The organism is Streptomyces roseicoloratus, assembly GCF_004117935.1.
Classification (GTDB): Bacteria; Actinomycetota; Actinomycetes; order Streptomycetales; family Streptomycetaceae; genus Streptomyces; species Streptomyces roseicoloratus.
Genome location: NZ_SDOY01000108.1, coordinates 1 through 56,485, shown reverse-complemented (window position 1 = coordinate 56,485; position 56,485 = coordinate 1). Strand labels below are relative to the sequence as shown.

Sequence of the window (56,485 nt, the reverse complement as noted above, 5' to 3'; positions counted from 1 at the left end):
CAACGTCGGCGGCCGGCCCGCCCGGATGCTGTTCCAGGTCGCCCCGCCCACCTACCACGAGACCTACTTCGAGGAGCTCATGGAGATCCTCGGCGCGGCCGACGGCGGCGAGGTCGACCACGCCGCCGTCGAGGAACTCCGCATCCGTTACGACATCGAACAGATCACCCCGCTCCGGCACGACGCCGGCGCCCGGCCGGAGGCCGCCCCCACGCCATGACCCCCGACCCGCTCCACGGCCCGGTCGTCCACGACTGGGCCGTGGTCCCCCTGCCCGGAACCGACGTCGACCCCGTGCCGCACCGTCTGCTCCACGAGGAACCCGTCGCCCGGATCCGCCTCCCGTACGGCGAAGGCCACGCCTGGCTGGTCACCCGCTACGAGGACGTCAAGCAGATCAGCTCCGACCTCCGGATGAGCCGGGCCCGCACCGTCGGCCGGCCGCTGCCCAGCACCACCCCGCACACCCTCGCCCCGGCCGGCGGCGTCGGCCGCGCCGACCCGCCCGAGCACACCCGGCTGCGCAAGCTCATCGCCCCCACCTTCGGCCGGCGCCGCATCGCCGCCCTGCGCGGGCACACCGCCCGCCGCGCCGAGCGGGCCGCCCGCGACCTCCTGGAGACCGGCCCGCCCGCCGACGTCGCCGAGCGCTACGTCGGCCCGCTGTCGGCCGCGGTCGTCGCCGAACTCCTCGGCGTGCCCGCCGCCGACCTCGACCGCGTCCAGGAGTGGCGCGCCGGACTGCTCTCGCACGACACCACCGCCGACGCCGGCGAGGCCGTCAAGAAGGAGATCGCCGGCTACTTCGCCGATCTCGCCCGGCACCGCGCCGAGCACCCCGCAGACGACCTGATCAGCGAACTCGCCGCGGCCCGCGCCGCCGGCGGCGTCAGCACCCCCGAACTCGTCGCCCTCGCCGTGATGCTCACGCTCAACGGCCTCGACGCCGTCCGCAACATCGTCGCCACCATGGTGTACGTGCTGCTCACCCACCCCGAGCAGACCGCCAAGCTGCGCGCCGAACCCACCGGACTGCCCCGTGCCGTCGACGAACTGCTGCGCTACATCCCGCAGCGCAACGGCGTCGGCATGCCCCGGATCGCCACCGCCGACGTCGAGGTCGGCGGCATCACCGTCCGCGCGGGCGAGGCCGTCCACGTCTTCTACCCGGCCGCCAACCGCGACCCCGCCGTCTTCCCCGACCCCGACCGGCTCGACCTCACCCGCGAGGGCGCCCCGCACCTCGCCTTCGGGCACGGCGCGCACTACTGCGCGGGCGCCCAGCTCGCCCGCATGGAGGCCGAGGTCATGCTCGGCACCCTGCTCGCCACGCTGCCCCGCCTCGCGCTCGCCGTACCGCCCGAACGCATCGCCTGGCGCACCGGCACGGTCAACCGCGGCCCCCGGACCCTGCCGGTGACCTGGTAAACCGGTGGCACCCCGGCCCGGCCCGGTGCTGGGGTGGGGCCATGGACCTCGACCTCACCGCACTGCGCACCCTGCTCGACCGGCAGCTCCGCCGCGACGCCCGGCCCGACGGGCCGGCGGCACGGGTGGAGCGGGACGGTTCCGTGGTGCGCCAGACCGGACCCGCGCACGGCTGGAACGGAGTGCTCTGGTCCGCTCTGACGGCCGCGGACGCCGATGCGGCCGTCGCCGCGCAGATCCGCCACTTCCGGTCCGTCGGCCACGGCTTCGAATGGAAGCTGTACGCCCACGACACGCCCGTCGACCTCGCCGACCGGCTGCTTGCCGCCGGCTTCGTCCCCGACGAGCGCGAGACCGTGATGGTCGCCGAGGCCGCGGCCGTCTCCGCGCCCGCCGTCCTCCCCGAGGGCGTGGAACTGCGCGAGGTCACCGACGAGGAGGGCGTACGGATGGTGGTCGAGGTGCACGACCGCGCCTTCGGCGGCGACTCCACCGCCCTCGGGCGCCGTTTGCTGGACCAGCTCGCCGGCGCCCCCGGCACCGTCGCCGCCGTCCTCGCCCTCCACCACGGCGACCCGGTCAGCGCCGCCCGCCTGGAACTCCCGCCCGGCAGCGACTTCGCCGGACTGTACGGCGGCGGCACCGTGGTCCCCTGGCGCGGCCAGGGCCTCTACCGCGCGCTGGTCGCCCACCGCGCCCGCCTCGCCGCCGCGCACGGCCGCCGCTGGGTCCAGGTCGACGCCGCCGAAACCAGCCGCCCGATCCTCGCCCGGCTCGGCTTCGCCGCACTCACCACCACCACGCCGTACGTGTACGAGGTGTAGGCGCTCGTCGCGGAGCAGGGCCGGACCGGACCGGGAGCCGGGGCCCTGGACGGATCACGCGGGGACGGCCCGGCCTTCCCGCGGGGTCAGCGCGTCCAGTGCGCGGGGCGTTCGAAGCCCTCCGGCAGACGGGTCGCCGCGTCGCCGCGGGCCGAGTTCAGCTGGGGCTGGGTCAGGAACAGGGCGCCGGTCAGGTCCGCGCCCGAGAGGTCCGCGTCGCGCAGGTCCGCGCCGATCAGATCGGCGAGCGACAGGTCGGCGCCGGTGAGGTCGGCCGCGATGAGCAGCGCCCCGCGCAGGTCCGCGCCGCGCAGCTTCGCCCCGCGCAGCCGCTTGCCGATCAGGTCCGCGCCCCGCCGGTCCTTGGGCTTCCCGCCGGCCTCGGCGCGCACCAGGGCGCTGCTCTTCAGGAGCAGCGGGTTCACCTCGGCGCGCACGGGTGCGACGTCCAGCCTCTCCAGTTCGGCCGCGTCGCCACCGGTCAGCGCGGTCACCCGGGACAGCGCCCGGTCCAGGTCCCGGTGGAGGGGCCGGGTCGCGGCGAGCGAGCGGGCCTCGGTGAGGTGGCGCAGCAGCTCGTACAGCCCGCGCACCACCGGGAACACCTCGTACATCTGCCGTGCGGTGTCCGGCGCCTCGCGCCAGGACACGCCGCCGTACACGACCTGGGAGACGTGCTGGCCGGCGCCGAAGCAGTCGTAGACCGTGCAGCCGGGGAAGCCGGAGTCCCGCAGCCGGGTGTGGATGCCGCAGCGGAAGTCGTCCTGGAGGTTGCGGCACGGGTCGCCCGCCGACTTGTTCACGGCGAAGTCGTGGGACCTGGCGAAGGGAAGGGCCACACAGCAGAGCCCGAAGCAGTTCGCGCAGTCGCCGCGGAGCTCGTCGGGGTGCGGTGCTGCCGGGCGGGTCTGGGACACGGTGGGAACGGCTTCCTTCGCAGGTGGGACGGACGATCTTCCACAGTATCGCGCTCTCGGCGGAACCCGGTTGTCGGGACCAGGGGCCGCCGTCCATGATCGGCGCCATGCCCCACTTCACGACGGACGACGGAACCCGGCTCGCCTACCGGACCCTCGGCACGGGGGAACCCCTCGTCGTGCTGCCCGGCGGGCCGATGCGCGACGCGACCTACCTCGGCGACCTCGGCGGACTGTCCGCGCACCGCCGCCTGATCGTGCTCGACCAGCGCGGCGTCGGCGGCAGCGGCGCCCCGGCCGACCCGGCGAGCTACCGCTGTGACCGGCAGGTCGCCGATGTCGAGGCGCTCCGTGCCCACCTGGGGCTCGACCGGATCGACCTGCTCGGACACTCCGCGGGCGCCGCCCTCGCCACGCTCTACGCCGCCGCCCACCCCGATCGGATCCGCTCCCTCGTCCTGGTGACCGGCGGCACCCGGGCGGTCGGCATCGAGATCCCCGATGCCGAATGGGACGCCGCCACCGAGGTCTTCGCGGACCAGGACTGGTACCCGGCCGCGTGGGCCGCCCTGGAGTCCCTCGGCCCCGACACCCCGCTGCCGGAGCAGTCGGGGATCACGATGCCGTTCGCGTACGGCCGCTGGGACGACGCCGCCCGCGCCCACGCGGCCGACGCCGCCACGCAGACGAACTGGGAGGCGGCGAGCGCCTTCTACGCGCCCGGCGCTTTGGACCCCGAGGCCACCCGGGCCGCGCTGCGCGGACTGGACGCGCCCGTCCTCGTCCTCGCCGGCGGGTACGACCCGGGCCCGAGCCCGGCCCGCGCCGCCGAGTTCGCCGCCTGCTTCCCGCATGCCGAGCTCGTCGTCCAGCCCGGCGCCGGCCACTTCCCGTGGGTGGACGACCCCGGCGGCTTCGTCCGTCCGGTCGCCGCCTTCCTCGACCCCGCGGTGGCCACCGTGACCGTCGACGGGGTGCGGCTCGCCTACCGCGTCAGCGGCCCCGAGGACGCGCCGCCGGTGGTCCTGGTGCACAGCAGAGGGGAGAACGGCACCGACTGGAGCGAGATCGCGGCCGCGCTCTCCGCCGACCGGCGGGTGTACGCGGTCGACCTGCGCGGGCACGGGCTCAGCGACCACCCCGGGCACTACGGCTTCGACGTCTTCCGTGACGAGCTGAGGGGTTTCGTCACGGCCCTCGGGCTGGTCCGCCCCGCCGTCGTCGGGCACTCGATGGGCGGCGCGGCCGTCTGCCTGCTCGCCCAGAGCGAGCCGGAGCTGATGGACCGGCTCGTCCTGGAGGACGTCCCGGTCTTCTTCCCGCTCGACCCGCCGCGCGGCCGCGCGGAGCGCCCGGAGGGGCCGCTCGGCTTCGACTGGGCGGTGGTCCCGGCGACCGACGCCCAGGTGAACGAGCCCGATCCGGCCTGGCGCACCGAGCTTGCGGTGATCTCCCGGCCCACCCTGGTGATCGGCGGCGGCACGAGCAGCCATCTGCCGCAGGAGCAGCTGGCCTGGATGGCCGAGGAGATCCAGGACGCCCGGCTGGTCACCATCAAGGCCGGACACCTCGTGCACGCGAAGCGGCCGAAGCAGTTCCTGGCGGCTCTGCGGGAGTTCGGCGTGTGATCAGGTGCCGGCTCCGGAGCTCCCGGCCCCGGAGCCCGCGGCCCCGGCGTCCGCCTGCGTCGCCACCGCACGGGCCCAGCGGTAGTCCGCCTTGCCGCTGGGCGAGCGCTGGATCGTGTCGGCGAGGACGAGCTGACGCGGCACCTTGTAGCCGGCGAGCCGGGTGCGGCAGTGGGACTGGACCGCTGCCAGGTCCAACGGCGCTGCTCCTTCGCGCAGTTGGACGACGGCAGCGACGTGGTTGCCCCACGTCGTGTCGGGCACGCCGGCGACCAGCGCGTCGTACACGTCCGGGTGGGACTTGAGCGCCTGCTCGACCTCCTCCGGATAGACCTTCTCGCCGCCGGTGTTGATGCACTGCGAGCCGCGCCCGAGGACGGTGACGATGCCCTCGGCGTCGATTGTGGCCATGTCTCCGAGGAGCACCCAGCGTTCGCCGCCCCTGCGGAAGAAGGTCTCCGCCGTCTTCGCCGGGTCGTTGTAGTAGCCCAGCGGGACGTGGCCGCGCTGGGCGAGCCGGCCGACCTCGCCGACGGCGACCGGTTCGCGGGTGGCCGGGTCGACCACCTGGGTGCGCTCGTTGACGTGCAGCCGGAAGCCCGTGGCGGGGCCCGAGTCGTCCGTCGCGCGCCCGTTCGAACCGGACTCCGAGGAACCGAAGTTGTTGAGCAGCAGGACGTTCGGGGCCAGGGCGCGGAACTGGTCGCGCACGGTGTCCGACATGATCGCGCCGGACGAGGACAGGCTGAACAGCGAGGACAGGTCGGTGCCCTTCAACGGCCCGTGGAGGGCGTCGACCAGGGGCCGCAGCATGGCGTCGCCGACCAGCGACACGCTGGACACCCGCTCCTTCTCGATGGTGCGCAGCACCTCCTCGGGCACGTACTTGCGGTGGATCACCACCCGCTGCCCGTAGTGGAAGGCGATGAACGTGGTGAGCGTGGACGTGCCGTGCATCAGCGGGGGAGTGGGGAAGAAGGTGAGCCCCGCGCCGCCCGCGGCGACCCGCTCGGCCAGTTCCTCGGGCCGCTTCACGGGTTCGCCGCTCGGGTCGCCGCCGAACAGGCCGGCGAAGAACAGGTCCTCCTGACGCCACATCACGCCCTTGGGCATGCCGGTGGTGCCGCCGGTGTAGATGATGAAGAGGTCGTCGGGCGAGCGCGGCGGGAAGCCGCGCTCCGGCGATCCGGCCGCCTCGGCCGCCGTGAACTCGACGCAGTCGAGGGCCGGTGCCTCCTCGTGCGGGGTCCCCACCCGCACGAGGTGCCGCAGCTTCTCCGTCTGCGGCAGGGCGCCCGCGACGCGCTCGGTGAACTCGGCGTCGAAGACGAGCGCGGCCAGGTCCGCGTCCCGGTAGAGGTAGACCAGCTCCTCCTCCACGTACCGGTAGTTGACGTTGACCGGCACGATCCGCGCCTTGAGGCAGGCGAGCACCGTCTGCAGGTACTCGATTCCGTTGTACAGGTGGAGGCCGAGGTGCTCGCCGGGCCGCAGGCCCGCGTCGATCAGGTGGTGCGCGACGCGGTTCGCCGCGGCGTCGAGTCCGGCGTAGGTCAGCCGGCGCTCGGCGCCGGTGCCGGGGTGGTCGACGTAGACCAGCGCCTCGCGGTCCGGGACCACGTCGACGATCGATTCGAACAGGTCGGCAAGGTTGTACTCCACCGTTCCTCCTGATCCTGGCCCGGACCGGCTCCCGCCGGTCACTGGGCGGTCATTAGAGCGCCGACGGGCGGAGGTGGGAAGGGGGCACGCAGAAGAATCTGACTGAGTGTCAGAAAACTATTGAACTGGACCCGCCACTCCTGCAACCTGTTCCGGAAACGGAGACGGGAGACGCCCATGGGTGGCACCGAACATCTCGACGTGCGGCGCGAAGGCGCCACACTCGTCCTCACGTTGAACCGGCCCGAGGCCAGGAACGCGCTCTCGCTGCCGATGCTCGTCGGCCTGTACGACGGCTGGCTGGAAGCCGACGCCGACGACACCGTCCGCTCGGTCGTCCTCACCGGCGCCGGCGGCTCCTTCTGCGCCGGCATGGACCTCAAGGCGCTCGCCGGAAAGGGCATGGAGGGCGAGGCCTACCGGGACCGCATGGCCGCCGACCCCGACCTCCACTGGAAGGCCATGCTGCGGCACCACCGCCCGCGCAAGCCGGTCATCGCCGCCGTCGAGGGACACTGCGTCGCCGGAGGCACCGAGATCCTCCAGGGCACCGACATCCGGATCGCCGGCGCCTCCGCCGCCTTCGGCCTCTTCGAGGTCCGCCGCGGCCTCTTCCCGATCGGCGGCTCCACCGTCCGGCTGCCCCGCCAGATCCCGCGCACCCACGCCCTCGAAATGCTCCTCACCGGCCGCCCGTACACCGCCGACGAGGCCGCACGCATCGGCCTCGTCGGCCGCGTCGTCCCCGACGGCACCGCCCTGGACGCCGCCCTGGAGACCGCCGAGCGGATCAACGCCTGCGGACCGCTCGCCGTCGAGGCCGTCAAGGCGTCGGTCTACGAGACCGCCGAGATGACGGAGCAGGAGGGCCTGGCGGCGGAACTGAAGCGCGGCTGGCCGATCTTCGCCACGGCCGACGCGAAGGAGGGCGCGCAGGCCTTCGCGGAGAAACGGACCCCGGTCTACCGCCGGGAGTAACCCGCCCGCGGGCACCCGCCCCTCCTGAAACCGGGCCCCGCCCGGCCCCGCGTGACGCACGCCGTCGGGGCGGGAGTTCCCCTCGTCCACCAAGGAGCCGCCCCATGACCGCCGCCCCCGAGACCCTCCGCGCCCCCTTCGTCGTCGAGTTCCCCTTCACCCGCTCCCTCGGCCCCGTGCAGTCCGCCTTCCTCACCGGACTGCGCGAGCGCGTCCTGCTCGGCGTGCGCACCGAGACCGGACGGGTGCTCGTGCCTCCCGTCGAGTACGATCCCGAGACCGCCGCCGAACTGCGCGACCTCGTCGAGCTCGCCCCCACCGGAACCGTCACCACCTGGGCCTGGAACCCCGAGCCCCGGCGGGGCCAGCCGCTCACCACGCCCTTCGCCTGGGTCCTGGTCCGGCCCGACGGCGCCGACACCGCGCTGCTCCACGCCCTCGACGCCCCCGGCCCCGAGTCCGTCCGCACCGGCATGCGCGTCCGGATCCGCTGGGCGGCCGAACGGCAGGGCGCCATCACCGACATCGCCTGCTTCGAGCCGTACGGGAACGCGGACGCGGGTGAGGAAGGCGGTGCGGCGGCCGGAACCGGCGCCCGGCCCCACGACGGCGTCTTCGACCAGCCGGTCACCGGCATCGTCACGCCCGCCCGCCTCGACTACACGTACACGCCGGGCCGCGCCCAGACCGCCTGGCTGCACGACCTCGCCGAGCGCCGCACCGTCGGCGAGCGCTGCCCCTCCTGCGCCAAGGTGTACGTGCCGCCCCGCGGCGCCTGCCCCACCTGCGGCGTCGCCACCACCGAGCGCGTCGAGGTCGGACCCCGCGGCACCGTCACCACCTTCTGCATCGTCAACATCAAGGCGAAGAACCTGGACATCGAGGTCCCGTACGTCTACGCCCACATCGCCCTCGACGGCGCCGGGCTCGCCCTGCACGGCCGGATCGGCGGCATCCCGTACGACCAGGTCCGCATGGGCCTGCGCGTCGAACCCGTGTGGACCGAGGGCGGCCGCTACCCCGACCACTACCGCCCCAGCGGCGAGCCGGACGCCGACTACGGCACGTACAAGGAGCTCCTGTGACCGCGGCACGCAGGGACGTCGCCATCGTCGCCTTCGCCCAGACCGACCACGCCCGGCGCACCGACGACCTCTCCGAGGTCGAGATGCTGATGCCGGTCCTCCACGACGTGCTGCGACAGGCCGGCCTCAGGGCCTCCGACATCGGCTTCACCTGCTCCGGCTCCTCCGACTACCTGGCCGGCCGTGCCTTCTCCTTCACCATGGCGCTCGACGGCGTCGGTGCCTGGCCGCCCATCACCGAGTCCCACGTCGAGACCGACGGCGCCTGGGCGCTGTACGAGGCGTGGGTGAAACTGCTCACCGGCGAGGCCGACACCGCCCTCGTCTACGCGTACGGCAAGTCCTCGCCCGGCTCCGTGCGCGACGTGCTGACCCGCCAGCTCGACCCGTACTACGTGGCCCCGCTGTGGCCCGACTCCGTCGCCCTCGCCGCGCTCCAGGCCCGGGCCCTGATCGACGCCGGCGACACCGACGAGCGCGCGCTCGCCGCCGTCGCCGCCCGCAGCCGCCGGGACGCCGCCGCCAACCCGCACGCCCAGCTGCCCGGCGCCCGCCCGCAGGGCGACCACGTCGTCGCGCCGCTGCGCACCGGGGACTGCCCGCCCGTCGGCGACGGCGCCGCCGCCGTGATCCTCGCCGCCGGCGACCGGGCCCGCGCACTGTGCCCGAGGCCCGCCTGGATCACCGGCATGGACCACCGCGTCGAAGCCCACTCCCTCGGGGTGCGCGACCTCACCGACTCGCCGTCCACGCGGCTCGCCGCCCGGCGCGCCGGAGCCTTCGACCCGGACGCCGCCCGGCCCGTCGACACCGCCGAACTGCACGCGCCCTTCACCTCGCAGGAGGTCGTGCTCCGCAAGGCACTCCGCCTCGGCGCGGACGTCCGCGTCAACCCGTCCGGCGGCGCGCTCGCCGCGAACCCCGTGATGGCCGCGGGCCTCATCCGGCTCGGCGAGGCCGCCGCCCGCATCCACCGCGGCGCCTCCGACCGTGCCCTCGCCCACGCCACCTCCGGGCCCTGCCTCCAGCAGAACCTGGTCGCCGTCCTGGAAGGAGACCACCGATGAGCGCAGCGAGCACGGCCGGGACGGCGAAGGAGCCCGTCGCCGTCGTCGGCATCGGCCAGACCAAGCACGTGGCCGCCCGCCGGGACGTCTCGATCGCCGGACTGGTCCGCGAGGCCGCCCGACGGGCCCTGGACGACGCCGAGTCGACCTGGGCCGACATCGACGCCGTGGTGATCGGCAAGGCCCCGGACTTCTTCGAGGGCGTGATGATGCCGGAGCTGTACCTCGCCGACGCGCTCGGCGCGGTCGGCAAGCCGATGCTCCGCGTCCACACCGCCGGTTCGGTCGGCGGCTCCACCGCGCTCGTCGCCGCCAACCTGGTGGCCGCCCGGGTCCACCGCACGGTGCTCACGCTGGCCTTCGAGAAGCAGTCCGAGTCCAACGCCATGTGGGGCCTTTCGCTGCCGGTGCCCTTCCAGCAGCCGCTGCTCGCCGGCGCCGGCGGCTTCTTCGCGCCGCACGTCCGCGCCTACATGCGCCGGACCGGCGCACCGGACACCATCGGCTCCCTCGTCGCGTACAAGGACCGCCGCAACGCGCTGAAGAACCCGTACGCGCACCTCCACGAGCACGACATCACGCTGGAGAAGGTGCAGTCCTCGCCGATGCTGTGGGACCCGATCCGCTACTCGGAGACCTGCCCGTCCTCCGACGGCGCCTGCGCGATGGTCCTCACCGACCGGGCCGGCGCGGCCCGTTCGCCCCGCCCGCCCGCGTGGATGCTGGGCGGTGCGATGCGCAGCGAGCCGACGCTCTTCGCCGGCAAGGACTTCGTCTCGCCGCGGGCGGGCCGGGACTGCGCCGCCGACGTCTACCGGCAGGCCGGCATCACCGACCCGCGCCGCCAGATCGACGCGGTCGAGATGTACGTGCCGTTCTCCTGGTACGAGCCGATGTGGCTGGAGAACCTGGGGTTCGCGGAGGAGGGCGAGGGCTGGAAGCTCACCGAGGCGGGCGTCACCGAGATCGACGGCGACCTGCCCGTCAATCCCTCCGGCGGCGTCCTGTCCACCAACCCGATCGGCGCGTCCGGCATGATCCGCTTCGCGGAGGCGGCACTTCAGGTGCGCGGGCAGGCCGGCGAGCACCAGATCGAGGGGGCGCGCACGGCGCTCGGGCACGCGTACGGAGGGGGCGCACAGTTCTTCTCCATGTGGCTGGTCGGCGACCGGCCGCCGACCGCCTGAGGGGTGTCGGTGATCCGGAAGGGTCGCTACGCTGGGCCTCCGATCAGCCGCGGAGCGTGACGCGGGGACGCGAGAGGAGCACGGACGTGGTGGACAGGACGACGACCAGCACGATCACCGGCACCGTCGGCCGGCACGGTCTCACCGGGCAGGACATGCCGGACCTCGACCTGACGGGCGCCGAATGGCGCTCCGGCAGCCAGGGCGCGGGAGACGTCCAGATCGCCTTCGTCGAGGGCTTCATCGCCATGCGCAACGGCCGTCGTCCCGAAGGCCCCTCGGTCGTGTTCACGCCCGCGGAGTGGCGGGCGTTCGTCGTGAACGCGCGCGAGGGCGAGTTCGACCTGACCTGAGGTGCGAACGCGCCGCCGAGGACCAGGTGACGGACGCTTTCGGGCCCCTTTCACACAACCGCCACAATCGACCTCCTCGGCGGCGCATCCCGGCGTACGCTGGGGTTTTCGTGGGGTGTTCACCCCGGACGCAACCCCCTGTGCGCCGGGTGTGCGCCCCCTCGGGGTGGGGTGGACCATGACTGTGCACGAGGGCGGGCCCCAGGGACGGGGCCTGGGGCTCTTCGAACGCGACGCCGAACTCGCGGCGGCCGAGGAGGCGTTGGACCTCCTGGTCGGCATCGGCGCGGGTGCCGGTGCGGGCGCCGACGCGACCGGCGCCGACGCGGCGGTCGCGGGCCGGACGGAGCCCGCATCCCGGGCGGACGTCCAAGGCCGGGCGGACATCGAGGGGCGGGCAGCCACCGAGGGGCGGGCAGCCGCCGAGCAGCGGTCCGGGGCCGACGCGCGGCCGACCGAGGCCGCCGGGGGCCGCGGAGGGGTCCTGCCCGCCGGAGGGCCAGGGCCGACCGGCCGTGGCGACCTCGCCGGCCGTACGGACTCGGCCGGTCGTACGGACCTCGCCGGTCGTGCCGAACCCGCCGGCCGTACAGGCCTCGCCGGCCGTGCCGACCTCGCCGGTCGGGACGCCCGGGTCCCCTCGCCGCGGCCCGCCACCAGAGCTCCGGCCCTCCGGCTGGTGCAGGGCGGCGCGGCCGGCACCGCGTCAAGTGGCGCGGGCGGGCGCACCCTGCGCCGCGGCGGCGTCCTCGCCTTCGCCGCGCCCGCCGGACTCGGGAAAACCACCCTGCTCGCCGAGATCCGCCGGCTCGCCGCCGCGAAGGGCTGCACCGTGCTGTCCGCGCGCGGCGGCGACCAGGAGCAGCGGGTCGCCTTCCACGTCGCCCGTCAGCTCCTCCAGCCGCAGTTCGCCGGCGTCTCCCGCGGCGAACTGCGCGAACGGCTCGGTGACTGGTACGACATCGTCGGTCCCGCGCTCGGCCTGTGCACCGCAGCCGACGGCTCACCGCCCGACCCGCAGGGCCTGCGCGACGGCCTCGACTGGGTCCTCACCCACCTCGCCGTGCGCCGCGCGCCGCTCGTCGTCGTCCTCGACGACGCCCACTGGGCCGACCCCGAGTCCCTCGGCTGGCTCTCCGCCTTCTCGCCGCGTGCCGAGGAACTGCCGATGCTGCTCGTCGTCGCCTACCGGCCCGACGAACTGCCCGCCGACGGCGAGGAGTTCACCGGACGCCGGTCCGGCCGGCGCCCGCACGGCCTGGAGCCCCTCACCTCCGGTGCCATCGCCCGCCTCGTCCGCGACCGGGTCGGTGCCCACGCCGACGACGCCTTCTGCCGCGCGTGCTGGACCGTCACCTCCGGCAACCCCTTCGAGGCCGTCGAACTCGCCGCCAGGATCCGCGACCGCGGCCTCGAACCCACCGCCGACGCCGCGCCCGCCCTGCGCGACCTCGCCGCCGCCGTCAAGGGCAGCGGGCTCATCGCCCAGATCGAACGGCTCGGCACCGCCACCGTCAGGCTCGCCTGGGCCTGCGCCGTCCTCGGCACCGAGATCTCCCCGCAGCTGGCCGGCGCCGTCGCCGGACTCGGCGCGGAGGACGTCGCCCGCGGCGCCGACCGGCTGCGCCGGGCCCGCGTCCTCGCCGCACCCCGCCCCGACGTGGCGGCCGACGGAACGGACGCGGCCCCGGGATACGGCACCGGCGACGCGGCCGACACCCTCGAGTTCGTCCACCCGCTCATCGCCACCGCCGTCTACGACGCCATCCCCGCCGCCACCCGCGTCGCCCTCCACGGCCAGGCCGCCTGGTGCGTCGTCGACGCCGGCCTCGGCCCCACCGCCGCCGCCCGGCACCTCGTCGAGACCCACCCCGAGGGCGACCCGTGGGTCGTCAGGAACCTGCGCGCCGCCGCCCGCGAGACGCTGCGGGCCGGAGCGCCCGACACCGCCCGCCGCTACCTCGCCCGCGCCCTGCGCGAACCGCCCGGCCACGACGAGCGCGCCGCCGTCCTCTTCGAACTCGGCTGCGCCTCGCTCCTCACCGAGCCCGCCACCACCGTCAACCACCTCCGCGCCGCCCTGGAGGAACCGGTCGCCGACCCCGCCCTGCGCCACGGCATCGTCTACCGGCTCTCCCAGGTCCTCGCGCACAGCGACCGGCTCGTCGAGGCCTCCGAACTCCTCGGCCGCGAGTCCCGGCTCACCACCGACGCCCGCAGCCGACTGCGCATGCAGGCCGAGAAGTTCATGTGGGACGCCTTCCGCGCCGACGAACCCGAGTCGCCCGCCCGCTCCCGGCGGCTCGCCCGTCTCGCCGACCGGCTCACCGGCCGCGACCTCACCGAGCGCTACATCATCGGCCTGCGCGCCTGGGACGCCACCGTGCGCGCCGAGCCCTCCGCCGAGGCCGTCGCGCACGCCGAGCGCGCCCTGGCCGGCGGCCTCAGCTGGGCCGACGAGAGCCGTGGCTTCGAGGTCCCGGTCCTGGTGGCCCTCACCTTCCTGTACGCCGACCGGCCCGGCCGCGCGGAGGAGCTCTTCGCCGCCGGCACCGCCGAGTTCGAGCGTCAGGGCTGGCGCGGCGGCCACCTCTCCTTCGCGTACACCCTGCTCGGCTACATCCGCTACCGCCGCGGCCGGCTCGTCGAGGCCGAGGACTTCGTCCGCGCCGGCCTGCGGCTCGCCGAGCGCGTCGGTCCCCGCACGCCCGCCCAGTGGTACGCCGCGGGCGTCATGATCGAGGTGCTGCTCGCCCGGGGCCGCACCGAGGAGGCCGCGCGGGTCGCCCGTACCCACGACTTCGGCGAGCCCTTCCCGGCCGCCGTCACCTTCCCCGACTCCCAGACCGTCCACGCCGAACTGCTCCTCGCCACCGGCCGCGCCGAGGCCGCCGCCGCCGAGCTCGCCGCCGTCGGCCGCCGCCTCGACCCTCGCGGGATGCGCAATCCGGCGTGGTGCCCCTGGCAGCTCCACCTGGCCCTCGCCGAGGCCGGCGCAACACCCGACCGGGCCCGCGCCACCGCCCTCGCCGCCGTGGAACGCGCCCGCCAGTACGGCGCGCCCTCCGTCATCGGGCAGGCGCTGCGCGTCACCGCCGAGGTCTCCGGCGAGACCGACGGCGACCGGGTCAAGCTCCTGGAGGAGTCCGTCGACTGGCTCGACCGCTCGCCCGCCGCCTACGAGCTGGCCCGCTCCCTCGTCGCCCTCGGCACCGCCCTGCGCCGCACCGGCCGCACCCACGAGGCCGCCGAGCACCTCTACCGCGGCCTGGAGACCGCCCAGAGCTGCGGCGCCGACGGCCTCGTCGAGGACGCCCGGGCGGAGCTCGCCGCTGCCGGACTGCGCCCCCGCGAGCTCAGGACCGCCGGCACCGACTCGCTCACCGCCCGTGAGCGGGCCGCGGCCGAGGCCGCCGCCCGCGGCCAGGACCCGGCCCCCGCCCTCGGTGTCGACCGGGCCACCGCCACCCGCCTGCTCTCCGCCGTCTACCGCAAGCTCGGCACCGACCCGACCGGCCTGGACGGCGCCCTGCGCGGACCGGAGGGCGCGGGCCCGTGACCCCGGGCCCCGGCGCGCCGCACCGCGCGCCGGGGCACGTACCATGGCGGTATGTCCTTCCTCCGCCGCCGCAGCGCCGCCACACCCGCGGGCCCGGACTTCGACGTCCTGGCCATGGACCCCGGGGACTGGCCCGGCAATCTCGGCGCCGGTCTGCTCCCGGCTCCCGACGGCAGCTGCCAGGGCGTGTTCCTCCGCTACGACCTGTTCGGCGGCCGGGGACCCGCGATGATCATCGGAAACCTCCCGGAGGGCTCCCCGGCGCGGGAGCTCGCCGAAGGGCAGGTCCCCTTCGAGGTGGCCCAGCTGCTCGCGGCCCTGGAGAACGACGAGCCGGTCGAGGTCGTCGACCGCGAGGACGTGCCGGTGATGCAGGGCGACAACCTGCTCATCGTCCGCCGCCTGAAGCTCTCCGAGAGCCGGATCTCCTGCGTGCAGTTCGACCGCAGCGACAACGTCCTGGTGACCATCGCCAGTTGGGACCGGCCCATCACCGACGACCTGTACGCGCTGCTGAAGCCGCTGCCCGCCGAGCTGTTCCAGCAGGGCTGACCGGGAGGCGGGGGCCGATGAGCAGCGTGCGCGTCGACAGCTGGATCTGGGCCGTACGGCTCACCAAGACCCGCTCCCAGGCCGCCGCGGCCTGCCGCGCCGGACACGTCAAGGTCAACGGCGAGCGGGCCAAGCCCGCCCAGCCGGTGAAGCCGGGCGACGAGGTGCGGCTCTTCCACGGCGGCCGTCAGCGGATCGTCGAGGTGAAGCAGCTGCTCACCAAGCGCGTCGGACCGCCCGTGGCCGCCGAGGCGTACGTGGACAACAGCCCGCCCCCGCCGCCCCGCGAGGAGGCCGTGGTCATCGCGGTCCGCGACCGCGGTGCCGGCCGCCCCACCAAGCGCGACCGCCGCGAGCTCGACCAGCTGCGCGGCCTGCGTCCCTGAGACCGCCGCCCGCGCACCCGAGCTCGTCACCGGAGCCCGCCCCGCGTCCCGGGGCGGGCTCCGGCGCCCTCACGGCACGAGCGGCCGGCCGGCCGGGACGATCCGCGCCGCCGAGGTCCCCAGGCCCCGTGGACCCCGGCGCGCCAGCGTCGTGCCCGCGCCCCGGTGCACGTCCTCCGCCCCGTAACGCCGCACCTTCCGGTGCCAGTTGAGGATGCCCGCGAGCCAGTCCTCCAGCTCGCGCAGATATGCCTCGAAGGCCGCCCGGCCCGCCGCGCCGAGCCCGAAGTCCGCGTACAGCATCGGTACCTCGCGCCGCTTCAGGTGCTCGTACTGACGGAGCCGGCCCCGCATCAGGTCGTCGACCATGCGCACCGCCGTCGGATAGTCGCAGTCGAAGAACTTCTGCACGACCAGCACCAGGTTGTGGACCTCGCCCTCGACCTCGACCTCCTTCTGGTACGAGAACAGGTCGTTGATCATCGTTCCGTAGTCCATCACCGAGCATTCCAGCGCCCGCACCGTGCCCGTCCGGAAGATCTCCGGCGGCAGCGCGTCGGAGCTCCGGAGCCGGGCCATCAGCATCGTCAGCTCCGAGCCGAAGGTGCTGCGCCGCATCTCGACGTAGTCGACCGGGTCGGGCACCCGGTGCTGGGCCGTGTTCTGCAGCTCCCACGTCCAGCTGTCCAGCATCAGCCCGACGGCCACACGGAGCCGTTCCCGGGCCTGTTCGCCCATCGGACCCGCCGTGCGCGCCCAGACGTCGGCGAGTGCCCGCTCCATCGGGTTCCGTGCGTGACCGGCCGCCGAGGCCGGATCGGCGTGGTTCAGCAGGGACTTGAAGCGGTCGGTCTGCTGCCGCGCGCCCGCAAGGTTGCGCGGCCTGCCGAAGACGATCGGGTAGTGGTCGTCCGCGTACGTGCCCCAGATCAGCCAGCACGCGCTCAGCTCCAGCTGCTCCGGAGAGGCGTCCGGGTCGAGACCGGCCGAGCACAGCGCCAGGTCGAAACCCTCGATCATCCGCCGGTCCCAGATGTCGTCGAGCAGTCCCATCCGCTGCGCCCAGTCCTCCGAGCGGCGCTTGGCCTCGGCGTGGTGCGGGTTCAGCGTCAGCGGATAGGGCAGGTCGAAGTCCGGCAGCAGCGACGGCCCCACCCGCTGGTGCGGCGGATGGGTGAGGGTGCGCAGCCGGATCTCGGTCTGGCGGCGGCCGAAGAGGCTGCGGACGTCGAGGACGCCCATCCCGAGCCCCTGACCGGGCACCGCAACCCCGGTCGTCAGGACCGCACTTCCGCCGACGGTTCCGGAACTCCCCTTCACCAGGCCCTTGTTCATGTACCGGCTGGAACGCAGGTGCCACTCGTGCCCGCCGGACTGCCAGTCCTGCAGGCCCTTGACGTACGCGGCGAGGGCGGCGGCCTCCGCCGGGCCGAGGCCGTGCTCCACGCACAGCGCCGGCACCTCGGTGAGCGCCGTGTTCTCGAACTGCTGGAGCCGCGAGGTCAGCAGGTCGTTGACGGCGTCCGCCGCCTCCTGCGTCGAACAGCCGAGGAACGTCTCCAGGACGAGCACGCCGTTGCTGTTCTCGCCCTCGTCCTCCACCTCGCGCTGGTACGAGAAGAGGTCGTTCCGCAGATGCACCGCGTCCGAGAACGCGTCCCGCAGCACCCGCAACGGGCGGGAGTGCGCCACCTGTTCGGGCACCTCCGCGCCCGCCGCGTACTCCACGAGACCCGCCGACCAGGGCGCGCCGCCCACCTTGCGGCGCATCTCGACGTATTCGAGCGGGTTCGCGATCCGCCCGTCGTCGATGTTGTCGAGCTCCCACAGGGACTCGTACAGCAGGTGCTCGGTCGCCTCGGCGAAGCGCAGCCGCCAGGCCTCCGACATCGCCGGGACCGTCCGCCGCCACAGGTCGGCGAGACCGGCCTCGACCGGATTGGTCGGCTCGGGCATCCCGGCCGTCGGGTCGGCGGGCATGAACAGCGGGAGCCGGTCCAGATAGGCCTTGCTCGCCGGCCGGTTCGGGGTGCGCTTGAAGACCTCCAGGAAGTGGTCGTCGAAGAAGAACACCCACGTGTACCAGTCGGTGACGAGGGACAGCGCCGCCTCGTCGCAGTCCGGGTGGGTGTACGAGCACAGCAGCGCGTAGTCGTGCGACCGGAGGTCGCTCTCCTCCCAGACACCGGAGCCCTCCAGCATCCCCATCTCCCGCGCCCACGCGCACGTGTGCGCGCGGGCCGCCTCCAGATGGGGGTTGAGCCGTGCCGGATACGGAACATAGAAGTCCGGCAGAACGAAGGGCTGAGCCATGCCAGGGAGGCCTTTCGGTGAGCGTCGGGCGGTCGTCCGGCCCGAGCATTACCCGGGGGACCCCGGTCCCACGCGGACACCGGAATAGTCATACGAGCGCGACCGGGCGCCGGCGGGCCGCGGCTCGCGCCACGGACCGCCGGCGACCGAAAGGTTTCCGCCGCCCCGTCGTCAACCCCGGGAAACCCGCACGTCAGCGGCCTTCACAAAGGCCACCCGATGGCCGAACTGGATCTCGTAGTACTCCTCCAGGCCGCGGACCACCCGGTGGACCGATGTATCGAACGTGGGTGCGTAGAGGTACTCGCCCGGAGTACGGCCGCCCACGACGTACCGCTGCCCCGCGAGCAGCCGGTACGGCAGCGGCGACACCGACTGCACCGGAACCCCCGCCGGATACGCCGACGCCTCCGGATACGCCCGCCCGTACACCGGCACCGACGCCACACCCTCCTTCGGCGTGAGCAGCAGCCCCCGCGCGTTCACCGCCGTCGGCTCCTCCTTCGGATTGTGGAACCACGCCTTCTGCCCGAGGTACCAGATCGCCGTCCACGCGCCCCGCCGCTCCGCGACCGCGAAGCTCTGACCGGTCGAGGCCCGCGCACCCGTGTCGTTCACCCCGGTCGTCGAGTCCTGCCCGTCCGGCCGCAGTCCGATGTCCTTCACCAGCGGCGCGTCGGCGCTCGGCGCGGTGTGCAGGCGCACCGCACCGCTCCCGTGCGGCGCGCACGCCTCCCCGGCCGCCGCGCACCCCGTGTACACCGGCCGGTGCGAGGCGTAGTCCGGGCGGATCGTCACCATCCCGGCGCCCGGGCCCGCGCTCGGCGCGAGCGGACGGCCGAGGAGCCGGAAGTAGTGCGCCCAGTCCCAGTACGGGCCCGGGTCCGTGTGCATGCCCCTGATCGTCGACGCGGTCGTGCCCGGCACGTTGTCGTGGCCCAGGACGTGCTGCCGGTCCAGCGGGATGCCGAACCGCTGCGCCAGGTAACGCACGAGCCGCGCCGACGAGCGGTACATCGCCTCCGTGTACCAGGAGTCCGGCGAGGTCAGGAAGCCCTCGTGCTCCAGGCCCACCGACTTGGCGTTCACGAACCAGTTTCCCGCGTGCCAGCCCACGTCCTTCAGCGCCAGATGCTGGGCCACGTGCCCGTCCGAGGACCGCAGCGAGTACTGCCACGACACGTACGTCGGGTCCTGCACCAGTTCCAGCGTCGTCTTCCAGTCCGCCTCGGTGTCATGGACGACGATGTAGTCCACCGACTGCGACACCGGCCGGTCCGCCTTGTCGTGGTTGCCGTAGTCGCCGTCCCCGAACTCCTCGTACGGGGCCGGGACCCACTCGCACGGCACCGACGGCGGGCACTCCACCGGGCCCCTGCGCGGCGCCCGCAGCCCGAGCGCGGCGACCTGCCCGGTGTCCGGTGCCACCGCCGGATCGGCCGGCAGGGTCACCCGCTGCCCGGAGTCCGTGGTCCGGGACTCGCCGGTGCGGATCACGTCGAAGACGTCGTCCGCGTACGCCGCCGCCGTGGCCGAGTCGTCCGCGCCCGAGTAGCGCGCCACCGCCCCGTACCAGTCGGCCGGGTCCGTGCTCGCCGGCAGCCCCGCCGCGCGCTGGGCCTCGGCCAGCAGCGCCGCGCCCCCCTCGATGTTCGCCGCCGGGTCCGTCCGCAGCTCCTCGGCGGACCGGCCCGTCAGCCCGGCCGCCCGCTCCAGCGTCCGCAGCCGCGCGGGCAGCTCCTCCGCCGTCGGCGGCGCGAGCCCGGCGGGGAGCCGCGGCGCCCGCGCGTCGTCGCCGCGCGGATCCTCCGTACCGTTCGCGTGGTGCGGCGCCGCCGCCAGCGCCGTCACCGTGTCCGTCAGGTGCATCGGACCGTAGCCGCCCGTCACGCTCGGCGCGCCGCCGTGCCCGTCCCAGCGCGACTGCAGGTACGACACGGCGAGCAGCACGCTCTGCGGAACCCGGTGCCGCTCGGCCGCCGCGGTGAACTGCTCCTGGAGCGACCCGGGTTCGGGCACCCCGGCGGAGGCCGACGGCACCCCCGTCAGGAGCGGCAGGAGCAGGACGGCGGGCGCGGCACGTCTGAGGGACGCGGAACGGAGCAAGGCAGCCTCCAGGGACGGGTGAGGACCGGGAACAGGGGCGTGCACAACCGAACCCGTACAGGGGTAGCGGCTCACGGACCATCCGTCAATCACCCCTCGACACGGCGGATTTCCCACGTCAGAGCGGCCGGAGAGGAGTTTCGCGCGGGTGGTGCGCCCGCCTGCGGCGCGTCAGTGGCATGGACCAATGCGGGGGCGGGCGCGGAACACGGAAGCGCCGCGCCCCGGCGTGTCGTCACCAGGGGCGCGGCGCGCCCTCCTCCCGTACCCGTGTGTCCCGGCCCGGGCCCTCCCTCAGCGGGTTCCCACCGCCGCGCGCACGGCCCGCCGCGCCATCGCGCAGTCGTCGTGCAACCGCCGCAGCAGCAGCCGCTGTTCCTCGCCCGGCGAGACCGAACCCGCGGGCACCGGCACCGAACCGGCCGGCGGAGCCTCCTTGATGGTGCGCTGCACGGCCGTCTCGTACGTGCGGATCTCCCGGGTCAGCACGATCATCAGGTTCACCAGGAACGCGTCCCTGGAGGCCGGTCCCGCCTGCTGCGCCAGCTGGCTGATCTGCCGCCGCGCCAGCGGGGCGTCACCGAGCACCGCCCACAGCGTCGCCAGGTCGTACCCGGGCAGGTACCAGCCCGCGTGCTCCCAGTCGACGAGCACCGGACCCGTCGGCGACAGCAGCATGTTGGAGAGCAGGGCGTCACCGTGACAGAACTGCCCCATGCCCTGGCGGCCACCCGCGTGCGCGAGGCCGTGCAGCAGCTTCTGCAGGTCGTCCCGGTCGCGGTCGGTGAACAGCCCCAGCTCGTGGTAGCGGGCGACCCGCGTCCCGTAGTCGAGTGGCGCGTCGAACGTCCCGGCCGGCGGCCGCCAGGCGTTCAGCCGGGCGATCGCGCCCAGCGCTGCCCGCACGTCCGCGCGGGGCGGCGCCTCGACGGGGTGGCGCGCCAGCGCCGCCGCCCGCCCCGGCATCCGCTCGATGACCAGCGTGCAGTTGTCCGGGTCCGCGGCGATGAGCCGCGGCACGCGCACCGGGGGCCGGTTCCGGACGAACGCACGGTATGCCCCTATTTCATGCCTGAACCGCTCGACCCACGCGGAGGAATGGTCCAGTAAACACTTCGCCACCGCCGTCGTCCGGCCCGTCGTCCCGACGATCAGCACGGAACGACCGCTCCGGCGCAGCACCTGCACCGGGTTGAACTCCGGGCAGATCCGGTGGACGGACGCGATGGCCTTGCGCAGCTGCGCGCCCTGGGGGCCGGACAGGTCGATGCGCCCGCTGGGCGGCTGGACGGTGCTTCCCACCCAGCGCCTCGGCCGCACCGCTCCCTGGGCCGGGGCGGGCGCGAGGTACGGTCCGGAGCCGGCCGGCAGGGTGCGGTGGAGCGGCCGGGGCGGGGCGGACACGGAGGACGATGCTGTGTACATGGAGGAGACAGATCCCTTCGTGCGCCGACGAGTTGCGTGCGTCGCCCCGCCCGCCCGAACGGTCCGCACCCTGGGGAAAATGAGGGCCGGTCGATGGGGCGGGGTGGCGCGTTCCTACCTGACACCGCGGCGCGGGTGGCGGAACATCGGGCGCACCCTGGCGAACCCTGGCGAATAGTCGCCAGCCCTATGACAGGGGGCTACTGTCAACTCAGCCGAGAACCTGGGGGCTTAGACGTGACAGGACAGACCAACACCCGCCTGGCAGACCTCTTCGGCCTGGCCGGCTGGTCCAAGGGCGAACTCGCGAGAATGGTGAACCGGCAGGCGGCGGCCATGGGCCATCCCCAGCTGGCGACCGACACCTCGCGGGTGCGGCGCTGGATCGACATGGGGGAGACCCCGCGCGATCCCGTGCCCCGGGTGCTGGCGGCGCTGTTCACCGAGCGACTCGGTCGTGTCGTGACCATCGAGGACCTCGGGTTCGTACGACACGGGCGCGCCGGCAAGCGGCGGGACGTCAGGCACGACGACAACCCTGACGGGCTGCCCTGGGCGCCCGAGCGTACGGCAGCGGTCCTCACCGAATTCACGGGAATGGACCTCATGCTCAACCGACGCGGCCTGGTGGGCGCGGGCGCCGCGCTTGCCGCCGGCTCCGTACTCACCAACGCCATGCACGACTGGCTCCACGCCGACCCCGCACGCTCCGGCGCCGCCCCCAGCGCCGTCGATCCCCTCCACGCCGACCCCGCTGGGTACGACCGCTACGAGGCCGCCCCCATCGGGTCGGAGGAGATCGAAGCCCTGGAACGCTCCGTCGAGGTCTTCCGCGCCTGGGACGCCTCCCGGGGCGGCGGCCTGCAGCGCAAGGCGGTCGTGGGCCAGCTCAACGAGGTGGGCGGCATGCTCGCCTACCACCACCCCGACCACCTCCAGCGCAGACTGTGGGGCGTGGCCGCCAACCTGGCCGTGCTCGCCGGCTGGATGTCCCACGACGTGGGTCTCGAACCCACCGCCCAGAAGTACTTCGTGATCGCCGCGCACGCGGCCCGCGAGGGCGGCGACCGGCCGCGCGCCGGCGAGGCGCTGTCCCGTGCCGCCCGCCAGATGGTCCACCTCGGCCGGCCCGACGAGGCGCTCGATCTGATGAAGCTCGCCACGTCGGGCGCGGGAGAGCGGCTGCTGCCGCGCACCAAGGCCATGTTCCACACCATCGAGGCCTGGGCGCAGGCGTCGATGGGCCGCGGGCAGGCCATGCGCCGCACCCTCGGCGAGGCGGAGGACATGTTCGTCTCCGACAAGGGCGAGGACAAGCCCAGTTGGATGCAGAACTTCGACGAGGCCGACCTCCACGGCATGCAGGCCCTCGCCTACCGCACCCTGGCCGAGCACGACCCGGGCGCCGCGGTCCCGGCCCAGCGCCACGCCAAGCTCGCGATCGAACTGCGCCGGGACGGGCACGACCGGTCGAAGCTGTTCGACCACATCTCGCTCGCCTCGGCCTGCTTCATCGCCGACGACCCCGAACAGGCGGACCGCTACGCCCGCCTCGCCCTGGTGTCCATGGGCGAGACCTCCTCGCACCGCACCTGGGACCGGCTGCGCGAGATGTACCGGCTGACCGGGGAGTACGCGGGCTACACCAAGATCGACCACCTGCGGGAGGAGATCGCGACCGCGCTCCCGAAGGCACCGGCGAACCGCCCCCGCACCGGTGAGGTGTGAGGGGCGGGGCGACGGGGGAGCAGGAGCGAGTCAGGGGACGGACCGGTGGGCGACGCCCGGGCGGGCCGTCCCTGGTGGCGCGGTGCGCGGGCGTCGAGCACTGGAGCGCGGCGCGCACCGCGCCGACCGCGAGGCGCCGGCTCGGCGTCGGCCTTGGGGCCGGCAGAGCGCTGCCCGGCGCCTCCTCCATCGGTCCTGACGACCGGAGCCGTGGAGCGCCGTGACCCCTTGGGGGGAGGACGGTACGCCGGGTTCTGTGCACGGCCCGCCCGCTCGCGCGGGGTTTCTAGCAGCCGACCCTGACCACCATCAGGCAGGCGTCGTCCTCGCGCGGTCCCTCGCCGAACTCCTCCAGCACCGACCGGACGCAGTCCTGCGCGTCCCGTGCCGCGGCCAGTCGCGGAGCGAGGGCCAGCAGCCGTTCCGTACCCGGGCCGTCGTCCAGGCAGTCCGCCGAACGGGTCAGCCCGTCGGTGTGCAGCAGGAGTACGTCGCCCGGGAGCAGCCGCGTCTCGGCCTCCTCGTACGCGGCTCCGGTCGTCGCCCCGAGGAGCACGCCCTCGGGTCTGGCCAGGGCCCGTCCCGTCCCGTCGCGGAACAGCAGCGGGGCGGGGTGGCCGGCCTGCGACCAGGTGAGGAGCTGGGCGGCCGGATCGTAACGGCAGCACATCGCGCTGCCGAGGGCCGGCTGGACGGAGGTCTCCAGCAGCTGGTTGAGGTGCCCCATCAGGGCACCGGGCCGGATCCCGGCCACCGCCATGCCGCGCAGCGCGCCCAGCAGCATCGCCATCGACGAGGTCGCGGCCACGCCGTGCCCGGTCAGATCGCCGACCGTGAGCAGCGCGTCCCCGTCGGGGAGCGCCAGCGCGTCGTACCAGTCGCCTCCGATCAGGCCGGTCGTGGCGGCCGGCAGATAGTGCCCGGCCACGTCGAGCGGTGCCGGGCCGTCGTGCGCGAACCGCAGCGAGCCGCGCCAGGGCGGCAGCACGGCCTCCTGGAGCTCCACGGCCACCCGGCGCTCGGTGTGTTCGATGTGCTGGTGGCGCTGGAGGCTGTCCCGGCTCTCGCGGACCGCGCGCTCACTGCGGCGGAGCTCGCTGACGTCCCGCAGGACGGCCCACATCGAGGCGGTGCAGCCGTCGGTGTCGAGGACGGGCTCGCCCGTCATGTGCACGGTGCGGACCCGGCCGTCGGTGCGGACGATCCGGAACTCGCCGTCGATCGGCTTCCCGTCGATCAGACAGTCGGTCACCATCGCCTGGAGCACCGGCTGGTCCTCGGCGAACACCATCGACGGCAGCTCGTCGAGCGACATCGGGCCGCTCTCCTGCTGCCGGCCGAAGATCTGGAACAGCTCGTCGGACCAGTGCACGTCATCGGTGAGCAGGTCCCACTCGGCACTGCCGACCCGGGAGAGCAGCGAGCCGGTCAGCCGCGGCGAGGGGACGGCACCGAGCAGGGGCTCGGCGTACGCCGCCGCCGCGTCCGAGGCAGCCGGGGCGGGCAGGCCCGCCTTCAGCTGCCCCAAGTGCTCGCCCAGGTCGTCCAGTTGGTGCACGGCCAGGTCGCACAGGGCGCGCTGCCAGCGGTTCTGCGGGTCGTCCTCGTCCACCACGGCGTCCCGGCGCACGGCGTCCACCTCGCCGCGCAGCCGACGAGTCTGCGAGATCAGCGCGTCCACCGCGCCCGGCTCGGGCGGTTGGGCGGGACGGTCCGCGAACAGATGGGACGGCATGTCGTACTCCGATACAGGCGACGTGGCGCGGCCAAGTCTGGGATGTGAAGCCCGGATACGACTTTCGCACAGCCCGGGACACCTCGTAAGACGTTTGGCAACACTCGATACGGTGGTGCTTCTGACATATGCCTCCGGCCCACGGGAGGGCCAGTAGACATTCGGCCACGTGGCCACGCGTTACGGTGCTGCTGTGGTGAACGACGCGGAGAACACAATGGGTACGGCGGTGCTGCTGGCGGCGGCGCCCGCCGGACGGGGACGGGCCATGGACGCGGCGTCCGTGCTGCCCGCGCTCGCGGCGGTTCCGGCCGGGGTGCTCGCCGGTGCGCACATGGCGACGATCGTCGAACTGGCGGACCCGCTGGACCCGCAGACCGTCCTCACCAGAGTCCGCGCCGCGGCCGCCACACCCGGCCCGCTCGCCCTCTACCTCGCGGGCCAGGTCCAACTCGACCGCCGTCAGCGGCTGCCGCACCTCGCGCTCGCCCGCAGCACGCCGACGACCCTGCGCTACACGGGACTTCCCTGGCACTGGATCGCCACCGAGCTCGCGCCGCGCCGTCCCGGCACGACGCACGTCGTCGCCGACCTCGCTGCCGACCCGGAGCTCTGGCAGCGCCTCGCCACGGAGCCGGGCGCGCTGTCCCTCGGCCCCGCCGTCCCGCTCTACGCGCGCGTGACGCCCTTCCCGCGCCGCGGCCCCCTCCTGACACCCGACTACCTCCGCCACTTCGCCACCCTCTGGCGCTCGGGCGCGCGCCCCCCGCTCCCGGCCCTCCACGCGGAGGCCGCGGCCGCGGCCCTGACGGACCACCCGGAGTCCCTGGTCGTGACACCTCCGGCCCAGCCGGCGGGCTCTGGCGAGCAGGTGCCGGGCACGCCCGCGGGTCCGGGCCGGCAGGTCGCCCCTTCGCCGGGCCGGTCGGTGCCGGCCGCCGCCGTCCCGCCGGAGTCGGCGGCGGCCGTGCCGCCTGCGCACACCGCTGCCGTCGGGCCGGTGCCGGCGGCTTCCGCTCAGCCCTCGCACGTCGCGGGCATCGCGCCGGTGTCCGTTCCGTGTGGTCCGGCGGCGGGCGCCCAGCCCGTGCCGGTCGCGTCCGCGACGCCGCCGGTGTCCGCGCCTGCCGCCGCCACGCCTGACACCGTCGACTCCCCGCCGACGCGGCGCCTGGTGCCGCGCTCGGCGCCGGCGCGCGCCGGCGCGCGGCAGACCTCTCCGGGCCCCGTACACAGCCGACATGACGAAGAACCGCCTGTGGCGGCGGCGATGCCGACCGCGGAGCCCCAGGCGCCCGCGCCGATCCCCGAGCGGAGGCCGGCGCCCGCGCCCGTACCGGCGCCGAAGCCGGCGCCCGCGCCCGTACCGGCGCCGAAGCCGGCGCCCGCGCCCGTACCGGCGCCCGTGTCTGTGCCCGTTTCGGTGGTGGCCGACGACACGCGACCGTCCGGCGCCGTGCCGTCGCGGAAGGGTGGCCTCGCCGCGCGGCGGGCCGATGCCCGGGCCGCGGTGGCCGTACGGGCGGAGGGCGCCGCAGTGCCGCCGCGGCCGGCGGAGGCGCCCGGAGCGGCAGCGGCAGCGGGTGCGGGGGTCGGAGGGCCGCCGCGGCCCGGAAGCGGCGTGGATCCGCATCCCGCCATCCTCGCCGCCGCGATGGCCGGGCGGCACGCCGAGGCCGCGGCGATGGCCTCCGCGTGGGAGAGCGACGCACTGCGGCGCCACGGCCCCAGGTCGAGGGAGGCGCTGCACTGGGTGGAGGTGCGGGCGGACCTGGCGCGGCTCGCGGGGGAACCGGCGCGGAGCTGCGAACTGTGGATCGCCGCCGCGCAGGCCCGGCTCGGACTGCGGCAGGGGCCGGACGAGCCGGACGTCGAGGGCGCGGTGGACCGGGCGCACCACCAGTGGGAGCAGATCACGGACCCGGCCAGGGCCCGCGCCCTGGGCCCGGCGCTCGTCGAGCTGCGCCGGGCGGTACCGGGCCGGCGCGCCGGAGCCCTCGCCGCACTCGAACGGAGGCTGGGCGGGTGAACTCCCTCGCCACCGCCCGCCGCACCACCCGCGCCGGGGCCGGGATCGAACGGACCTGACGGACCTGACGGACCTGACGGACCGGCTGACGGCCGGACCCTGGCCGGGTGGGGCCGTGCGGCGCCGCGTCAGTGCGTGTCCGCCGCCGTCCGTTCCGTCGGCATCACCACACGCAGACCGAAGCGGTAGGTGCCGGTGCCTCCGGCGATGCCGATGAAGAGCAGGCTGAAGTGCTCCTGGCCGCGCGCCGTGGCGATGCCGCCCAGGTCGAGCAGGGCGTCGTCCGTCCAGCCGAGGTCGTGGAGGAGGCCGCGGACGGTGGCCTTGGCCGCCGGGTCGTCGCCCGAGAGGAAGACGGTGCTCGGCCCCTCCAGGGAGCCGGGATCGACCATGACGAGCCGGTCGACGGTGCAGAGGGTCTTGACGACCGGAGTGCCGGGGAAGGAGCGCTGGAGCTCCTCGCCCAGGCTCTCGCCGAGATGGGAGAGGTTGCCGTCCTCCGTGAAGCCGACGGCGACGTCGAGGAGCACCTTGCCCGCGAGGGCGGGCGCGCCGACCGAGGTGAGCAGAGCCAGGGAGGCGGTGCCGGGCGTCGCGTTGACGACGACGTCGGCGCCCGCGACCGCCTCCTCGTTCGACACGATCGGCACCCGCCCGCTTCCGGGCTCCGCCTCCTCCGGCTTCCGCGAGCCGATGACGACCTCGTGACCCGCCGCGTGCCATGCGTCGGCGAGCGTGGGGCCGACGTGTCCCGTTCCGAGGATTCCGATTCTCATGGCCCCGACCCTAGGAGCAGGCGGCCCGCCGCCACCTCGGGCGGCGGACGGACGATCACTACCCCGAGGGTCGTACGTCCCAGGGCCTGTCATCATCGACGTATGGCCTCCTCCTCCCCACCCGCATCGCGCACCGCACCCTCCACCGGCCCGGCCTCCGCGCCGATCACGACCGGCCGGCTCGTGCTGCGGCCCGTGCGGACGGCGGACCTGCCGGCGGTGACGCGGCTGTGGACCGACCCGGAGGTGCGGCGACACCTGGGCGGTCCGGTGCTGGACTCGGTGGTCCGCATCCGGCAGCGGCGGATCGTCGGCGCACCCGGATTCCACGCGGTCGAGCGGGCGGCGGACGGCACGGTGCTCGGCATGGTCACGGTGGAGCGGAAGGGCCGGGGCGGGGAGACGGAGGTCTCGTACCAGTTCCTGCCCGAGCACTGGGGCCGGGGCTACGCCCGGGAGGCCGTCGCCGCGGCCGTCGAGGCGGCCCTGACGGAGGCGGCGACGGTCGTCGCGGTCACCCAGGAGGCCAATGCCCGGTCCCGGCGGCTCCTGGAGGCCGTCGGCATGACGCACGCCGAGTCGTTCGTGGAGTGGGACGCCCCCCAGGTCCTCTACCGGCGCAGCCGCCAGGGATCGCCGGACGCCCTCTAGCGCGTGTTCCGAAGGTTCCGTCTGGCGGAACACGCCCGAGCCGGGAACCGCCCGGTCGGGGCGGTTCAGAACCGGGCGTGGGTGGTGATGTCGGACTCGAACTGGCCGATCATCTCCGGTGTCACGGTCGGCCGGCACTGACCGATCGCGTCCAGGTAGTCCGCCGTGGTCGCACCGGGCGTGACCGGCTCGCCGGCACGGCCGCCGACCGCCACCAGGTCACGCTCGAAGGAGTTCTGCGCGGCGATCCGCGCCGCGTGCTCGATGTCGGCCGGCGTGAACAGCTCGCTCGCCGCGACCAGCGCGTCCACGTCGACCTCGGGCCGCGCGTCGGTGTAGCGCGCCCAGATCGCGGCCCGCGCGGCCCTGTCCGGCGTCCCGATGGGGATGAGGTAGTCGAAGCGGCCGGGACGCAGGAAGGCCGGGTCCAGGGAGCGGATGGAGTTGGTGGCGCAGACCAGCAGCCGCTCGTCGCGCTCCCGGAACCCCGGGATCAGCTTGAGGAGTTCGTTCGTCACGCCGTGCATGCCGCCCGGCTGCACCGGCTCGGCGCGGACGGGCGCGATCTCCTCGACCTCGTCGATGAAGACCAGGACCCGCTCCAGCTCGGCGATGCGGGCGAAGGCGGAGCGCAGCGCCGCCGCCAGGTTCCCCCCGTCGGCGAGCCGGGACGGCAGGATCTCCACGAACGGCCAGCCGAGCCGGGAGGCGATGGCGCGCGCGAAGGTCGTCTTGCCGGTGCCCGGCGGACCGAACAGACCGATCGCGCGCGGCGGCCGCACCCCGTGCCGGGCGGCGCGCTCGGGCTCCGCGAGCGGCAGCACGACCCTCCGTTCGATCAGGTCCTTCTCCCGCTCCATGCCCGCGACCTTCGCCCACAGGTCGGCGGGCAGCAGCCGGCCGCCCAGGTCGTCGAGGAGACCGGCGGCGGGGCCGTGCAGCGGCTCGGCCTTCTCGAAGTACGCGACCGCGGGCTGCCGCGTGTAGCCGGCGTTCAGGAGCCCCTCGCCGAGCAGCTCCTCCTCGGGCAGGACGTACGCGATGCGTGCGACCCGCGCGGCCATCAGACGCCGTTCCAGTTCCACCAGGAGCGCACTGGCCAGGCCCCGGCCGCGCCAGGCCGAGGAGATCGCCACGCGCATCACCCAGGCGCGCTCGCCGGCCACGCAGGCCAGCGCGGCGCCGATGGGCGCGCCCTGGTGGACGGCGACGACGGCCGGCTGGCGGGAGGTCAGCGCGCTGATGCACTCGGCGAGCGAGAAGACCGACTCCTGGCCCAGTTCGGCCGTCGTGTCGATCAGATGGACGACGGCCGCGAGATCGCTCTCGCGGTAGTCGTGGATGAGCCAGTTCACCGGTGGTACCGCCCCTCGTTGGTGCCGTCGCGCCTCGTTTCGGGAGGCTAGGCCCGGCGGCGGGGGCGGGTCCTGCGCCACGGTGCACAAGCGGGGGACGGCAAATGCGCCGGACCGTCTCTGTACGCACGCGGGCCGCGACGCGCCGCGAAGCGCGCCGAGCCGGCCGACGCCGAGCCGGCCGACGCCGAGCCGGCCGACGCCGAGCCGGCCGACGCCCAGCGGGCCGCGACGCGCCGCGATGGCGGCCAGGTGCGGAAGCGTTTGGCGTGGGGGGGCCTTGCCGTGCGGAGGCCCTTGCCGTGCCGGAGGCCCTTGGCGTGGCGGAGGGACCGACGGCATGCCGGAGGTCCCCGGAAGGGCGGGCCTTCCGGGGACCTCCGCGAGTGACCTCCACTGGGAGAGGACCGGGTGGATCGTTACGTCGTCCTTCTCTTGCTCATGAGCAGTCCGCCCGCGGTGAGGGCGAAGAGGCAGACGCAGGCGCCGGTGATGACATTGCTGAGGATCGCGCCGGTACCGGCGTCCCGGGAGACCACCCAGGGGGAGACGATCAGCCACACACCGAGCAGCAGGACCACGAAGTTGAGGTCCTGGGACCGCTCCGGGGCCATCGACATGCACAGGCCGAGGGCCGCGAGGGCGATGCCGACGACCAGGTTGCTGATGGCGAGCTCCGGCTTCGTGGCGGAGAAGTGGACCGTCCACGCGGAGACCGCGGCCCAGATGCCGGCGAGGATCACCAGCTCTTCGACCGCTGCCACACCCCGGGTCTGGAGCATACGGGAGTAACGATCCCGCATTTCCGAGGCGTCCGGGTGTCCCCTGATGTCGCCGGGACGGTGAGAGACGTCGGCCATACGACTCGCCTCCTTCTGGCGTTCTGCACGTCCGACCGCGCTTACGGCTTTGATGCCGCGGTTTCATTGTGCGCTTATATGGTCTTTATGTGTAGATCTGCCCGATAAGGGATCCGTACAGAAAACCGCCCCGGGATATGAAGGGAACGTCCAATTCCGCCGACGGGTCCGGTCAGGGGCGCCCGTACGGCCGGGTGATGATCTCCATGTTGTGGCCGTCGGGGTCCGAGAAGTACGCGCCCCGGCCGCCGAAGAGGCGGTTGATCTGCCCGGGCTCCTGGTGGCTCGGGTCCGCGAAGTACGTGACCCTCATCCGCTCCAGACGCCCGATCATGGTGTCGAACTCCTCGTCCGGGACGAGGAACGCGTAATGGCCGGGCAGGAAGTCGGTGTCCCCGGCGTCGTAGTAGTCGAGGGTGACGCCGTTGCCGGTGTCCACGGGGACGAACGGCCCGAAGGGCGCGCCGACCTCCAGGCCGAGCACCTCGGCCAGGAACTCGGCGGAGGCCCGCTTGTCGCGGGCGTAGACGACGGTGTGGTTGAGCTCGACGGTCACAGGTGGTCCTTTCGCGGGGTGTGCGCTGGTGGAATTCCTCCGTTGCCCGTGCACACGTCGCGTACGCACACGTCTCGTGCGTCTCACGCGTGTCACAGGACGGACGACCACGGCGGACCCCGCGCCCGCCACCCGGCGGCGCTCACGCCACGGCCGGGCGCCTCTCTCGATCGCGGCCCACGGCCGACCCGGCAGTCATGTGGCCAGCCTAACCCTTGTTGATCATGTTCGGCAACGTGGTTCACGGCCGGGTGCGTCGGAGGCCCGCGGCGTAGCCTGGAAGTGGGCTCGGGGATCCGTACGTTTCCACCGCCGGGAGGCGGACCACGATGACCGGAATCGATTCCAGGAGCTTCGACTCCGCAGACGAGACGCGCCCCTTCGAAGGCGACAAGGGCAGAATGGACCTGCTCTTCACGGGCTCCGGAGCAGTCGGCCGAGCCGTGTTCGAGCCGGGATGGAAGTGGTCGGAGCACGTCAAGCCGATCGCCGGCACGGACAGCTGCCAGGCCCACCATGTCGGTTACGTGGTGAGCGGCAGGCTGAAGGTCGTCATGAACGACGGAGAATCCGCCGATCTGATGCCCGGCGGGTTCTACGAGGTCCAGCCCGGACACGACGCCTGGGTGGTCGGCGACGAACCCTGCGTGGCCCTGGACTGGATGGGCTTCGCCGACTACGCCAAGCCGACGGACACCTGACGACGGCCGGTCCGTGGGCACGGGAGGCCTGCGCCGGCGGCAGGCGCGTGACGGCGGCCGATCCGAGGCGGCGGCCGATCCGTGACGGCGGTCGATGCGTGGCGGCGGTCGGTCCGTGACGACGGCCGATCCGTGACGGCGGGCGGTGCCTGTGGCTCTGGACCGTGCGCGGCGCGACGCCGGTCAGTCGTGGCCGAAGCGGATGCCGTTCCACGGCACCCGGTCCTTCGGGAACGCGCAGGACGCACGCCGGTCGAGCGTACGCGGCTCGGCCGCCTCGACGACCGGGGAGACGCCCTCCACCTCCTTCAGCCAGGTGCCGAGCGCGTCCCGCAGGCCGTCCGCCACCTGCCGGTGCGAGGTGAGGCCCACCAGGTTCTCCAACTCGTACGGGTCCGCGGCCAGGTCGTACAGCTCGCTCTCGCGGTAGCGGTCCGCAGCGGACTCGGACCAGGCGTCGACGTCGTCCGGCGCGGTCACGACGTACTTCCACCGGTCCGTGCGGACCGCGCGGACGATGACGTCCTCGCTGATCTGGACGAACACCGAGAAGGGGCGGTCGAGTTCACCGCCTCCGCCGACCAGCGGGCGAAGTGAGCGCCCGTGCACGCCCGCCGGCACCTCGATCCCCGCGGCGTCGAGCAGCGTCGGCATCAGGTCCACCGTCGACACCGGCTGGCGGATGCGGCCGCCGCCGCGGAAACCCGGCCCGCTCAGCACGAACGGCACGCGCACCGAGGCCTCGTGGGCCGAGCCCCCGTACGCGCCGTTGCGGGTGCGGAAGTGCGAGCCGTGGTCCGCGGTCCAGGCCAGGACGGTGCCGTCCTCGATGCCCAGGCTGCGCAGGCTGTCGCGAAGCCGTCCCACGCCCTCGTCGACCCGCTTGATCCGCCCCAGATATCCGCCGAGGTGACGGTGCGCGCCGCCGTGCGCGGGGCCGGGACTGAGCGCGGCGAGGTCCGGTGGCAGCCACCGCCCCTCGAAGCGTTCGCGGTAGCCGGCCGGGGCGGGGAAGTCGTCGGTGGCGTTCTGGTGGTGCGGCTCCAGGAGGGAGAGGAAGAGCAGGAACGGCTGCCGGTGATGGTCGGCGACGAAGCGGATCGCCGCGTCGATCAGGGCGTCCGACCGGTAGCCGGGCAGCCGGACCGGCTCACCGTCCCCGTTGTACAGCACCGTCCGGTAGGCGTCCGGGGTGGATGCGAGCCGGTCCGAGGCGAGCCAGTGCGCGTATCCGCCACGCCGTCCGGGCGGGACCGGTCCGTCGGGGTGCTCCTCACCCGCCAGGTGCCACGTGCCGAGGTAGCCGGTGACGTATCCGGCGGCCGCGAACGCCTCGGCGAGCGTGGGTACGTCCGCTCCCAACGGAAGTCCGTCGCGGAACACTCCGGATCCCGTCGGGAACCGTCCCGTCTGCAGCGCCGCGCGGGCCGGCGCGCACCCGGGATGTGGCGTGATCGCCTGCTCGACGAGGGTCCCCTCGCGCGCGAGTCGGTCGAACTCGGGCGTCACCCCTGCGGGGTTGCCGTGCGCACCCGTGGTGTCCCACCGCTGCTGGTCGGTGAGGACCACGATCACGCTGGGGCGGTTCGTCGGCGGCATGCGGATCCCTTCGGGCCGGGGGAGGTGGACGGGGAACGGATGCTCCGGGTCCGGTCAATTAATTTCGCAGAGGAAGTAATAGGACACCAGGGGGCCACGCCGTGGGCGCCGCAGCAACTACGCTGCCGCGATGGACCACTTGACCGATGTGCCCCACTGTCGGACGAAGGATCACGACGACGTCCGCAACTCGTCCACGCGACCCTGCGTCCTGTCTTCCGTTCCTTCCGTTCCTTCCGTTCCTTCCGTCACTTCCTTCGTCGAAGTCCCGGACCCGGCAGCGGCATCGGCCGCGGTCCCGGTTCCGTCGTCGGTCCCGTACGGATCCGGCCGCGGACCGGGGCCGCGAGGAGCCGCCGTACGGACTTCCCGAAGGAGCTGCGCCCGCCCTGGACATGGCCCCAGGTGTCGGCGGCGTGCGGTAGACAGATGCCACCCTTCCGAGACGAGGCATGGATGAGCCCCAGCCCCACCCCCCGCCCGGAACCCGGGACCGCACCGGCGTCCGCCTCCGCCCCCGCACCGGCATCCGTACCGGCCTCCGCGTCCGGCCCGAGGTCGTCCTCCGCGTCCGCGCAGGCCGCCGGGATTACGCGGGCATCCGTACCGGCGTCGGTACCGGCGTCCGCAACGGCCGCCGCGTCCGCGTCCGCCCCAGGGTCGTCGTCCTCCGCGTCCGCGCCCACGGCCGCGACCGCGCCTGAGCCCGCGCCCCCGCCCGCGTGTGCCGCCGCCCCCGGCCTCGGTGCGCGGCCGGCAGGGGACGGGAGGCGCGAGACCAACGCGGCCACCGTCCTGCGGACGGTGCGCGAGCACGGGCCGGTCGCCCGCAGTGCCATCGCCCGCCTCACCGGTCTCAGCCCCGCGGCCGTCTCCCGGCAGGCCACGGACCTGCTCCGGCACGGACTCCTGCGGGAACTCCCCGAGCGCGCGGAGACCGGAGGGCCGGGTCGCCCGCAGATCCCCGTCGACCTGCACCTCGGCGGCGTCGGCGGCCCTGTGGCGGGCGGCGTCCACCTCGGCGTGCACGCCTCCACCGTCGGCCTGGTGGACCTGCGCGGCGGTCTCGTCGCGCGCCACTCGATCCAGCACGCCGCCGCCGACCCGCGCGTCCTGCCCGCCACCGTCGCTCGTGAACTGCGCCACTTCCTCGACGAACACCTCGGTGACCGCCCGCTCCTGGGCATCGGCGCCGCGCTCGGCGGCTGGGTCGACCCGGACCGCGGGCGGGTCGTCCGGCACGACGCGCTCGGCTGGTACCACCGGCCCCTCGCCGCCGAACTCGCCCGCGGCCTCGGCGGACCGGCCGTGCGGGTCGACAACCACGCCCGGGCCGTCGCCCAGTCCGAGATCCTGTTCGGCCGCCCCGAGGCGCGCCGCAGCCTGGTCCACCTCTTCGTCGGCAACGTCGTCGACGCGGCCCTCGGCATCGCCGGGGTGGTGCACCAGGGCCCGGGCTCGGCCGCCGGCGAGGTGGCGCACCTGCCGGTGCCCGACTCCACCGTCCACTGCGACTGCGGCCGTTCGGGCTGTCTGGCGGCGACCGCCTCCAACCGGGCGCTCGGCGAGACGGCGTACCGCCGGGGCATCGTGCCGGAGCCGGACGCGTTCCTGGTGGTGGACGCGGCGGCGGCAGGGGACCGGCGCGCGGACCGGCTCCTGCGCGAACGGGCGCGGGCGGTGGGCCGCGCGGTCGCGCTGCTGCTCGACGTGCTCAACCCGGACCTGGTCGTGGTCACCGAGCTGGCGAGCCTCCTCGACCCCTGCTACCTGGAGGAGATCCAGGGCACGGCCGTCGACCTCTCCCACGTGTGCCACGACCCGGAACGCATCGTCAGCCCCCACGCCGGCCCGGCCACGATGCCCGTGGCCGCGGGCACCGTCCTGCTGAACCCGCTCTTCCGCAACCCCCTGCAGAGCCTGGAGAAGATCGCGGACCGGCGGTAGGCGGGTCCGTCCCCCTCGCCGGAGCGGAGCGAAACGCCCGGGTCGTCGCCCTCGCCGCCTGGCGGGATGCCGATCAGGACGCGGGATCACCGCACCCCGACGCCTCACACCGCCGACGAACACACCACCCTCACCGCCGTGTTGCGGTTCCAGCGCGACACCCTGGCGCTGAAGTGCGCGGGCCTCACGGCCGATCAGCTGCGGACCCGGGCGATATCCCCTCGGGTCTCTCCCTGCTCGGCCTGGTCCGGGCACGCGGCCGAGGTCGAGCGCGGCTGGTTCCGCGACGTCGTCAACGGAGAGCGCGGCCGGAGTCCGTGGACCCCTCCCGGCTCCACCGACCGGGCGGACTTCGACGTGGACGGCGCCGACGCCGACGGGGCTTTCGCCGTCTGGCGCGAGGAGTGCGCCCGCGCCCGCGCGATCGTGGCCGCGGCCCCGCCCCTCGACGTCACCACGAGCCACGGCGGCGAGACGTACTCGCTCCGCTGCGTCATCACCCACATGATCGAGGAGTACGCACGCCACAACGGCCACGCCGACCTGCTCCGCGAACGCATCGACGGCACGACGGGCGAGTAGTCCGACGGGGCGCCGCGGACGCCGGTGGCGCGCTGTCCGCCGCGGACCGCAGCGCTCCGCCTCGCAGGGTGGCAGCGCTCCACGTCGCAGGCCGGCAGCGCTCCGCGCTGCGGCGATCGGCGGCCCGGTTTGCTTGGCGCTCGTCATTGACACGTGTAAGTTCGTCGTGTCAGCTGTTTTCGCAGCACCGAGAACGCGGCCGCCGCAGCCCGGCCCGGCAGGAAGGCGCACCATGTCGCTCGAGAGTCCCCTGGACGCCCCGCTCGTGACCACCACCCGCGGTCCCGTCCGCGGTGAGCGGCGGCCGGACGGAAGCCGCCGCTTCCTGGGCATCCCGTACGCCAAGCCGCCCGTCGGCGCGCTGCGCTTCGCCGCGCCCGAGCCGCCGGAGCCGTGGACCGAGCCGCTGGACGCCACGGCGTACGGGCCGACCGCGCAGCGCCGGCCGTTCGCCGAGGTGACGACCATTCCCGAGCCGTCGATCCCCGGCGAGGGCGTGCTCAACCTGAACGTCTTCACCCCCTCGGTCGACCCGGAGGCCGGTCTTCCGGTGCTCGTCTGGATCCACGGCGGCGGATACGTCGCGGGCTCCGCCGCGAGCCCCTGGTACGACGGTGCCGCTTTCAACCGCGACGGTGTCGTGTTCGTCTCGCTCGGCTACCGGCTCGGCATCGAGGGCTTCCTGCACCTGGACGACGCGCCCGACAACCGCGGCGTGCGCGACTGGATCGCGGCCCTGGAATGGGTGCGGGACAACATCGCCCGCTTCGGCGGAGATCCCGCCAGGGTGACCGTGGCCGGCCAGTCGGCGGGCGGTGGCGCCGTCCAGACCCTGCTCGCCGTGCCCTCGGCCCGCGGCCTGTTCCGCGGCGCGCTCTCGGTCTCCGGCGCCGTGACGCGACCCGACGGCCCCGACGTGGCGCGGGCCGTCTCCCGTCTGTTCACCAGCCGTACGGGCCGGCCCGCCACGGCAGCCGCGCTCCGGGATCTGCGCGACGACGAGCTCCTCGCGCTCCAGGACCGCCTCGCGGCGCCCGGACCGGACCGGGAGGGCCTCCCGCCACTGCTGTCCCTCGTACCCTTCGCCGACGGAGACCTCGTCCCCGAGCCGGTCCTCGACGCGCTCACGACGGGCGACGCGGGTGCCGGCGTGCCGCTGATGCTGGGCTTCACCGCGCACGAGTTCAACGCGGCCCCCGCGCCCGGCCCGGACGGTCCGCCGCTGCCGGTGCTGCTCGGCGGGCTCGGCCTCACCGGCCGGCGGGCCGCCGCGTTCGCGGAGGCGTACGCGGACACCGACCCCGCCGGCCACTTCGGCCAGGCCCTCACCGACGTCACCTTCCGCGCCCCCTCCCTCGCCGTCGCCGACGCCCGCGCGGAGCGCGAACGGCCCACCTGGCTCTACCAGTTCGCGTGGGAGTCACCCGTCAACGGCCAGGCCTACCACTGCCTGGACCTGCCCTTCGCCTTCGACCTGCTCGAAGCGGCCGGCGTCGAGGCCGCCGCCGGTCCCACCCCGCCCCGCTCCCTCGCCGACGCCGTGCACCGCGCCTGGGTCGCCTTCGTCACCGATCAGGACCCGGGCCGGGACTGGCCCGCGTACACCGCGACCACGCGCGCGACGAAGATCTGGGACGCGGCCCCCCGCGTGGAGACGGACCCCCTGCGCGCGGTCCGCGAGATCTGGCTCGCCTGACGACGGCGCGGAACCGGGCCACTCGCCGTCCATTGGCCCTCTCTCCCGCACCGCGTGACGGATAGCATCCGGACCGCGGCCCGAATCGACGACGTCCAGGGGGAAGAGCCATGCCCAAGCGGTTCGCCGAGCTGTCCACGCCATTGGTCGCCGACGCCTGCGTACGACTCGGAGTGCCGTTGCGGGCGGCGCCCGCGGGGATCGTGCCCGTGCTGCCCGGGCGACGGGTCGCCGGACGGGCCCTGCCCGTACGTCACTACGGCAGCGTGGACGTGTTCCTGGAGGCCTTCACCACCCACGGCGCGCCCGGTGACGTGCTGGTCGTCGACAACGAGGGGCGCAGGGACGAGGCCTGCGTCGGTGATCTCGCCGTCCTGGAGGCGGAGGCGTCCGGTGTCGCCGGGGTCGTCGTGTGGGGGCTGCACCGCGACACGTCCGACCTGCGGGAGATCGGGCTGCCGGTCTTCTCGTACGGGGCTCATGCACCCGGTCCGGTTCGCCTCGACCCGCGCGGCGCGGAGGCGCTGCGGAGCGCCCGCTTCGGGAAGCACACGGTGGACGCCGGCGACGTCGTGTTCGCGGACGACGACGGCGTCCTGTTCGTGGCGGCCGACCGGGCCGGTGCCGTGCTCGACACGGCGGAGACCATCTTCCGCACCGAGCGGAACCAGGCCCGGCGGATCAGGGCGGGGGAGACCCTCCGCGACCAGACCCGCTTCGCCGAGTACCTGGAGCGCCGCGCGCAGGACCCCTCGTACACCTTCCGGCAGCACCTGCGGCGGATCGGCGGCGCGATCGAGGAGTGACCCCGGCCGTGCGAGCCCCGGGTGAGCCCGGGCCGTGCGAGCCCCGCGTGGACCCCGGACACGCGAGCCCGCACGGGTTCCGTGAGAGGCCGGCGCCTCGTGCGGCGCCGCGTCCGCCTCAGCCGGCCCGGAAGCCCGTCGTCCCGTCCGGGAGCAGCGCCTCGACCTCCGCGCCGTGTTCGACGGTCCGGCTCACGGTGCAGTACTTCTCGTGCGTGAGCCGGACTCCCCGGGCGAACACGTCCGCCGCCCGCGGGTTGGTGTCCGGCAGCTCGAACTCGTAGCTCACCCGGATCCGCCCGATCCTGCCGTCGTCCTCGGGACCGGACGCACCCTCCACCACGATCCTCAGGCCGTCGTGGTCGACGGCCCGTGCCGTGCGGTCGATCACCAGGCCGCCGCAACCGCCCATCGCCGCGAGGAGCAGTTCGACGGGCGTGAACGACGGCTGCGCGTCCGCGTCGTCGGCGGCGGCGATCCGGACCTCCGCACCCCGGTCGTTCCGGGCGGTCCAGGTGCGGTAACCGGTGCGGACGGTCTCGATGCGGTACTCGTCGGCCATGACGGCGGCTCTCCTCTGGGTGGTGCGGGACGCGGAATCGGACATCGGTGACGCCGCCGCCCATCCCATCACCCCGCGCCGCGCGGAGCCGACACGGGCACTGAGTACGTACCCCCGTACGGACTGAGTACCCGACCGCGGTCCTCGGCCGGGCGTGCCCGGGCGGCTGAGTACCGCGCCCGATGTCCGCGACCCGGCCCGGCTGGTGAACTGCCGTCATGACCGACGACACCCCGATGACGGAGCGCGCCCCGCTGCCGGAGGACACCCGGCGCCCCCGCCCCCTCCGCGACGTCACCGCCACCGCGACCGCCACCGGCTCGGCGCTCGCCGTGGCGCTGCTGCCCGTCGTGGTCGGTGCGCTGCTGGCCCGCACGGCGGGCGGGGACCCGATGGTGTCCGTCAACGCGCTGATCGCCGGCGGTGGCCAAAGGGCCCGGCTCTCACGCGCGCAGCTGCGGGTGTCGGGCGGCCGGGCCGTCGCGACGGCCCGTGGGGTTCTGGTCCCCTCAGGGCGGCGCTTCGCGCACCAGGGCGCCTCCTCCGCCTCCGGGCCGGGTCCGCGACGCCTGGCACGGCACCTCGCCGCGTTGCCGAAGCGCCCCCATGGCTCCTTCACCGAGCTCTCGGCTTCGCTCGAGCAGGGAAGACCCCCTTCGTGACCCTCCGGCGCCGTGCGATCGGTCCCCTCGGCCCCGGCGGGCGTGGGGAGACCGCACGCACCAGTCGCCGCGGTCCCCTCCGATCCGGATCCGAAAGAAACGCACTAGCCTGCGTGTTCATGACGCGTGCCTGGCTGATGCCGATCCTGATGGGACTCTGTGGCGCACTGCTCGCCGCCGGGATGTTCGCCAAGGGAAGCACCGGCTCCGGCGTGGTGCTCCTGGCCGGGTTCCTGGTGCTCGCGGGCGCGAACTCGCCGCTGATGTTCCCGCGGTCGGTCGGTGCCGCCGGGGCGAAACGGCGCGCAGCGGAGGACGGCCGGCCGGTCGTCTACTGGCGTGCGGGCTGCCCGTACTGCATGAGCCTGCGCGTGCGGCTCGGCCGGGACGCCCGCCGTGTGCACTGGGTCGACATCTGGCGGGACCCGGAGGGAGCGGCGGACGTGAGGGCGGCCAACGACGGGAACGAGACCGTTCCCACGGTCGTCGTGGCGGGGCGGCCGCACACCAACCCCGACGTCGAGTGGGTACGCGCCCAGCTGCCGCCCCGTTCGGCCTCCTCCCGCTCCCGCAAGCGGTGACTCCTCGCCGGACCGGTCTCCTGGCCTCGTCGCTGCGGCACCTGCAACCGCATCCGCGAGGCCATCAAGGAGGGTGGCCCGCCGCAGGGCCCGACACCGGCGCCGGCCCGCCCGCGAGCGAGGTAGTTCGTGGGGCGAATTTCCTGCCCCGTGTGCGGGTCCGCGGGGTTTTGCGTGACGTATTCTGGGCCGATGGGAAAGTCCACGGATGAGAAAATGGGAGTCGTCGCCGCCCTGGTGCGATCCTCATTCCTGGTGAACGCGGTGTACGCGGAGTCGAGCAGGGAGTACGGGATCACGCCGCAGCAGGGCCAGCTGCTGTGCGTGCTGATGCCGAAGCCGTACGGGATGGGCGAGCTCGGCGCCGTCCTGGGTCTCGCGAAGTCCAGCCTCACCGGACTCGTCGACCGGACCGCGCAGCGCGGCCTGGTGCGGCGCGAGCCGGATCCGGAGGACGGGCGGGCGGTGCGGATCGAGCTCACCGGGGAGGGCAGGCGGATCGCTGACGCCTTCTACGAGGAGACCTGCCGCCGGATCGATCTGCTGCCCTCGGGACTGGACCCGGTCGAGCGCGAGCGGCTCGCCGAGCTGCTCGCCAGGGTCGTCCTGGACAACGAGGTGCCGGTCGTCTTCGCCGGACCGGGCGCCTGACGGCCCGTCGGGGCCCCTCGGCGGCGGTGCTGTACGCTCCCTGGATTCCACGATCTTGGGGGGAAAGCGTGTTCACGTCCTCGATACGAGGTGTCGCCGTCGCCGTCGCGGCACTGGCCGCGTTCGGCGTCTCCTGCGGCGCGACCCCGTCGGACGACAGCCGTGCGGGCGGTACCACGAGTTCCGCCGCCGGTGCGGCGAGCGGAGCGCCGGCGAGTGGATCCACCGCACCGGAGGCTCCGGAGGCCACGGAGGCCACGCAGGCCCCGGAGACCGCTCCGCCCGAGTTGGTCCGTGACGCGTTCGCGGGCCTTCAGGCCACGCTGAACGACAGCTGCACGCCGGGCAACTGCGCGTACTTCCTGGGACGCGTCTACGACGAACTCCACCGCCTGGACCGGGCGATGAAGGCGGACGCCAAGGGGCCGGGCCACTTCCCGGAGCCGATCGCGCTGATCGCGGAGCTCGACGCGAAGCTCGGCGGCGACCGGTCCTTCGAGAACCTGAAGCGGCACCAGAAGCAGCTGATCGGCACGCGCGACAAGATCAACACCTGGATGCAGGGCCACCCGGACGACTACCGCTGACGCGGACGCGGGAGACTGCCGCTGACGCGAGACGACTGCCTCTGACGCGAGGCGACTACCGTGTTGACGCGGGCGCGGGCGCGGGCGCGAACGGAAGCGGGGGCACGGACGCGCCCCGGGCCGCCTCGGCGGCGGCCCGCCCCTTCGCCGGTCCCGTGCGAGGCGCGTGCCCCTCGCGTCAGGCGCCCGCTCCCGCCCCGGCCGTCGCCGGCGACGCGTCCGGCGCGGGTGCCGCGTCCGGGGCCGTGCCGAAGAGCTCGGCGAACCGGCCGATGAAAAGGTCCGCGCCCTTGTACAGGGCGACCGTCTCGGCCGGCAGGATCTGCGGCCCCTCGGGCGACGGCACCTGGCCCACGCCGCCCGTGGGGCCGAGCGGCAGCAGCACCGAGGGCACGGGGGACGGCCGGTAGACGGCGGTGGGCCGCTCGCCGCGCAGGGCCGACGCGATGTTGCGGGCCACGACCTCGGCGTGCTGCATCGCGTAACCGGCCATCTTCGCCTCGGCGAGGTCGGTGACGTCGCCGACCGCGTAGACCCGCTCCTGGCCCTCGACGCGCAGGTGCTCGTCGACCCGGACGCGGCCCTGCGGCGTGCGGGCGGCGGCGAGTTCGCCGCTCAGGAAGTCGCTCCGGACGTGGACGCCGTGGGCGCGGAACCAGATGTCGGCGGTGAGTCCGGCGCCGTCGGTGGTGGTCACCGTGAAGGTCTTCGCCCGGCCCGGCTCGGCGGGCGGCTCCTCGGCGAGCGTGGTGCCGAGGCGCAGCTCCACGCCGAGCGCGGCGAGCTGGGACAGCAGGTCGGCGCGCAGCTCCGGCGCGAAGGCGGGCAGCAGCTCGGGGGCCGGGTCGACGAGGATCACCTGCTTCTCGGGCCAGACCGACGTGATCTCTCCGGCGAGCTCCAGACCGACGGGTCCGGCACCCGTGACGAGGACGCGCCGGGCCGAGGCCGGCTCCTCGTGCGTCGCGCGGAGCGCCGCGAGCGCCTCGGCGGCGGAGTCGAGACCGGACTTGGCCGGCCGCGGGTAGGCGGAACCGGTCGCGATGACGACGTGATCGGCGTCCACGCGGGCACCGGAGGCCAGGGTGACGCCGTGGGCGTCGACGGAGGCGGCCCGCTCGCGCACCACGCGGCCGCGCTCGAGGAGCCGGTCGCAGGGGAAGAAGACGTTCGGCGCCCACTCGGGCCGGACCAGGGCCCGCAGCGAGCCGGCCGCGTGCTCGAAGGCGTCCTTCGGTTCGATGAGCACGACCTCGGCGCCGGTCTCCGCGTCGAGTGCCTTGGCGACGGCCGCGCCGCCGTAGCCGCCACCGATGACCGCGATGATTTCAGACACGGGGATACTCCCTCGAAAGATGGAAGAGCTTCTAGTTCGTGTCACGAACATTAGTAGTTCGCGTCGCGAACTGTAAAGTGATGGCCTGTTGGCGGCGGCCGAAAATTGCATACCGGGGGGAGGGAGGCGTCTGTCGCGCGGGCGACCGCCGCGTCGCCGATGCCGACGCCGCCGCAGCGGACTGCCGGGTGCGAAGGCCCCGTTGAGTACCCGTCATACCTGCGAGCTACCCCGGAGGTTGGCTCTCCGGCGGGACGCCGACCACACGGCGCGCTTCATAGCGTCCGCAGCGTAGGAAAGCCCCGGTACGGAAGGAACCCGCCCATGGCGTCCCCCGCTCGCCCGCCACGGACGAACCGCGCCCCTCGCGCCGCCCGCCTCCGCCGCGCACTGCTCGCCGCACTCGTCACCGCGGCCGTCGCCCTGCCCCTCGCGGGAGCCGCCAGGCCCGGTGAAGTGCCCGCTCCCGAGCCCGGGGCGACCCTCCCGTTGACCACCACCGAACCGGCGGCGCTGGCCGCACAGCTCGACGCGCGGTACGCCCGGCAGCGGACCGCGCTCCGCGCCGCCGCGCACACCGCCGAGACCCACGGCGCCCACGACCGGGCCGCCTCGCTCCGGGCGATGGCCGCACCGGACCGCAGCTTCCTCACGTTCGACGGGCGGGACGGCGGACGCGGCGCGGAGACCGTCGGCGACCTCGCCCGCGCCGAGCGGATCGCGGTCCTCGTCCCCGGCGCCGACACCGGCCTCGACCACTACGGCCGCTTCCGCGCCGGAGCGCTGGCCCTCCAGGCCGAGCTCCGCCGCGCGCCGGACTCCCGTACGGCCGTGCTCGCCTGGCTCGGCTACCGGACGCCCGGCACCGGCAGCGCCGCCTCCCTCACACCCGGCCGCGCCGACCAGGCCGCACCCGCGCTCCGCTCCTTCGTCGACGAGATCCACCGGATCAGGCCGCAGGCCCGCATCACCCTGCTCTGCCACTCCTACGGCTCCGTCGTCTGCGCCCGCGCCGCCGCCGGGACGGCCGCCGACGCGATCGTCCTCTACGGCAGCCCCGGCACCGGCTCCGACCACGTCACCGAGCTGCACACCCGCGCCGTCGTCTGGGCCGGACGCTCCGGCGGCGACTGGATCGCCGAGGTGCCGCACGTCCGCGTCCCGCTGCTCCCCGGCACCGAACTCGGCTTCGGCACCGACCCGATGGACCCGGCCTTCGGCGCCCGTCGCTTCGCCACCGGCGACGGCGGCCACAGCGACTACCTCGCCCCCGGATCCGTACCGCTGAAGAACCTCGCCCACATCGTCGCCGGACAGGAGCCCGCCGATGCGTGAGTTCGTCCGCCGCGTCACCGACGCCACCCCGCCCGGCCGGGACCGGGCCCTCGACGCCCTGCGCGCCCTCGCGATCCTGGGCGTGGTCCTCGGCCACTGGCTCGTCACCGCCCTGGTCGCCGACAGCGGCACCCTGCGCGTCGAGAGCCCGCTCGGCCACCTGCCCGAACTCACCCCGGTGTCCTGGGCGTTCCAGACCCTCGCCGTCTTCTTCTTCGTCGGCGGACATGTCGCCGCCCGCGGTCACGCGGCCGCCCGCGCCCGCGGCGAGAGCAACAGCCGGTGGATCGCAGCCCGGCTCGGCCGGTTCTTCCGGCCCGTCGTCCCGCTGCTCGCGGTCTGGGCGGTCGCGAGCACCGTCATGCTCGGCTCCGGCGTGCCCTGGCAGACGCTGCACACGCTCGGGAAGCTCGTGCTGTCACCGCTGTGGTTCCTGCTCGTCCTCGCCGCCCTCACCGCGGCCACCCCGCTCGTCGCCCGCGTCCACCCGCTGTGGCCGCTCGCCGTCGTCCTCCACGTCGACGTCATCCGCTTCGGCCTCGACGGACCCGACCCGCTCGGCTGGCTCAACCTGCCGGCCGGCTGGCTCGTGCCGTACTGCCTCGGCGCCCTGCTCGCCCGCCGCCCGCCGCTCGCCCCGGCCACCGCCTGGACCCTGCTGCTCGGCGGCGCCGCCACGACGGCCCTCCTGGTCGCATTCGCCGGATACCCCGGCTCGATGGTCGGCGTGCCCGGAGCCCCGGTCTCCAACCTCAACCCGCCCACGCTCGCCGCCGTCACCTTCGGCCTCGCCCAGTGCGGAGCGGCCGTCCTGCTGCTCGGCCCCCTGCGCCGCGCCCTGCGCCGACCCGTCGCCTGGGCGGCCGTCGCCGCGCTCAACCTCGGCGCCATGACGGTCTTCCTGTGGCACCAGACCGCGATGATCGCCGTCACCGCCGGCGGACTGCTCACCGCCGACCGACTCGGCCACCCGCCGCTCACCGGACTGCACACCGTCCCCGACGGCCACGACTGGGTCCTCGCCCGGCTCGGCTGGCTGCCGCTCTTCGCCGCCGCGCTGCTCGTCTGCGCGGCCGCCTTCCACACCTACGAACGCACCACCCGCACGGCCCGCACCCTCAGTGGGCGGCCCGGAACCCACAGGGAGACCCGACATGCCTAGGCTGTGGTCCCAGGACGACACCAGCGGGGGGAACGCAGTGGTCAGAGACACGGCGCGATGGGAGAGCGCGCTGCGCGCCGCACCCGGCGTCATACGCGCCGACCTACGGCCCGGGCGCCGCGACCCGCTGCCCCGCCACCGCCACCTCGGGCGGCTCGCCCACGGGCACATCGTGCTGTTCTGCGTCCTCATGGGCATCTGGGACCAGAACCACTACGAGAGCGTCATGCAGCCCGCCACCGGCGCCGTCTCCCTGCTCGTCGTCCTCCAGAGCGCCGCCCCCGTCCTCGCGCTCAGCCGGCCCGCCGCCGCCCTGTGGGTCTCCACGGCGGCACTCACCCTCACCGCCGCGCTGACCTCGGCGGTCTTCGGCGGCGCATGGCCGTGGAGCGTCCCGGCCATCGCCCTGCACACCCTGGTGCTGCTCCTGCTCTCCCTGCGGGTGCGCCCCACCGCGGCCGCCGCCGCGTTCGGGATCTCCGTGCTCACGGGCATCGGCGCGGCCTTCCCGCACCCCGTCCCCGGACCGGTCACCCTCCTCCAGGGCGCCCTCGCCTTCGCCGTCGCGACCGTCATCGGCTGCTCGCTGCGCGCCGCCCGCGTCTCGCGCACCCGCCTCGTCGAGCAGGAGGAGCTGACCGCCGAGGAACGCGCCCGGCGCGCCCTCCTGGAGGAACGCGGCCGGATCGCGCGCGAACTCCACGACGTCGTCGCCCACCACATGTCCGTCATCTCCATCCAGGCCCAGGTCGCCCCGCACCTGGTCGCCGACCCGTCGCCCGAGCTGCGCGAGAACCTGGCCGGCATCCGGCAGAACGCCGTCGACGCGCTCACCGAACTCCGCCGCGTCCTCGGCGTGCTGCGCGGCGACGGCGCCGACGAGCACGGCACGGACGGCCGCGCCGCCGGCGCACGGCACGCCCCGCAGCCCACCCTGGAGCGGCTCGGCGACCTCCTCGCGAACGTCCGCGCCGCCGGCCTCGACGTCACCGCCGAGTCACGCGGCGAGCCCCGGCCGCTCTCCCCGGGCACCGAACTCTCCGCGTACCGCATCGTGCAGGAGGCCCTGAGCAACGCCATGCGCCACGCGCCCGGCGCCCGGGCCACGGTGCGCACCCACTACCACCGCGACGGACTCACCGTACGGATCACCAACACCGCCCCGGCCCGCCCGGCCGGCACCGGCCCCCGCACCGAACCCGGCCACGGACTGCTCGGCATGCGCGAACGCACCGCCATGCTCGGCGGCGAACTCGCCGCGGGACCCGTGCCCGGCGGCGGGTGGGAGGTCACCGCCACCCTGCCCGCACCCCTCGACCCCAAGGACGGTTCATGACCCACGACGGCACCGGCGACATCAGGGTGCTCATCGCCGACGACCAGATGATGGTCCGGCAGGGCTTCACGGTCCTGCTGAACGCCGAACCCGGCATCCGGGTCGTCGGCCAGGCCGTCGACGGGGCCGACGCCGTCGCCAAGGTCGCCGAACTCGCGCCCGACGTCGTCCTCATGGACATCCGCATGCCCGGCACGGACGGCATCGAGGCCACCCGCCTCCTCACCGCGCCCGCCGACGCCAGGGTCAAGGTCCTCGTCCTCACCACCTTCGACCTCGACGAGTACGTCTACGAGGCGCTGCGCGCCGGCGCCTCCGGCTTCCTCCTCAAGGACGCGTCCGCCGAGGAACTCGCCGACGCGGTAAGGGTGGTGGCCCGCGGCGACGGGCTGCTCGCACCGCACGTCACCAAGCGGCTGATCGCCGAGTTCTCCCGGCTGAGCGACGCCCCGCGCGCCCCGCTGATGGACCGCCTCGGCACCCTGACCGAACGCGAGACCGAGGTGCTCACGCTCATCGCGCACGGCCTGTCCAACGCGGAGATCGCCGCCCGGCTGGTGGTCGCCGAGCAGACCGTGAAGACGTACGTGGGCCGGATCCTCGCCAAACTGTCGCTGCGCGACCGCACCCAGGCCGCGGTCCACGCGTACGAGACGGGTCTGGTCCGCCCCGGCGGACGCTGACGGCCAGGGCGGACGAACGGGCCGGCCCCCTGCCGCCGCGGCGGCAGAGGGCCGGCCCGTGAACCCACGACGGGGTCAGGCGTCGGACACCGGACGTCAGGCGGCCGGCGGGACCCGCGACGGGCGGCCGGCGCCCCGCGTCAGCACGTAGCCGCCGATGCCCGCGAGCGCGGCGAGCACGCCGCCGGCGGCGGTCCACAGCCAGCGGTCGGACCACCAGCCGGAGGACCAGCCGTCCTCGGGCGCCAGGGCCTCCACCGTCTCCGGCGTCGTCGCCCCGGGCACCAGCGGCACGGCGAGCGCGCCGTCCGTCGCGTACGCCCCGCCGGTGTCACGGGAGGCCACCCCGACGCGCACCGAGAACGGCTGGCCCGAGTCCTCCTCGGGCAGCGCGGTCGCGGTCAGCCGGACGAAGTAGCTGCCCGGCAGCGGGTCCTGGGACCAGGTGTCCGCCGACGCCCGCACCGGCCGCAGGGTGCAGGCGAGTTCCACGGTCGCGACCTCCCTGGCCGCGACCCGGGACTGCATGCCGTACATGCACGGCTGACGCCTGCGCAGCCCGTCGTACACGTCGATCCGCCAGGTCGACGAGCCGTGCCGCAGCGCGGTCTCGGGAAGCGTGACGGTCGCGGTGACGGTCGGTCGCCCGCCGGCGTCGGCGGGGAAGACCCAGTACAGGTAGTCGCCCGTGGACGCCTGCGCGGTGGCCTGCTGCTCCTGCCGGAAGAAGGCGGCGGTACGGAAGGAGGTGCCGGCCTCGGTCGGCCCGGCCTGCGCCGCGGCGTCGCCGCTCGCGCTGCCGCTCGGGGCGGGCGTCGCCGTGTCGGCGAGTCCGGTCGTGGCGGCCGGGCCCAGCAGCGCGGCGCCCGCGAGCGCGACGGCGGTGAGAAGTCTGCGTACGGTACGCATCAGTGGGTCCTCCAGACGGCGATGCGCCAGCGGGACAGCCAGCCCCAGACGAGGCCGCCGAGGAACCCGGCGAGCGCCAGGGCGCCGAGCAGCCACCAGCCGCGGCCGAGGCCGAAGGAGGCGACGTCGGAGGCGGAGCCGGGGCCGTCGACGACGTCGATCGCGAGCTCGACGGGCATACCGGGCGTGGTCTTCACCGACGGGGGAGCGGAGAAGGAGTTGCTGACCTGGAGACAGACGGGCTCGGCGGCGGGCTTCGTGTCGTCGTCCATCGCCTCCTCGTCGTCCTTCTTCGGGTAGCGCAGTCCGGTCGAGATGACGTCGGTGCGCCCGTCGCCCGCCTCGGAGCCGCGCACGATCTCGCGCCCGTGCAGGGTCACCGCGCGCAGCAGCACGCCGTAGTCGTCGTTGACGGCGCGGTCGGCGGAGACGCTGACCGAGGCGCGCAGTTCCTGGCCGGGCAGCACGTCGACCCGGTACCAGCGGTGGGTGCCGATGACCTGCCGGTCGGCGTACAGGCCGGGCTTGAGGACCGGCGCGTCGGCGCAGCGCTCGGCCCCGTCGGTGGCGACCGGCGTGACGACCGGGTCGGCGGCACGGTCGACGAGCTGCCGCACGCGCCCGGACAGCTCCTTGGTGCGGTGCACCGAGGTGTAGGTGCCGCCGGTGGCCTCGGCGATGCACATCAGCTGGCGGCGGGTCTTGGCGTCGGGGACGAGCCCGAGGGTGTCGATGACCAGATGGATGCCCTTGGCCGCTATGTCGCGGGCGACCTCGCACGGATCGAGCGGGGCGCAGGTGTCCTCCCCGTCCGTGATGAGCACGATCCGCTTGGTGGCGTCGCCGCCCTCGAGGTCCTCGGCGGCGCCGAGCAGCGCCGGGCCGATGGGCGTCCAACCGGTGGGGGCGAGGGTGGCCACGGCGGTCTTGGCCTCGGTCCGGTCGAGCGGGCCGACCGGGTAGAGCGGGCGGGTGTCCTGGCAGCCGCGCTTGCGGTCCTGGCCCGGGTAGTCCGCGCCGAGGGTGCGGATGCCCAGCCGCACCTCCTGCGGGACGGCGTCCAGGACCTCGTTGAAGGCCTGCTTGGCCGCGGACATGCGGGACTGGCCGTCGATGTCGCGGGCCCGCATGGAGCCGCTGACGTCGAGCACCAGCTCGACCTTGGGCGGCTCCTTGGCGGAGTCCGTGGCGGCGGGTCCGCTGTCGGCGGTGGCGGTGGTGGTGGCCGGGAGGAGCCCGACGGTCAGCGCGGCGAGCAGCGCGCAGGCACCGGTCGCCAGCCGTTTTCTCGTGATCATCGGAGGATCGTAGGGATGATCGTCCGAAGAACCAAAACGGGGTGGAGGCCGGGCGGGAGCCGTGGAGGGAAGGGGTGCTGACCGGAGGTCGGGGACGGCTGTCGAGGAAGCCGGTCAGGGGCCCGTCCCACCGCTGCGAGCCAGTGGACTCCTGCCCTCGTCCGGAGGGCGTGACGGGCATCCCGCTCCCCGGAAACGGGGTTGCGCGTGGTGGCACACCGAGAGGTGAGCGACGCCGTGACCACCCATGCCGCGACGGGGTCGGCGCGGGCGCGGAGACAACGGGTCAGTCGTCCGCCGCCAGGCGCCGTACCTCCGTCAGGGCCTCGCTCACCGCCGCCGGGATGTCCGTCACCGGGAAGCGGGCGTGCCGCACCGTGCCGTCGCGGTCGAGCACCAGCACGGCCCGTTTCAGGCGCAGGAGTTGTCCCGCGCGGAAGGTGGGCAGGCGCAGAGCGGCGGCGAGGCGGAGGTCGACGTCGGAGAGGAGGGTGAAGGGGATGTCCTCCTCGGTCGCGAACACGCGCTGCTCGTCCGGGCGTTGGGTGCTGACGCCGCGCACCTCCGCGCCCGCGGCGCGGAAGTCCTCGTAGGCGTCCCGGAAGAGCCGGTTCTCCAGCGTGCAGCCGACCGTGCCGGGGATGCGTGACCAGCCTTCCGGCAGGGGGCCGGGGCTCCCGGTCGCCGGATAGCAGAACAGGACGGTGGCCGTCGCGTCGGCCACCGGGTCGACCGGCGCGCCGTCGCGGTGACCGGGCAGGCGCAGGCGCGGCAGGCGCCGGCCCGCGAGGTCGGCGACGCGCTGTGCCTCCGTGCCCGCCTCGTCGGCGGTGCCGGTGAGAGAACCGTCTCCGAGGAGCCAGCGATCGGCCCAGTCCTGCATCGACAGCAGGACCGGCAGCAGCCCCTGGCCGCTCTCGGTCAGCCGGTACTCGTACCGCGTCGGCCGCTCCTGGTACGGGACCTTCTCCAGCACCCCCGTCTCCACGAGGTGTGTCAGGCGCTCGGTGAGCACCTTCCGGGAGATGCCCAGCTCCTCCTGGAGCGCGTCGAACCTGTGGTGCCCCCGGGCGGTCTCCCGGATCAGGAGCAGGCTCCACCAGTCGCCGACCACCGCGGCGGCCTGCGCGATCGCACAGGCGGCGTCCCGCTCGGGAATCGACCTCATCGCTCCGTCTCCCCTTCCGCGCGCACGGCGGCCGTCCGTCGGGACCCATCTTGCGCCATCAGGTCGGTTCCGTATAGAAACTCACTCGCAACGAGTGAGTTCCCAAAAGAGACTAACAATCCGGGGTGGGCGCGCATGAGCGGAACACAGGCGATACAGCGGCACGAACGACGCGACGACGAACGGGAGACCTCGTCGCCGGGCGTCTTCTGGCGCTTCTGGGCCGCCGCCACCGTCAGCGGAGCGGGCACCGCCGTCACCGCCCTCGCCCTGCCGCTCGTCGCCCTCACCGTCCTGGACGCCACCGCTTTCCAGGTCGCCCTGCTCGCCGCCGCCGGCCAGGTCTCCTGGCTGCTGCTCAGCCTCCCGGCGGGCGTCCTCGCACAGCGCGTGCCGCTGCGCGGACTCCAGGTCACGCTCGACCTCGTACGGTTCGCGGCGCTCGGCTCGCTGCCGCTCGCCTGGTGGATCGGCACCCTCACCTATCCGCACCTGCTGTGCGCGGCGCTCGTCACCGGCGCGGCGACCGTGCTGTTCGACATCGGCAACTCGACCTTCCTGCCCGCCGTCGTCCCGGCCCGGCAGCTCGCCGCCCGCAACAGCGTCATGTCCGGCACGTACGCCGTCACCGACACCGGCGGCCCCTCCCTCGGCGGCGTCCTGATCGGGGCGACGGGCCCGGTCGGCGCGCTCGTCGTGGACGCCTTCAGCTACCTGGCCTCCGCCGTGCTCCTGCGCACCCTCCCCGAGACCCGCCCCGCGCCCCGCACCGGCGAGAGCGCGCTCCGGCTGATGCGCGAGGGCTGGCGGTACGTCACCCGGCACCCGGTCATGCGCCCCTGCATGATCTGGGCGACCGCCGCCAACTTCCTCAACGCGGCCCTCCTCGCCCTCACCCCCGTCTACCTGGTCCGTGAGGCCGGTCTCGATTCCGTACAGCTCGGTCTCGTCCTCGCCATGGACGGGGTCGGCGCGCTCGTCGGCGCCGCCGTCGCGGTCCGCGTGACCACGCGCCTCGGCACCGCGCGGGGCGTCATCGTCGCCGATCTGGCCGGCGGCGCGCTGCTCCTGCTCGCCCCGCTGACCACGTCGGCGGGGGACGCGTACTGGTTCGCCCTGGGGCACGCCGGCTTCGCCTTCGGCAGCGTCATCGGATCGATCACCACCCGCACCTACCGGCAGACGCAGTCGCCCCCGGAACTGCTGTCCCGCGTGATGGCCACGGTCCGCTTCGTCTCCTGGGGCGCGCTGCCGCTCGGCGCGCTCACCGCCGGCCTCCTCGCCACCTGGGCGGGCGCCCACGCCGCGCTCTGGACCGTCTGCGCGGCCGCCCTCCTGCCCGCGCTCTACCTCTTCTCCACCGGCGTGGGCCGCCACCGCGACCTCGCCTGAGGCCCGGACGCCCTGAGGCCCGGACGCCCTGATGCCTGACGCCGCGGCGCCAGGCGCCAGGCGCCAGGCGTCAGGGCGCCACGACACAGTTCAGCGGTGCTCGGGGTTCTCGAAGTCGAACCGGCAGCCGGCGTCCCACTCGGAGCGCTGGTTTCCGTGGGCGGGGATGCCGCCGGAGTCCTTGAGCATCCTCGCCAGGTGGAGCTGGTTCCAGGTCATGAAGGTCGTGTTGCGGTTCGTGAAGTCGTTGTCCGGCCCGCCGGAGCCGGGGTCGAGGTACGACGGGCCCGGGCCGGCCTCGCCGACCCAGCCCGCGTCCGCCTGCGGCGGAATGACGTATCCGAGGTGCTGGAGGCTGTACAGGACGTTCATCGCGCAGTGCTTGGCGCCGTCCTCGTTGCCGGTGATCAGGCAGCCGCCCACACGGCCGTAGTAGGCGTACTGGCCGGCCTCGTTGAGGATCGACGAGCAGGCGTAGAGCCGCTCGACGACCTGCTTCATGACCGAGGAGTTGTCGCCCAGCCATACGGGCCCGGCCAGCGTGAGGATGTCGGCGGCCATGACCTTCGAGTAGACGACCGGCCACTCGTCGGTCTCCCAGCCGTGCTCCGTCATGTCCGGCCAGACACCGGTCGCGATGTCGATGTCCACCGCCCTGAGCACGTCGACCCGGACGCCCTGGCGCTCCATGATGCCGGTGCTGATGTCGATCAGACCCTGGGTGTGACTCCGTTCCGGCGACCGCTTGAGGGTGCAGTTGATCACCAGGGCGCTGAGATCGTCGTACCGGTACGCGGTCGGGTCCATCGGCCGGCTCCTCGAAGGCGTGGGGGACCGTGACCCACCCAGCGTGTGCGCCGCGCGCCCGACGGGCCACCGCGACGGGCCCGAACGCGTGAGCGGCGGGTCCGAACGCGGTGAGGGCGGGCCGGGGCGAGGGCTCGGGGCGCGGTGAGGTCCGGCCGGGGCGGAGGGCTCGGGGCGAGTGCGGGGCCGGCCGGGGCGGCGCGGGTGGCTTCGGGCGGGCGGAGGCAACGCGGAGGGCCGATCCGACGTCTGGCAAGCGGAGAACGAACTGGGCGGACCGACCCCCAGCGTGTGAAGGGACCTGCTTGTGCTCATAGGACTGCTGACCGCCGTCGCCGCCTCGATCTGTTACGGCACGGGATCCGTCCTGCAGGCCGTCGGCTCCCGCAGGTCCGCCCGGCGCGAGGCCGCCGCGGCGGGCCAGACCACCCAGCACGGCGGGCCGAGCCTGTCGTCGACCGCGAAAGCCGCGATGACCTGGGAGTTCATCGTCGGCACGATCCTGGACTTCGTCGGCTTCGGCCTCGGCGCGCTCGCCGCCCGCCTGCTGCCCCTGTTCCTCTCCCAGACCGTGATCAGCGCCAACCTGGTCATCACGGCCGTCCTCAGCGTGCGGATGCTCGGCATCCGGCTGACCCGCGCGGAGTGGACCTCGATCGGCGTGGTCTGCTCGGCCCTCGTGCTGCTGGCGAGCGCCGCCGGTCCGGAGGGCAGCGGACACACCCCGATCGCGACGCACTGGTGGCTGCTCGCGGTGTCCCTGGTGCTGATGGTCGGCGGCACGGTCCTCGTACGGGTGCTCGGCGCCCGGGCGGCGATCCTCGCGGGCCTCCTGTCAGGTCTCGGCTTCGGCGCGCTCGGTGTCGGCGTGCGGATCCTGAACGGCATCGACCCCTTCGACCCGGCCGCGCTCCTGACGGACCCGGCGCTGTACGCGATCCTCGTCGCCGGCGTCGGCGGAATGTACCTCCACACGATCGCGCTGCAGATCGGCTCGGTGAACGGGGCGACGGCGGCGCTCGTGGTCGGCGAGACCGTGCTGCCCGGGATGATCGGCGTGTGGTGGCTCGGCGACGCCTCCCGCCCCGGTTTCGCCTGGCTGGCCGTCCTCGGCTTCGTCCTGGCGGTGACGGGCGCCGTCGCGGTGGCGTGGTTCGGCGCGCCGGAGAGCCACGGGGCGGAGCCCACGAGCCTGCCGGAGCCGGAGCCGAAGCCGGAGCGCGGGAGCCTGGCGGAGCCGGAGCCGGAGCGCGTTCCGTAGCCAGCCCGCACGCGTTCCTCGGACAGGCGGGCGTGGCAGCCGGCAGGGGAAGGGGGAAGCGGCGGGGAAGGGGCGCGCCCGCCCACGTGCCGTCGACGGGCCCGAACGGCAGGTGAGGCGTCGACGAGCCCGAACGGCAGGTGAGCCGTCGGCGAGGGCGGACGGCACGCGCTCCGGCCTCGCGCGCGCGACTCCCGGAACCTCGCCGCGCGACACCTCCTACCCCACACGGGCCGTCGCTGTCAGTCCGTAAGGTTCCGGGTTCTCCGCCGGGGAGCCGCGTCGCTACCTTCCGAACCGGCCGTCCCACGGCGCCGGGACCGGTCTCGCCACGCGTCTTCCCTGGAGGTCACGTTGACCGCGCACCACCCCTCCCGCAGGAACATCCTCAAGTCCGCCGGCGGGCTCAGCGCCGCCCTGGCGCTGGGCGCCGGCGGCGTGCTCGCGGCGGCGCCGACGGCCGCGGCGGCCGGCGACGGCTTCGGCCTGCACATCGTCGACCGCAACGAGAACGACCCCCGGATGTGGTACTACCGCTTCCGGACCGACGCCATCGGCTGGGACCCCGGTGTCAACGTGCTGCTGCCCGACGACTACCACTGGAGCGGACGCACCTACCCCGTGCTCTACCTCCTCCACGGCGGACTCGAGGACTTCATCACCTTCGACGCCCACCACGACATCCGGGGCCTGACCGCGGGCAAGCGCCTCATCGTCGTGATGCCCGACGGCGGACGCGCCGGCTGGTACTCCAACCCCGTCAGCTCCAACGCCGGCCCCCGCAACTGGGAGCACTTCCACATGGCGCAGCTGCTGCCGTGGGTCGAGGCCAACTTCCGTACGTACGCCGAGTACGACGGCCGAGCCGTCTCCGGGTTCTCCATGGGCGGCTTCGGCGCGCTGAAGTACGCGGCCAAGTACTACGGCCACTTCGCCTCCGTCAGCGCCCACTCCGGCCCCGCCAGCCTGCGCGGCGCCAACGGCGCGGTCACCCACTGGGCCAACCTGTCCTCGGCCGCCGTGGAACTCAACGGCGGCAGCGTCTACGGCATGCCGTTCTGGGACGAGGCCCGGGTCAGCGCCGACAACCCGATCCAGCGCATCGAGAGCTACCGGCACAAGCGGGTCTTCCTCGTCGCCGGCACCAGCCCCGAGGACATCCAGGGCTACGCCAACGAGAGCGTGGTCCTCGAGACGCAGCGCGAGTTCAAGGCAAACCTCGACCGCGTGGGCATCCCGCACGACTCGCACGAGGTGTCCGGCGGCCACTACGTGCGCCGGGACCTGCTGGAGCGGGACATCAACGGCGTCGTCGCCCGCCTGCGCAAGGCGTGACGGGAGGACGTCGCGTGCCTCTCCGTCTTCCCCGACGCGCGCTGCGCGTCCTGCTCGCCGCCACCGCGGCCCTGGCGCCGGGACTCCTCGCGTCCCCGGCCGACGCCCTGACACCCCTCCGGCCGCCCGCGCGGGTCCTCGGCTCCGCCGTCGCGTGCCCGGCCGCGGGTCCCGTCACCCAGCACTACCACAGCGGTCACAACGGCGTGGACATCGGCGGCGCGCACGGGGCGCCGATCCACGCCGTGGGCGACGGCGAGGTCACCATCTCCGGATACGAGCCCGGCTACGGCCAGTGGATCCGCATCCAGCACCCCGACGGCAGGATCTCCGAGTACGGCCACATGGTCAGGCGCGACGTGTTCGTGGGCGACCACGTCGTCGCCGGTCAGCAGATCGCCCTGATCGGCTCCGAGGGCAACTCGACGGGCCCCCACCTCCACCTGCGGATCTGGGGCGACCCGTCCGCCACGTACGGCATCGACCCCGAGCCGTACCTCGCCGAGGGCGGCGTGGTGCTGCCCTGCGTGCCCGGCAGCGGCCCCCGGCCCGCACCGCTGACGCATCCCGTCGAATCCGGCCGCGTCGTGTCGGCGAAGTCGGCCGACGGACGGCTCGAAGTGTTCGCGGCGGGGGCCGACGGCGTGCACCACGCCTGGCAGACGAGCAAGAACGGCGCCTGGTCGGAGTGGGAGTCCCTGGGCGGACCCGGCGGGGCCGAACTCGCCATCGGGCCCAACGCGGACGGTCGCCTCGAACTGTTCGCGATCAACGGCGACGTCTTCCAGCACCGCTACCAGCTCCAGCCCTCCGGTGCCTGGTCGGGCTGGGAGGCGTTCGGCGGTGGCGGCAAGGACATCGCCGTGGGCGCCAACGGCGACGGCCGGCTCGAGGTCTTCGCCTCGGGTCCGGTCGGCGTCTTCCACCGG

At 74.3% G+C, this 56,485-nt stretch carries 51 protein-coding genes (1 of these 51 cut by a window edge); 34 read left to right on the top strand and 17 right to left on the bottom strand.

The window, feature by feature from the left end:
* The 3 genes in view from ESG85_RS12170 to ESG85_RS12160 are tightly spaced (at most 41 nt apart) and all read left to right on the top strand, a layout consistent with a single transcriptional unit that may run on beyond the window.
* On the top strand, positions 1-220 hold the final stretch of the coding sequence (locus ESG85_RS12170; RefSeq protein WP_128978374.1) for a cupin domain-containing protein. 338 nt of this gene lie to the left of the window's left edge; the window shows 220 of its 558 coding nt (coding positions 339-558); the start codon falls outside the window, past its left edge; the stop codon is at positions 218-220.
* A complete protein-coding gene (locus ESG85_RS12165; protein WP_128978373.1) occupies positions 217-1,428 on the top strand; it encodes a cytochrome P450 in 1,212 nt (403 codons plus the stop codon). Before ESG85_RS12170 ends, ESG85_RS12165 begins: the two co-directional genes overlap by 4 nt.
* Positions 1,429-1,469: 41 nt before the next feature.
* Positions 1,470-2,252 (top strand): GNAT family N-acetyltransferase, encoded by a 783-nt coding sequence (locus ESG85_RS12160; RefSeq protein ID WP_181019017.1) that lies wholly within the window; start codon positions 1,470-1,472, stop codon positions 2,250-2,252.
* An 86-nt stretch (positions 2,253-2,338) separates the two neighbouring features.
* Here ESG85_RS12160 and ESG85_RS12155 read toward each other — a convergent pair whose 3' ends face one another.
* Positions 2,339-3,169, bottom strand: coding sequence for a pentapeptide repeat-containing protein (locus ESG85_RS12155; protein ID WP_128978371.1), 831 nt, complete (start codon positions 3,167-3,169; stop codon positions 2,339-2,341).
* A 107-nt stretch (positions 3,170-3,276) separates the two neighbouring features.
* Here ESG85_RS12155 and ESG85_RS12150 point away from each other — a divergent pair, with 107 nt between their 5' ends.
* On the top strand, positions 3,277-4,797 hold the full coding sequence (locus ESG85_RS12150) for an alpha/beta fold hydrolase (protein WP_128978369.1): 1,521 nt from the start codon (positions 3,277-3,279) through the stop codon (positions 4,795-4,797).
* Here the strand turns inward: ESG85_RS12150 and ESG85_RS12145 are convergent, their stop codons facing one another.
* Positions 4,798-6,459, bottom strand: a complete 1,662-nt coding sequence (locus ESG85_RS12145) for an acyl-CoA synthetase (RefSeq protein ID WP_128978367.1) — start codon at positions 6,457-6,459, stop codon at positions 4,798-4,800.
* 177 nt (positions 6,460-6,636) lie between these two features.
* Here ESG85_RS12145 and ESG85_RS12140 point away from each other — a divergent pair, with 177 nt between their 5' ends.
* The 8 genes from ESG85_RS12140 to ESG85_RS12105 all read left to right on the top strand — a co-directional run bounded on the left by ESG85_RS12140 (position 6,637) and on the right by ESG85_RS12105 (position 15,626).
* Entirely contained in the window at positions 6,637-7,437 is an 801-nt protein-coding gene (locus tag ESG85_RS12140; protein WP_128978365.1) for a crotonase/enoyl-CoA hydratase family protein, read from the top strand.
* 104 nt (positions 7,438-7,541) lie between these two features.
* A complete protein-coding gene (locus ESG85_RS12135) occupies positions 7,542-8,522 on the top strand; it encodes a Zn-ribbon domain-containing OB-fold protein (RefSeq protein ID WP_128978363.1) in 981 nt (326 codons plus the stop codon).
* Positions 8,519-9,589: a thiolase domain-containing protein gene (locus ESG85_RS12130; protein ID WP_128978361.1), complete on the top strand. Its 1,071-nt coding sequence runs from the start codon at positions 8,519-8,521 to the stop codon at positions 9,587-9,589. The genes ESG85_RS12135 and ESG85_RS12130 overlap by 4 nt, the downstream gene beginning before the upstream one ends.
* The gene (locus ESG85_RS12125) at positions 9,586-10,776 is read left to right on the top strand and encodes a thiolase domain-containing protein (protein WP_128978359.1); all 1,191 of its coding nucleotides are present in this window, start codon (positions 9,586-9,588) and stop codon (positions 10,774-10,776) included. Before ESG85_RS12130 ends, ESG85_RS12125 begins: the two co-directional genes overlap by 4 nt.
* A gap of 155 nt (positions 10,777-10,931) precedes the next feature.
* Positions 10,932-11,129 carry a DUF397 domain-containing protein gene (locus ESG85_RS12120; RefSeq protein WP_128978503.1) on the top strand — a complete coding sequence of 66 codons (198 nt, stop codon included), beginning with the start codon at positions 10,932-10,934 and terminating at the stop codon, positions 11,127-11,129.
* Positions 11,130-11,307: 178 nt separating this feature from the next.
* Complete coding sequence (locus ESG85_RS12115; RefSeq protein WP_246094952.1) at positions 11,308-14,688, top strand: ATP-binding protein; 3,381 nt, start codon at positions 11,308-11,310, stop codon at positions 14,686-14,688.
* Between the two features lie 51 nt (positions 14,689-14,739).
* Positions 14,740-15,240 (top strand): hypothetical protein, encoded by a 501-nt coding sequence (locus ESG85_RS12110; protein ID WP_128978357.1) that lies wholly within the window; start codon positions 14,740-14,742, stop codon positions 15,238-15,240.
* Positions 15,241-15,257: 17 nt separating this feature from the next.
* Complete coding sequence (locus tag ESG85_RS12105) at positions 15,258-15,626, top strand: RNA-binding S4 domain-containing protein (protein ID WP_128978355.1); 369 nt, start codon at positions 15,258-15,260, stop codon at positions 15,624-15,626.
* A gap of 69 nt (positions 15,627-15,695) precedes the next feature.
* On the opposite strand, the gene ESG85_RS12100 is transcribed toward ESG85_RS12105, so the two are convergent.
* From ESG85_RS12100 to ESG85_RS12090, 3 genes are all read right to left on the bottom strand, one after another.
* On the bottom strand, positions 15,696-17,939 hold the full coding sequence (locus ESG85_RS12100) for a terpene synthase family protein (protein ID WP_128978353.1): 2,244 nt from the start codon (positions 17,937-17,939) through the stop codon (positions 15,696-15,698).
* 171 nt (positions 17,940-18,110) lie between these two features.
* Positions 18,111-20,045: an N-acetylmuramoyl-L-alanine amidase gene (locus tag ESG85_RS12095; protein ID WP_342781230.1), complete on the bottom strand. Its 1,935-nt coding sequence runs from the start codon at positions 20,043-20,045 to the stop codon at positions 18,111-18,113.
* 294 nt (positions 20,046-20,339) lie between these two features.
* Positions 20,340-21,470: an aminoglycoside phosphotransferase family protein gene (locus ESG85_RS12090; protein ID WP_128978350.1), complete on the bottom strand. Its 1,131-nt coding sequence runs from the start codon at positions 21,468-21,470 to the stop codon at positions 20,340-20,342.
* Between the two features lie 237 nt (positions 21,471-21,707).
* On the opposite strand from ESG85_RS12090, the gene ESG85_RS12085 reads away from it, so the two are divergent.
* On the top strand, positions 21,708-23,198 hold the full coding sequence (locus ESG85_RS12085) for a DNA-binding protein NsdB (RefSeq protein ID WP_128978348.1): 1,491 nt from the start codon (positions 21,708-21,710) through the stop codon (positions 23,196-23,198).
* Positions 23,199-23,484: 286 nt separating this feature from the next.
* Here the strand turns inward: ESG85_RS12085 and ESG85_RS12080 are convergent, their stop codons facing one another.
* Complete coding sequence (locus tag ESG85_RS12080; protein ID WP_128978347.1) at positions 23,485-24,933, bottom strand: PP2C family protein-serine/threonine phosphatase; 1,449 nt, start codon at positions 24,931-24,933, stop codon at positions 23,485-23,487.
* A 169-nt stretch (positions 24,934-25,102) separates the two neighbouring features.
* On the opposite strand from ESG85_RS12080, the gene ESG85_RS36600 reads away from it, so the two are divergent.
* A complete protein-coding gene (locus ESG85_RS36600; protein ID WP_281288030.1) occupies positions 25,103-26,962 on the top strand; it encodes a hypothetical protein in 1,860 nt (619 codons plus the stop codon).
* A 128-nt stretch (positions 26,963-27,090) separates the two neighbouring features.
* Here ESG85_RS36600 and ESG85_RS12065 read toward each other — a convergent pair whose 3' ends face one another.
* On the bottom strand, positions 27,091-27,738 hold the full coding sequence (locus ESG85_RS12065) for an NADPH-dependent F420 reductase (RefSeq protein WP_128978345.1): 648 nt from the start codon (positions 27,736-27,738) through the stop codon (positions 27,091-27,093).
* Between the two features lie 102 nt (positions 27,739-27,840).
* On the opposite strand from ESG85_RS12065, the gene ESG85_RS12060 reads away from it, so the two are divergent.
* Complete coding sequence (locus ESG85_RS12060; protein WP_128978343.1) at positions 27,841-28,389, top strand: GNAT family N-acetyltransferase; 549 nt, start codon at positions 27,841-27,843, stop codon at positions 28,387-28,389.
* 65 nt (positions 28,390-28,454) lie between these two features.
* Here the strand turns inward: ESG85_RS12060 and ESG85_RS12055 are convergent, their stop codons facing one another.
* The 3 genes from ESG85_RS12055 to ESG85_RS12045 all read right to left on the bottom strand — a co-directional run bounded on the left by ESG85_RS12055 (position 28,455) and on the right by ESG85_RS12045 (position 31,160).
* Positions 28,455-29,744: an ATP-binding protein gene (locus ESG85_RS12055; RefSeq protein ID WP_128978341.1), complete on the bottom strand. Its 1,290-nt coding sequence runs from the start codon at positions 29,742-29,744 to the stop codon at positions 28,455-28,457.
* 419 nt (positions 29,745-30,163) lie between these two features.
* Positions 30,164-30,508 carry an SPW repeat protein gene (locus ESG85_RS12050; protein ID WP_246094949.1) on the bottom strand — a complete coding sequence of 115 codons (345 nt, stop codon included), beginning with the start codon at positions 30,506-30,508 and terminating at the stop codon, positions 30,164-30,166.
* Positions 30,509-30,776: 268 nt separating this feature from the next.
* Positions 30,777-31,160, bottom strand: a complete 384-nt coding sequence (locus ESG85_RS12045; RefSeq protein WP_246094948.1) for a VOC family protein — start codon at positions 31,158-31,160, stop codon at positions 30,777-30,779.
* 329 nt (positions 31,161-31,489) lie between these two features.
* On the opposite strand from ESG85_RS12045, the gene ESG85_RS12040 reads away from it, so the two are divergent.
* Positions 31,490-31,861, top strand: a complete 372-nt coding sequence (locus tag ESG85_RS12040) for a cupin domain-containing protein (RefSeq protein ID WP_128978337.1) — start codon at positions 31,490-31,492, stop codon at positions 31,859-31,861.
* Positions 31,862-32,044: 183 nt separating this feature from the next.
* Here ESG85_RS12040 and ESG85_RS12035 read toward each other — a convergent pair whose 3' ends face one another.
* Positions 32,045-33,460: a sulfatase-like hydrolase/transferase gene (locus ESG85_RS12035; RefSeq protein WP_128978335.1), complete on the bottom strand. Its 1,416-nt coding sequence runs from the start codon at positions 33,458-33,460 to the stop codon at positions 32,045-32,047.
* A 452-nt stretch (positions 33,461-33,912) separates the two neighbouring features.
* On the opposite strand from ESG85_RS12035, the gene ESG85_RS35470 reads away from it, so the two are divergent.
* The 5 genes from ESG85_RS35470 to ESG85_RS12015 all read left to right on the top strand — a co-directional run bounded on the left by ESG85_RS35470 (position 33,913) and on the right by ESG85_RS12015 (position 38,491).
* Positions 33,913-34,164, top strand: coding sequence for a hypothetical protein (locus ESG85_RS35470; protein WP_164986226.1), 252 nt, complete (start codon positions 33,913-33,915; stop codon positions 34,162-34,164).
* Positions 34,165-34,255: 91 nt separating this feature from the next.
* Complete coding sequence (locus ESG85_RS12030; RefSeq protein WP_219825183.1) at positions 34,256-35,407, top strand: ROK family transcriptional regulator; 1,152 nt, start codon at positions 34,256-34,258, stop codon at positions 35,405-35,407.
* Between the two features lie 138 nt (positions 35,408-35,545).
* Positions 35,546-35,989, top strand: coding sequence for a DinB family protein (locus ESG85_RS12025; RefSeq protein ID WP_246094947.1), 444 nt, complete (start codon positions 35,546-35,548; stop codon positions 35,987-35,989).
* A gap of 232 nt (positions 35,990-36,221) precedes the next feature.
* The gene (locus tag ESG85_RS12020; protein WP_128978329.1) at positions 36,222-37,685 is read left to right on the top strand and encodes a carboxylesterase/lipase family protein; all 1,464 of its coding nucleotides are present in this window, start codon (positions 36,222-36,224) and stop codon (positions 37,683-37,685) included.
* 110 nt (positions 37,686-37,795) lie between these two features.
* A complete protein-coding gene (locus ESG85_RS12015; RefSeq protein WP_128978327.1) occupies positions 37,796-38,491 on the top strand; it encodes an RraA family protein in 696 nt (231 codons plus the stop codon).
* A gap of 118 nt (positions 38,492-38,609) precedes the next feature.
* Here ESG85_RS12015 and ESG85_RS12010 read toward each other — a convergent pair whose 3' ends face one another.
* Entirely contained in the window at positions 38,610-39,053 is a 444-nt protein-coding gene (locus ESG85_RS12010; protein ID WP_128978325.1) for an OsmC family protein, read from the bottom strand.
* On the opposite strand from ESG85_RS12010, the gene ESG85_RS36595 reads away from it, so the two are divergent.
* From ESG85_RS36595 to ESG85_RS11990, 5 genes are all read left to right on the top strand, one after another.
* Complete coding sequence (locus tag ESG85_RS36595) at positions 39,052-39,180, top strand: hypothetical protein (protein ID WP_281288028.1); 129 nt, start codon at positions 39,052-39,054, stop codon at positions 39,178-39,180. The two genes, ESG85_RS12010 and ESG85_RS36595, sit on opposite strands and share 2 nt — an antisense overlap.
* Positions 39,181-39,271: 91 nt before the next feature.
* Positions 39,272-39,715, top strand: coding sequence for a hypothetical protein (locus ESG85_RS12005; protein ID WP_128978323.1), 444 nt, complete (start codon positions 39,272-39,274; stop codon positions 39,713-39,715).
* Positions 39,716-39,834: 119 nt separating this feature from the next.
* Entirely contained in the window at positions 39,835-40,296 is a 462-nt protein-coding gene (locus tag ESG85_RS12000) for a glutaredoxin domain-containing protein (protein WP_128978321.1), read from the top strand.
* Positions 40,297-40,512: 216 nt separating this feature from the next.
* Positions 40,513-40,947, top strand: a complete 435-nt coding sequence (locus ESG85_RS11995) for a MarR family winged helix-turn-helix transcriptional regulator (protein ID WP_128978493.1) — start codon at positions 40,513-40,515, stop codon at positions 40,945-40,947.
* A 68-nt stretch (positions 40,948-41,015) separates the two neighbouring features.
* Positions 41,016-41,534 (top strand): hypothetical protein, encoded by a 519-nt coding sequence (locus ESG85_RS11990; protein ID WP_128978319.1) that lies wholly within the window; start codon positions 41,016-41,018, stop codon positions 41,532-41,534.
* Positions 41,535-41,712: 178 nt separating this feature from the next.
* Here ESG85_RS11990 and ESG85_RS11985 read toward each other — a convergent pair whose 3' ends face one another.
* Entirely contained in the window at positions 41,713-42,870 is a 1,158-nt protein-coding gene (locus ESG85_RS11985; protein ID WP_181019016.1) for an NAD(P)/FAD-dependent oxidoreductase, read from the bottom strand.
* 324 nt (positions 42,871-43,194) lie between these two features.
* Here ESG85_RS11985 and ESG85_RS11980 point away from each other — a divergent pair, with 324 nt between their 5' ends.
* From ESG85_RS11980 to ESG85_RS11965, 4 genes are read left to right on the top strand one after another with little or no spacing between them, the layout of a single operon-like run.
* Positions 43,195-44,205, top strand: a complete 1,011-nt coding sequence (locus tag ESG85_RS11980) for an alpha/beta hydrolase (RefSeq protein WP_128978315.1) — start codon at positions 43,195-43,197, stop codon at positions 44,203-44,205.
* Complete coding sequence (locus ESG85_RS11975; RefSeq protein ID WP_128978313.1) at positions 44,198-45,367, top strand: acyltransferase family protein; 1,170 nt, start codon at positions 44,198-44,200, stop codon at positions 45,365-45,367. Before ESG85_RS11980 ends, ESG85_RS11975 begins: the two co-directional genes overlap by 8 nt.
* Positions 45,360-46,703, top strand: a complete 1,344-nt coding sequence (locus tag ESG85_RS11970) for a sensor histidine kinase (RefSeq protein ID WP_128978312.1) — start codon at positions 45,360-45,362, stop codon at positions 46,701-46,703. The genes ESG85_RS11975 and ESG85_RS11970 overlap by 8 nt, the downstream gene beginning before the upstream one ends.
* Positions 46,700-47,386, top strand: coding sequence for a response regulator (locus ESG85_RS11965; protein WP_128978309.1), 687 nt, complete (start codon positions 46,700-46,702; stop codon positions 47,384-47,386). The genes ESG85_RS11970 and ESG85_RS11965 overlap by 4 nt, the downstream gene beginning before the upstream one ends.
* Before the next feature lie 96 nt (positions 47,387-47,482).
* Here the strand turns inward: ESG85_RS11965 and ESG85_RS11960 are convergent, their stop codons facing one another.
* The 3 genes from ESG85_RS11960 to ESG85_RS11950 all read right to left on the bottom strand — a co-directional run bounded on the left by ESG85_RS11960 (position 47,483) and on the right by ESG85_RS11950 (position 50,761).
* Entirely contained in the window at positions 47,483-48,295 is an 813-nt protein-coding gene (locus ESG85_RS11960; RefSeq protein ID WP_128978307.1) for a hypothetical protein, read from the bottom strand.
* A complete protein-coding gene (locus ESG85_RS11955) occupies positions 48,295-49,593 on the bottom strand; it encodes a VWA domain-containing protein (RefSeq protein WP_128978305.1) in 1,299 nt (432 codons plus the stop codon). The genes ESG85_RS11960 and ESG85_RS11955 overlap by 1 nt, the downstream gene beginning before the upstream one ends.
* A 286-nt stretch (positions 49,594-49,879) precedes the next feature.
* Positions 49,880-50,761 carry a winged helix-turn-helix transcriptional regulator gene (locus tag ESG85_RS11950; protein ID WP_128978303.1) on the bottom strand — a complete coding sequence of 294 codons (882 nt, stop codon included), beginning with the start codon at positions 50,759-50,761 and terminating at the stop codon, positions 49,880-49,882.
* 135 nt (positions 50,762-50,896) lie between these two features.
* Here ESG85_RS11950 and ESG85_RS11945 point away from each other — a divergent pair, with 135 nt between their 5' ends.
* The gene (locus ESG85_RS11945; RefSeq protein WP_128978301.1) at positions 50,897-52,153 is read left to right on the top strand and encodes an MFS transporter; all 1,257 of its coding nucleotides are present in this window, start codon (positions 50,897-50,899) and stop codon (positions 52,151-52,153) included.
* 90 nt (positions 52,154-52,243) lie between these two features.
* On the opposite strand, the gene ESG85_RS11940 is transcribed toward ESG85_RS11945, so the two are convergent.
* Positions 52,244-52,960: a flavodoxin family protein gene (locus ESG85_RS11940; protein ID WP_128978299.1), complete on the bottom strand. Its 717-nt coding sequence runs from the start codon at positions 52,958-52,960 to the stop codon at positions 52,244-52,246.
* A 307-nt stretch (positions 52,961-53,267) separates the two neighbouring features.
* Between ESG85_RS11940 and ESG85_RS11935 the strand changes: the two genes are divergently transcribed.
* From ESG85_RS11935 to ESG85_RS11925, 3 genes are all read left to right on the top strand, one after another.
* Positions 53,268-54,221 (top strand): DMT family protein, encoded by a 954-nt coding sequence (locus tag ESG85_RS11935; protein WP_128978298.1) that lies wholly within the window; start codon positions 53,268-53,270, stop codon positions 54,219-54,221.
* 354 nt (positions 54,222-54,575) lie between these two features.
* Entirely contained in the window at positions 54,576-55,556 is a 981-nt protein-coding gene (locus tag ESG85_RS11930; protein WP_128978296.1) for an alpha/beta hydrolase-fold protein, read from the top strand.
* Positions 55,557-55,570: 14 nt separating this feature from the next.
* Positions 55,571-56,485, top strand: a 915-nt coding sequence (locus ESG85_RS11925; RefSeq protein WP_164986227.1) for a peptidoglycan DD-metalloendopeptidase family protein, incomplete at its 3' end; no start/stop codon positions are given.

Excerpts from the sequence above, each read along its gene's own strand:
- ESG85_RS12165 (WP_128978373.1), top strand. The coding sequence starts at position 217 with ATGACCCCCGACCCGCTCCACGGCCCGGTCGTCCACGACTGGGCCGTG.
- ESG85_RS12160 (WP_181019017.1), top strand. The coding sequence starts at position 1,470 with ATGGACCTCGACCTCACCGCACTGCGCACCCTGCTCGACCGGCAGCTC.
- ESG85_RS12150 (WP_128978369.1), top strand. The coding sequence starts at position 3,277 with ATGCCCCACTTCACGACGGACGACGGAACCCGGCTCGCCTACCGGACC.
- ESG85_RS12140 (WP_128978365.1), top strand. The coding sequence starts at position 6,637 with ATGGGTGGCACCGAACATCTCGACGTGCGGCGCGAAGGCGCCACACTC.
- ESG85_RS12135 (WP_128978363.1), top strand. The coding sequence starts at position 7,542 with ATGACCGCCGCCCCCGAGACCCTCCGCGCCCCCTTCGTCGTCGAGTTC.
- ESG85_RS12125 (WP_128978359.1), top strand. The coding sequence starts at position 9,586 with ATGAGCGCAGCGAGCACGGCCGGGACGGCGAAGGAGCCCGTCGCCGTC.
- ESG85_RS12120 (WP_128978503.1), top strand. The coding sequence starts at position 10,932 with ATGCCGGACCTCGACCTGACGGGCGCCGAATGGCGCTCCGGCAGCCAG.
- ESG85_RS12115 (WP_246094952.1), top strand. The coding sequence starts at position 11,308 with ATGACTGTGCACGAGGGCGGGCCCCAGGGACGGGGCCTGGGGCTCTTC.
- ESG85_RS12110 (WP_128978357.1), top strand. The coding sequence starts at position 14,740 with ATGTCCTTCCTCCGCCGCCGCAGCGCCGCCACACCCGCGGGCCCGGAC.
- ESG85_RS12105 (WP_128978355.1), top strand. The coding sequence starts at position 15,258 with ATGAGCAGCGTGCGCGTCGACAGCTGGATCTGGGCCGTACGGCTCACC.
- ESG85_RS12100 (WP_128978353.1), bottom strand. The coding sequence starts at position 17,939 with ATGGCTCAGCCCTTCGTTCTGCCGGACTTCTATGTTCCGTATCCGGCA.
- ESG85_RS12090 (WP_128978350.1), bottom strand. The coding sequence starts at position 21,470 with ATGTACACAGCATCGTCCTCCGTGTCCGCCCCGCCCCGGCCGCTCCAC.
- ESG85_RS12080 (WP_128978347.1), bottom strand. The coding sequence starts at position 24,933 with ATGCCGTCCCATCTGTTCGCGGACCGTCCCGCCCAACCGCCCGAGCCG.
- ESG85_RS12065 (WP_128978345.1), bottom strand. The coding sequence starts at position 27,738 with ATGAGAATCGGAATCCTCGGAACGGGACACGTCGGCCCCACGCTCGCC.
- ESG85_RS12060 (WP_128978343.1), top strand. The coding sequence starts at position 27,841 with ATGGCCTCCTCCTCCCCACCCGCATCGCGCACCGCACCCTCCACCGGC.
- ESG85_RS12040 (WP_128978337.1), top strand. The coding sequence starts at position 31,490 with ATGACCGGAATCGATTCCAGGAGCTTCGACTCCGCAGACGAGACGCGC.
- ESG85_RS12035 (WP_128978335.1), bottom strand. The coding sequence starts at position 33,460 with ATGCCGCCGACGAACCGCCCCAGCGTGATCGTGGTCCTCACCGACCAG.
- ESG85_RS35470 (WP_164986226.1), top strand. The coding sequence starts at position 33,913 with ATGGATGAGCCCCAGCCCCACCCCCCGCCCGGAACCCGGGACCGCACC.
- ESG85_RS12020 (WP_128978329.1), top strand. The coding sequence starts at position 36,222 with ATGTCGCTCGAGAGTCCCCTGGACGCCCCGCTCGTGACCACCACCCGC.
- ESG85_RS12015 (WP_128978327.1), top strand. The coding sequence starts at position 37,796 with ATGCCCAAGCGGTTCGCCGAGCTGTCCACGCCATTGGTCGCCGACGCC.
- ESG85_RS36595 (WP_281288028.1), top strand. The coding sequence starts at position 39,052 with ATGACGGCGGCTCTCCTCTGGGTGGTGCGGGACGCGGAATCGGACATC.
- ESG85_RS12010 (WP_128978325.1), bottom strand. The coding sequence starts at position 39,053 with ATGGCCGACGAGTACCGCATCGAGACCGTCCGCACCGGTTACCGCACC.
- ESG85_RS12005 (WP_128978323.1), top strand. The coding sequence starts at position 39,272 with ATGACCGACGACACCCCGATGACGGAGCGCGCCCCGCTGCCGGAGGAC.
- ESG85_RS12000 (WP_128978321.1), top strand. The coding sequence starts at position 39,835 with ATGACGCGTGCCTGGCTGATGCCGATCCTGATGGGACTCTGTGGCGCA.
- ESG85_RS11995 (WP_128978493.1), top strand. The coding sequence starts at position 40,513 with ATGGGAGTCGTCGCCGCCCTGGTGCGATCCTCATTCCTGGTGAACGCG.
- ESG85_RS11980 (WP_128978315.1), top strand. The coding sequence starts at position 43,195 with ATGGCGTCCCCCGCTCGCCCGCCACGGACGAACCGCGCCCCTCGCGCC.
- ESG85_RS11975 (WP_128978313.1), top strand. The coding sequence starts at position 44,198 with ATGCGTGAGTTCGTCCGCCGCGTCACCGACGCCACCCCGCCCGGCCGG.
- ESG85_RS11970 (WP_128978312.1), top strand. The coding sequence starts at position 45,360 with ATGCCTAGGCTGTGGTCCCAGGACGACACCAGCGGGGGGAACGCAGTG.
- ESG85_RS11965 (WP_128978309.1), top strand. The coding sequence starts at position 46,700 with ATGACCCACGACGGCACCGGCGACATCAGGGTGCTCATCGCCGACGAC.
- ESG85_RS11960 (WP_128978307.1), bottom strand. The coding sequence starts at position 48,295 with ATGCGTACCGTACGCAGACTTCTCACCGCCGTCGCGCTCGCGGGCGCC.
- ESG85_RS11955 (WP_128978305.1), bottom strand. The coding sequence starts at position 49,593 with ATGATCACGAGAAAACGGCTGGCGACCGGTGCCTGCGCGCTGCTCGCC.
- ESG85_RS11950 (WP_128978303.1), bottom strand. The coding sequence starts at position 50,761 with ATGAGGTCGATTCCCGAGCGGGACGCCGCCTGTGCGATCGCGCAGGCC.
- ESG85_RS11945 (WP_128978301.1), top strand. The coding sequence starts at position 50,897 with ATGAGCGGAACACAGGCGATACAGCGGCACGAACGACGCGACGACGAA.
- ESG85_RS11940 (WP_128978299.1), bottom strand. The coding sequence starts at position 52,960 with ATGGACCCGACCGCGTACCGGTACGACGATCTCAGCGCCCTGGTGATC.